Annotated in this window: 54 protein-coding genes and 4 tRNA genes (1 of these 58 running past the window's edge); 44 read left to right on the plus strand and 14 right to left on the minus strand. The window is 38.2% G+C overall.

Annotated elements, in window-relative coordinates; genetic code table 11:
* Nucleotides 1–39 precede the first annotated feature (39 nt).
* The 20 genes from SNE38_RS05275 to SNE38_RS05370 all read left to right on the plus strand — a co-directional run bounded on the left by SNE38_RS05275 (nt 40) and on the right by SNE38_RS05370 (nt 16719).
* Nucleotides 40–113: transfer RNA gene (locus SNE38_RS05275), tRNA-Gly, on the plus strand.
* A gap of 11 nt (nt 114–124) precedes the next feature.
* Nucleotides 125–201: transfer RNA gene (locus SNE38_RS05280), tRNA-Ile, on the plus strand.
* Between the two features lie 13 nt (nt 202–214).
* Nucleotides 215–290: transfer RNA gene (locus SNE38_RS05285), tRNA-Asn, on the plus strand.
* Nucleotides 291–294: 4 nt separating this feature from the next.
* Nucleotides 295–366: transfer RNA gene (locus tag SNE38_RS05290), tRNA-Glu, on the plus strand.
* A 337-nt stretch (nt 367–703) separates the two neighbouring features.
* Nucleotides 704–2281, plus strand: coding sequence for an S-layer homology domain-containing protein (locus tag SNE38_RS05295; RefSeq protein WP_191703335.1), 1578 nt, complete (start codon nt 704–706; stop codon nt 2279–2281).
* Nucleotides 2282–2596: 315 nt separating this feature from the next.
* Nucleotides 2597–3076: a flavin reductase family protein gene (locus SNE38_RS05300; protein ID WP_191703334.1), complete on the plus strand. Its 480-nt coding sequence runs from the start codon at nt 2597–2599 to the stop codon at nt 3074–3076.
* 20 nt (nt 3077–3096) lie between these two features.
* Complete coding sequence (locus SNE38_RS05305) at nt 3097–4575, plus strand: 4-hydroxyphenylacetate 3-hydroxylase family protein (RefSeq protein ID WP_191703333.1); 1479 nt, start codon at nt 3097–3099, stop codon at nt 4573–4575.
* Nucleotides 4576–4591: 16 nt separating this feature from the next.
* Nucleotides 4592–5341, plus strand: coding sequence for an IclR family transcriptional regulator (locus SNE38_RS05310; RefSeq protein ID WP_191703332.1), 750 nt, complete (start codon nt 4592–4594; stop codon nt 5339–5341).
* Nucleotides 5342–5427: 86 nt separating this feature from the next.
* Nucleotides 5428–5985, plus strand: a complete 558-nt coding sequence (locus SNE38_RS05315) for a 3-hydroxyanthranilate 3,4-dioxygenase (RefSeq protein WP_191703331.1) — start codon at nt 5428–5430, stop codon at nt 5983–5985.
* Nucleotides 5982–6986 (plus strand): amidohydrolase family protein, encoded by a 1005-nt coding sequence (locus SNE38_RS05320; RefSeq protein WP_336046142.1) that lies wholly within the window; start codon nt 5982–5984, stop codon nt 6984–6986. Before SNE38_RS05315 ends, SNE38_RS05320 begins: the two co-directional genes overlap by 4 nt.
* Nucleotides 6986–7444, plus strand: a complete 459-nt coding sequence (locus SNE38_RS05325; protein ID WP_191703329.1) for a RidA family protein — start codon at nt 6986–6988, stop codon at nt 7442–7444. Before SNE38_RS05320 ends, SNE38_RS05325 begins: the two co-directional genes overlap by 1 nt.
* Nucleotides 7445–7554: 110 nt before the next feature.
* Nucleotides 7555–9015 carry an aldehyde dehydrogenase gene (locus tag SNE38_RS05330; RefSeq protein ID WP_191703328.1) on the plus strand — a complete coding sequence of 487 codons (1461 nt, stop codon included), beginning with the start codon at nt 7555–7557 and terminating at the stop codon, nt 9013–9015.
* Between the two features lie 16 nt (nt 9016–9031).
* A complete protein-coding gene (locus SNE38_RS05335; protein ID WP_191703327.1) occupies nt 9032–9811 on the plus strand; it encodes a 2-keto-4-pentenoate hydratase in 780 nt (259 codons plus the stop codon).
* Between the two features lie 11 nt (nt 9812–9822).
* Entirely contained in the window at nt 9823–10713 is an 891-nt protein-coding gene (locus tag SNE38_RS05340; RefSeq protein WP_191703326.1) for an acetaldehyde dehydrogenase (acetylating), read from the plus strand.
* Nucleotides 10710–11723, plus strand: a complete 1014-nt coding sequence (dmpG, locus tag SNE38_RS05345; protein ID WP_336046044.1) for a 4-hydroxy-2-oxovalerate aldolase — start codon at nt 10710–10712, stop codon at nt 11721–11723. Before SNE38_RS05340 ends, dmpG begins: the two co-directional genes overlap by 4 nt.
* Entirely contained in the window at nt 11720–12493 is a 774-nt protein-coding gene (locus tag SNE38_RS05350) for a 2-keto-4-pentenoate hydratase (protein WP_191703324.1), read from the plus strand. Before dmpG ends, SNE38_RS05350 begins: the two co-directional genes overlap by 4 nt.
* Nucleotides 12494–12675: 182 nt before the next feature.
* Nucleotides 12676–13692 carry a TRAP transporter substrate-binding protein gene (gene dctP / locus SNE38_RS05355; RefSeq protein ID WP_191703323.1) on the plus strand — a complete coding sequence of 339 codons (1017 nt, stop codon included), beginning with the start codon at nt 12676–12678 and terminating at the stop codon, nt 13690–13692.
* Nucleotides 13693–13731: 39 nt separating this feature from the next.
* Nucleotides 13732–14241, plus strand: coding sequence for a TRAP transporter small permease (locus tag SNE38_RS05360; protein ID WP_191703322.1), 510 nt, complete (start codon nt 13732–13734; stop codon nt 14239–14241).
* On the plus strand, nt 14238–15518 hold the full coding sequence (locus SNE38_RS05365) for a TRAP transporter large permease (protein WP_191703321.1): 1281 nt from the start codon (nt 14238–14240) through the stop codon (nt 15516–15518). The genes SNE38_RS05360 and SNE38_RS05365 overlap by 4 nt, the downstream gene beginning before the upstream one ends.
* A 1-nt stretch (nt 15519) precedes the next feature.
* Nucleotides 15520–16719: an MFS transporter gene (locus tag SNE38_RS05370; protein ID WP_191703320.1), complete on the plus strand. Its 1200-nt coding sequence runs from the start codon at nt 15520–15522 to the stop codon at nt 16717–16719.
* 156 nt (nt 16720–16875) lie between these two features.
* Here the strand turns inward: SNE38_RS05370 and SNE38_RS05375 are convergent, their stop codons facing one another.
* The gene (locus SNE38_RS05375) at nt 16876–17739 is read right to left on the minus strand and encodes a helix-turn-helix domain-containing protein (protein WP_191703319.1); all 864 of its coding nucleotides are present in this window, start codon (nt 17737–17739) and stop codon (nt 16876–16878) included.
* A gap of 424 nt (nt 17740–18163) precedes the next feature.
* Nucleotides 18164–19459 (minus strand): S8 family peptidase, encoded by a 1296-nt coding sequence (locus SNE38_RS05380; RefSeq protein ID WP_336046045.1) that lies wholly within the window; start codon nt 19457–19459, stop codon nt 18164–18166.
* Between the two features lie 136 nt (nt 19460–19595).
* Between SNE38_RS05380 and SNE38_RS05385 the strand changes: the two genes are divergently transcribed.
* A complete protein-coding gene (locus SNE38_RS05385; RefSeq protein WP_191703317.1) occupies nt 19596–20810 on the plus strand; it encodes a helix-turn-helix domain-containing protein in 1215 nt (404 codons plus the stop codon).
* Between the two features lie 397 nt (nt 20811–21207).
* On the opposite strand, the gene SNE38_RS05390 is transcribed toward SNE38_RS05385, so the two are convergent.
* Both SNE38_RS05390 and exaC read right to left on the minus strand, forming a co-directional pair.
* Nucleotides 21208–21534, minus strand: a complete 327-nt coding sequence (locus tag SNE38_RS05390; protein ID WP_191703316.1) for a DUF779 domain-containing protein — start codon at nt 21532–21534, stop codon at nt 21208–21210.
* 65 nt (nt 21535–21599) lie between these two features.
* Nucleotides 21600–23120 carry an acetaldehyde dehydrogenase ExaC gene (exaC, locus tag SNE38_RS05395; protein ID WP_191703315.1) on the minus strand — a complete coding sequence of 507 codons (1521 nt, stop codon included), beginning with the start codon at nt 23118–23120 and terminating at the stop codon, nt 21600–21602.
* Nucleotides 23121–23619: 499 nt separating this feature from the next.
* Here exaC and SNE38_RS05400 point away from each other — a divergent pair, with 499 nt between their 5' ends.
* Together SNE38_RS05400 and cyoE are read left to right on the plus strand one after the other, a co-directional pair.
* Nucleotides 23620–24639: an AbrB family transcriptional regulator gene (locus tag SNE38_RS05400; protein ID WP_336046046.1), complete on the plus strand. Its 1020-nt coding sequence runs from the start codon at nt 23620–23622 to the stop codon at nt 24637–24639.
* Between the two features lie 137 nt (nt 24640–24776).
* Nucleotides 24777–25673, plus strand: coding sequence for a heme o synthase (gene cyoE / locus SNE38_RS05405; RefSeq protein ID WP_191703313.1), 897 nt, complete (start codon nt 24777–24779; stop codon nt 25671–25673).
* A gap of 361 nt (nt 25674–26034) precedes the next feature.
* On the opposite strand, the gene SNE38_RS05410 is transcribed toward cyoE, so the two are convergent.
* A complete protein-coding gene (locus SNE38_RS05410) occupies nt 26035–27417 on the minus strand; it encodes a dipeptidase (RefSeq protein WP_191703312.1) in 1383 nt (460 codons plus the stop codon).
* 59 nt (nt 27418–27476) lie between these two features.
* A complete protein-coding gene (locus SNE38_RS05415; protein WP_336046047.1) occupies nt 27477–27878 on the minus strand; it encodes a histidine kinase in 402 nt (133 codons plus the stop codon).
* A gap of 108 nt (nt 27879–27986) precedes the next feature.
* On the opposite strand from SNE38_RS05415, the gene SNE38_RS05420 reads away from it, so the two are divergent.
* The 4 genes from SNE38_RS05420 (at nt 27987) to SNE38_RS05435 (ending at nt 31046) form a co-directional block, all read left to right on the plus strand.
* Nucleotides 27987–28184 (plus strand): hypothetical protein, encoded by a 198-nt coding sequence (locus SNE38_RS05420; RefSeq protein WP_191703310.1) that lies wholly within the window; start codon nt 27987–27989, stop codon nt 28182–28184.
* 21 nt (nt 28185–28205) lie between these two features.
* Nucleotides 28206–28760 carry a glycerol-3-phosphate acyltransferase gene (locus SNE38_RS05425; protein ID WP_191703309.1) on the plus strand — a complete coding sequence of 185 codons (555 nt, stop codon included), beginning with the start codon at nt 28206–28208 and terminating at the stop codon, nt 28758–28760.
* Nucleotides 28747–30264: an aminotransferase class V-fold PLP-dependent enzyme gene (locus SNE38_RS05430; RefSeq protein WP_191703308.1), complete on the plus strand. Its 1518-nt coding sequence runs from the start codon at nt 28747–28749 to the stop codon at nt 30262–30264. The genes SNE38_RS05425 and SNE38_RS05430 overlap by 14 nt, the downstream gene beginning before the upstream one ends.
* Before the next feature lie 236 nt (nt 30265–30500).
* Entirely contained in the window at nt 30501–31046 is a 546-nt protein-coding gene (locus tag SNE38_RS05435; protein WP_191700699.1) for an RNA polymerase sigma factor, read from the plus strand.
* 376 nt (nt 31047–31422) lie between these two features.
* Here SNE38_RS05435 and SNE38_RS05440 read toward each other — a convergent pair whose 3' ends face one another.
* The 5 genes from SNE38_RS05440 to SNE38_RS05460 form a co-directional block, all read right to left on the minus strand.
* Nucleotides 31423–31848, minus strand: coding sequence for a MarR family winged helix-turn-helix transcriptional regulator (locus tag SNE38_RS05440; protein ID WP_191703307.1), 426 nt, complete (start codon nt 31846–31848; stop codon nt 31423–31425).
* Between the two features lie 24 nt (nt 31849–31872).
* Nucleotides 31873–32274: a transcriptional regulator Spx gene (gene spx, locus SNE38_RS05445; protein ID WP_191700701.1), complete on the minus strand. Its 402-nt coding sequence runs from the start codon at nt 32272–32274 to the stop codon at nt 31873–31875.
* A 390-nt stretch (nt 32275–32664) separates the two neighbouring features.
* A complete protein-coding gene (locus SNE38_RS05450) occupies nt 32665–34245 on the minus strand; it encodes an ABC-F family ATP-binding cassette domain-containing protein (protein WP_191700702.1) in 1581 nt (526 codons plus the stop codon).
* A 351-nt stretch (nt 34246–34596) separates the two neighbouring features.
* Complete coding sequence (locus SNE38_RS05455; RefSeq protein WP_191703306.1) at nt 34597–34782, minus strand: SE1832 family protein; 186 nt, start codon at nt 34780–34782, stop codon at nt 34597–34599.
* A 152-nt stretch (nt 34783–34934) separates the two neighbouring features.
* The gene (locus SNE38_RS05460) at nt 34935–35969 is read right to left on the minus strand and encodes a PseG/SpsG family protein (protein ID WP_191703305.1); all 1035 of its coding nucleotides are present in this window, start codon (nt 35967–35969) and stop codon (nt 34935–34937) included.
* Nucleotides 35970–36069: 100 nt separating this feature from the next.
* On the opposite strand from SNE38_RS05460, the gene SNE38_RS05465 reads away from it, so the two are divergent.
* The 10 genes from SNE38_RS05465 to SNE38_RS05510 all read left to right on the plus strand — a co-directional run bounded on the left by SNE38_RS05465 (nt 36070) and on the right by SNE38_RS05510 (nt 46624).
* On the plus strand, nt 36070–36876 hold the full coding sequence (locus SNE38_RS05465) for an NAD(P)H-binding protein (RefSeq protein ID WP_336046048.1): 807 nt from the start codon (nt 36070–36072) through the stop codon (nt 36874–36876).
* Nucleotides 36877–37003: 127 nt separating this feature from the next.
* Nucleotides 37004–37558: an NADPH-dependent FMN reductase gene (locus tag SNE38_RS05470; protein WP_191700706.1), complete on the plus strand. Its 555-nt coding sequence runs from the start codon at nt 37004–37006 to the stop codon at nt 37556–37558.
* Nucleotides 37559–37778: 220 nt separating this feature from the next.
* Nucleotides 37779–39971, plus strand: coding sequence for a HelD family protein (locus SNE38_RS05475; protein ID WP_336046049.1), 2193 nt, complete (start codon nt 37779–37781; stop codon nt 39969–39971).
* A gap of 49 nt (nt 39972–40020) precedes the next feature.
* Complete coding sequence (locus SNE38_RS05480; RefSeq protein ID WP_336046050.1) at nt 40021–40836, plus strand: undecaprenyl-diphosphate phosphatase; 816 nt, start codon at nt 40021–40023, stop codon at nt 40834–40836.
* A gap of 123 nt (nt 40837–40959) precedes the next feature.
* Entirely contained in the window at nt 40960–41376 is a 417-nt protein-coding gene (locus SNE38_RS05485; RefSeq protein ID WP_336046051.1) for a MarR family winged helix-turn-helix transcriptional regulator, read from the plus strand.
* Nucleotides 41373–42557 (plus strand): MFS transporter, encoded by a 1185-nt coding sequence (locus SNE38_RS05490; protein WP_336046052.1) that lies wholly within the window; start codon nt 41373–41375, stop codon nt 42555–42557. Before SNE38_RS05485 ends, SNE38_RS05490 begins: the two co-directional genes overlap by 4 nt.
* A 130-nt stretch (nt 42558–42687) precedes the next feature.
* Nucleotides 42688–43854 carry an aminotransferase-like domain-containing protein gene (locus SNE38_RS05495; protein ID WP_191703299.1) on the plus strand — a complete coding sequence of 389 codons (1167 nt, stop codon included), beginning with the start codon at nt 42688–42690 and terminating at the stop codon, nt 43852–43854.
* Between the two features lie 129 nt (nt 43855–43983).
* Entirely contained in the window at nt 43984–44922 is a 939-nt protein-coding gene (locus SNE38_RS05500) for a LytTR family transcriptional regulator DNA-binding domain-containing protein (protein ID WP_336046053.1), read from the plus strand.
* Between the two features lie 146 nt (nt 44923–45068).
* Nucleotides 45069–45914 carry an ABC transporter ATP-binding protein gene (locus SNE38_RS05505; protein WP_336046054.1) on the plus strand — a complete coding sequence of 282 codons (846 nt, stop codon included), beginning with the start codon at nt 45069–45071 and terminating at the stop codon, nt 45912–45914.
* Nucleotides 45914–46624, plus strand: coding sequence for an ABC transporter permease (locus tag SNE38_RS05510; RefSeq protein WP_336046055.1), 711 nt, complete (start codon nt 45914–45916; stop codon nt 46622–46624). The genes SNE38_RS05505 and SNE38_RS05510 overlap by 1 nt, the downstream gene beginning before the upstream one ends.
* A gap of 184 nt (nt 46625–46808) precedes the next feature.
* Here the strand turns inward: SNE38_RS05510 and SNE38_RS05515 are convergent, their stop codons facing one another.
* Nucleotides 46809–47009, minus strand: coding sequence for a cold-shock protein (locus SNE38_RS05515; protein ID WP_008404655.1), 201 nt, complete (start codon nt 47007–47009; stop codon nt 46809–46811).
* Nucleotides 47010–47506: 497 nt separating this feature from the next.
* Between SNE38_RS05515 and SNE38_RS05520 the strand changes: the two genes are divergently transcribed.
* From SNE38_RS05520 to SNE38_RS05535, 4 genes are all read left to right on the plus strand, one after another.
* Nucleotides 47507–49696: a DNA topoisomerase III gene (locus SNE38_RS05520; RefSeq protein ID WP_336046056.1), complete on the plus strand. Its 2190-nt coding sequence runs from the start codon at nt 47507–47509 to the stop codon at nt 49694–49696.
* A gap of 309 nt (nt 49697–50005) precedes the next feature.
* Nucleotides 50006–51139, plus strand: coding sequence for a glycoside hydrolase family 113 (locus SNE38_RS05525; protein WP_336046057.1), 1134 nt, complete (start codon nt 50006–50008; stop codon nt 51137–51139).
* 342 nt (nt 51140–51481) lie between these two features.
* Nucleotides 51482–53203, plus strand: coding sequence for a polysaccharide deacetylase family protein (locus SNE38_RS05530; protein ID WP_336046058.1), 1722 nt, complete (start codon nt 51482–51484; stop codon nt 53201–53203).
* A 5-nt stretch (nt 53204–53208) separates the two neighbouring features.
* Nucleotides 53209–54483: a glycosyltransferase family 2 protein gene (locus SNE38_RS05535; protein WP_336046143.1), complete on the plus strand. Its 1275-nt coding sequence runs from the start codon at nt 53209–53211 to the stop codon at nt 54481–54483.
* 133 nt (nt 54484–54616) lie between these two features.
* Here the strand turns inward: SNE38_RS05535 and SNE38_RS05540 are convergent, their stop codons facing one another.
* Nucleotides 54617–55759 (minus strand): YhgE/Pip domain-containing protein, encoded by a 1143-nt coding sequence (locus tag SNE38_RS05540; protein ID WP_336046059.1) that lies wholly within the window; start codon nt 55757–55759, stop codon nt 54617–54619.
* Nucleotides 55760–55887: 128 nt separating this feature from the next.
* Here SNE38_RS05540 and SNE38_RS05545 point away from each other — a divergent pair, with 128 nt between their 5' ends.
* Complete coding sequence (locus SNE38_RS05545) at nt 55888–56487, plus strand: TetR/AcrR family transcriptional regulator (RefSeq protein ID WP_336046060.1); 600 nt, start codon at nt 55888–55890, stop codon at nt 56485–56487.
* Nucleotides 56488–56561: 74 nt separating this feature from the next.
* The gene (locus tag SNE38_RS05550) at nt 56562–56912 is read left to right on the plus strand and encodes a YciI family protein (RefSeq protein ID WP_336046144.1); all 351 of its coding nucleotides are present in this window, start codon (nt 56562–56564) and stop codon (nt 56910–56912) included.
* A 40-nt stretch (nt 56913–56952) separates the two neighbouring features.
* Here SNE38_RS05550 and SNE38_RS05555 read toward each other — a convergent pair whose 3' ends face one another.
* Nucleotides 56953–57408, minus strand: coding sequence for a staygreen family protein (locus tag SNE38_RS05555; RefSeq protein WP_336046061.1), 456 nt, complete (start codon nt 57406–57408; stop codon nt 56953–56955).
* Nucleotides 57409–57579: 171 nt separating this feature from the next.
* Between SNE38_RS05555 and SNE38_RS05560 the strand changes: the two genes are divergently transcribed.
* Nucleotides 57580–57671: the start of a hypothetical protein gene (locus SNE38_RS05560; RefSeq protein WP_336046062.1), read on the plus strand. It continues 232 nt past the right edge of the window; the window shows 92 of its 324 coding nt (coding positions 1–92); its start codon is at nt 57580–57582; its stop codon lies off the right edge, out of view.

The following is a 57671-nucleotide window of genomic DNA, read 5'->3' on the forward strand; positions in this document are numbered from 1 at the left end:
AGTGTCGGCGGTTCGATTCCGTCCAAACCCACCATTTATGCGGGTGTAGTTTAGTGGTAAAACCTCAGCCTTCCAAGCTGATGTTGTCGGTTCGATTCCGATCACCCGCTCCAGTTTTTAATAAGGGCCTATAGCTCAGCTGGTTAGAGCGCACGCCTGATAAGCGTGAGGTCGATGGTTCGAGTCCATTTAGGCCCACCAAATATTTCATTATTCCGAAGTAGCTCAGTTGGTAGAGCATCCGGCTGTTAACCGGCAGGTCGCAGGTTCGAGTCCTGCCTTCGGAGCCAAATAGGCCCGTTGGTCAAGTGGTTAAGACACCGCCCTTTCACGGCGGTAACACGGGTTCGAATCCCGTACGGGTCATTTTAAAGCATGTAGCATAGGCTGCATGCTTTTTTATTTTTGTCAGGAATATGATGCAATTGCTAATCATTTTTTTTGTATAAAAAAAAGACAAAAAATAAAATTTTATTGAAACATAACATACATATTGCCAATCCATACTATAAACAATAATCGAAAAATAAATTCATTTTAACATCTTAAGGTTGAGTCTCAATAAAGTTCCTCCTATATTGGAAGCCTTCTATAAAGTGAGGGTTAAATAGCCACAAGTGGTATTAAATAACCACATATATTATTTGAAAATAACTTCCTTTCTATTCTAAAAAAACTATAATAAATAGCGGGAGGTTAAAAAATGAATAAAATATTTAGTGTATTACTAACGTTGATTCTTATAATATCAATGTCTTTACCAGCAACTGCTGCACAGGCGAAGCAGGTCTTTACAGATGTACCACCAAAGCATAGTAACTATAATGATATAGCTTATTTATTAAATAAAGGTATTATTTCTGCCGACAAAAACGCGTATGGTGTGAAGGATATTGTGACGCGTGAGGAAGTAGCAGTCATGGTAGCAAAAGCTGTCGGACTGGATGGTACAAAACGTGCCACGAAATTTAAAGATGTTCCAAAATCACATGCCAATAGTGGCTATATTCAATCTGCTGTGGAAGCAGGAATCATCAACGGTTATACAGATGGTACGTTTAAGCCGACGGCAAAAGTAACGCGTGGACATATGGCGGCGTTTATTGCACGTGCATTCGATCTGCCAAACGGTACGAAAACTTTCAAAGACGTGAAAAAAGGTCATACTGCATATGAAGCAGTGAGCCAATTAGCAGCAGCAAAAATAACAACCGGTTATGAGGATGGTACGTTTAAGCCGGCCAATAATTTAACGCGTGCACATATTTCTGCCTTTTTAGCACGAGCAGTGAAGTATCAGGAAAACCTAAATTCATCAAAAAAAATGAAAGTTCACTTTTTAGATGTAGGACAAGGGGATTCGATATTCATTCAGGCGCCAAATGGTAAAACAATGCTTATAGATGCCGGGACAAAGGAATATGGCAATACAGTTGTTTCGTACTTAAAAGCACAAAATGTGAAGAAGCTCGATTACATTGTCGCAACCCATCCTGATGCAGATCATATCGGCGGGTTAAATGCAGTCATTCAAGCATTTCAGGTAGGGGAATTTATCAACAGTGGTAAATCCCATACAACGGTGACGTATGAGAAATTACTGGAAACTGTTTTAAGTAAAAATATCCGCTATAAGGAACCAACTGTAGGGGAAACCATTAATTTAGATAGTGAAGTAAAAACACAAGTATTAGCAGTCGATGCAAAGACAAGTAACACAAACGATGCATCCATTGTATTGAAGCTTACGTATAAAAATGTATCATTTTTATTAATGGGTGATGCTGATACTGAAGTAGAGGCACAAATCTCAAAGGCATATAATGTGTCGGCAACTGTATTAAAAGCGGGTCATCACGGATCAAGTACAAGTAGCTCACTGTCATTTTTACAAAAGGTTAAGCCTGAAGCGATTGTTTTAAGCTACGCAAAAGACAACAGCTATGGTCATCCACATAAAGAAGTGATGGCAAATATTAAAACAATCGGTACAAAAGCTTATGCAACAGCGGAGACAGGTACAATTGTTACTACAACAAATGGTCAAACCTATTCGATTAATGCAAAAGAGTTAATTGTACCGACAACAACACCAACAACGCCTACCAAACCAACAGGTAATGTAAGCTCAGGTACTTATGTTATTCCAGGAGCACCAACTTCATTTAAAAACTGTACAGAAATGCGTAAATATTACCCTTCTGGTGTCAAGTCATCTCACCCTGCCTATGCAGCAGCAAGAGACGGGGATAAAGATGGTTGGGCTTGTGAGTTAAAATAATTATTATGAAAGGGATGTCCGGAGTTCGGATATCCCTTTTTTGAGTTGAACAATTTTAAAGCACCAAATGCCTAATGAGAAAGGCATTGGTGCTTTTTATGATGAATATCAAAGTTAGTATAGAAAAATTTATCCGTCAATTGAGTAAATCGAAATGGAGGATTATTAACTGTTATTAACGAAAAGAAGAATTATAAACTTCAATATAAGAATATTAAAAAAATTTAGATAATTTCATATTGTGAAATTTATCGCTATAACCACCATATTCATCTTGTTAATATGAGATTAATAATTTGAAAGGGGGTTTTTATTATGGACGGAAAATTATTAAGACAGGCATTTGGAAAGTTTCCGACAGGTGTAACAGTTGTGACTTGGTTTGATGAAGATGGGATTAATGGAATTACGGTGAATTCATTTACATCGGTGTCTTTAGAGCCACCACTTGCACTTGTGTCGATTGATAAAAAAGCAAATTCATATAAGCAGTTACAAAATAAACCTTTCACGATCAATGTGTTGGCGGATGATCAGGAGGCTATTGCATGGCAGTTTGCGGGTCGTCCACAGGAGGGACTGGATATTCCTTGGAATAAGGAAGGGGATTCGCCAAGCATTACCGGTGTGTCGAGCTACTTTAAATGCAAGCAATGGCAACAATATGATGCAGGTGATCATGTGCTGTTTATTGGAGAGGTTACAGAATTCGAACGTCAAGACGGTGATTCATTAACATTCTTTGAAGGTAGGATGGGAACGACAGCGATGTATAAAAGCCAGGAAGTGCAATAATTATAAAGGGAGTGTATATGGTGGGGATTCGTACTGGAGCACAATATATTGAAGCATTAAAGTCACGCAAGCCAGAAGTTTGGTTAAACGGGAAAATCGTAGAAAATATTTTGGATGAACCATACTTTAAACAACCTGCACAGGAAATTGCAAAGTTGTATGATATGCAGCATGATCCCGTATATCAGGATGATTTAACCGTAGTGTGCGAGGAAACAGGAGAGCGTATGGCGACATCCTTTTTAATGCCACATAATTATGAGGATATTATGAAGCGAAGTAAGGCGTTTGAGGTGGTGGCACGTCAAACTTTCGGATTAATGGGTCGTACACCGGATTTTTTAAATACAGTTGTAACATCGTTGGCTCAAAACTCTTGGTTTTTACGCAAATATAATGAGGACTGGGCAACGAATATCGAAAACTACTATAAGCATTTACGAGATAACGATATTTTCTTAACACATGCGATTGTGAATCCTCAAAATGACCGAAGTAAAAATTCGCATGAACAGGCTGATAAATTTACGCATCTTGGTGTCGTAGAGGAACGACCTGAAGGAATTATTGTACGCGGGGCAAAAATGCTGGCGACATTGGCGGCATTGACAGATGAAGTGATTGTTTATTCGTTCCCAGGTTTTGCGCCCGGAGATGAACGATATGCGCTGGCGTTTGCCGTACCGGTTGATGTAAAAGGGCTGAAAATTATTTGCCGTGAGCCTGTGCAGGACGGTACACGTTCAACATTCGATCATCCACTTGCATCGCGATATGAAGAAATGGATGCATTACTGGTTTTCGAAGATGTACTTGTTCCTTGGGATAAAGTATTCCTTTACAACAATGTTGAGGCAGCAAACTTGCTGTATCCTATGACAGGTATTGCTGAGCAACCAGCCCATCAATCGGGCGTACGCGGCTATATAAAGCTAAAATTTGCGGTGGAAGTTGCATGTAAAGTGGCAGATTCAATCGGAGCAGACCAATATTTACATGTGCAACGGGATTTAGGGGAGTTAATTCAAAATACAGAGGTTATTCGTTCACTACTGCGTACAGCAGAGCATGAATATACAATTACGGAATATGGAGAGGCACGATTAAACCCAGTCGTACTGGAAACAATTCGCGGTATGATGCCAGACATGTACCCCCGCACAATCGAAGTAATGCAGACAATTGGTGCAGGGGGCTTGCTTATGATGCCAACAGAGGCAGACTTCTTAAGTGAGGAGTTGCGTCCAACGATTGATCGTCATTATGGTGGTCGTGCAGGTATCGACGCAGAGGCACGCATGAAAATCTTCAAGCTAGCCTGGGATTTATGTGGAGAGGCGTTTGGGATGCGCGCATTACAATATGAGCGTTATTACACTGGAGATCCAATTCGTAAACGCGCAATTTTCTACAACAAGTACAAAAAGGACAATGCGCTTGATTTAGCTGATGCTATTTTAATGAAGGAAGATACGGTAAAAGAGCCACAGACAAACTAATCAGGAGGTAATAGGAATGATCGCTTCTGTAAGTAAAATGGCACAAATTATTGATTTATTTTTCGAAAGTGAGTCAGCTTTGTCAAACAAACAAATTGCAGAAATGTTAGGTCTTCCTGTTAGCTCAGCACACCATTTTTTAAAGACGATGTGCAAGGAAAATATACTAATGCAAGATAAAGACCGTAAATATCGACTCGGCTGGCGCATTTTAGAGTGGAGTAATAAAGTCATGTATCAGCAGGAGATGAATGAAAAGGTCGCACCAATTGCGGCAAGTCTTGTAAATCGCTATAAAGGCAGCGTTCATGTTGGGATGTTCGATAACGGCCAAGTCCGATTCATATTTAAAAGTGTTTCACCCCATTCAGATGTATTGCCGACATATATCGGTGTAACAAGATTCCCGGCTCATGCCACAAGTATCGGTAAGGTGCTGCTTGCCTATAACCCTTCTTTTTTGAAGGCGGTTGAGCATCATGGTATGGAGAAGTTTACGGAAAATACGATAACTGATATTGCTGATTTGAAGGTAGAGCTAAAAGAGATTTATAAACAAGGCTTTGCTGTTAGCAAGGGTGAAAATGAAACAGGGACATTTGGAATCGCCGCACCAATTAAAAGCTATAGTGGGCAAGTTATTGCCGCATTAAACTTCGTATGCGATATCAATTACGTTCAGGAACATAATTATCAGCTTATTTTAAATGAGGTTATCCGCTCTGCGCAGACAATATCGCGGGAGATTGGCTATATAACGATCTAAATGCTAACGTGATTAGCTTATTATATTCTACTTAATAGAAAACTAGTAAGCGAGGCACATAGCACAAAAAAATAGGAGGTTTTACAATGAACAATTTTACTGAAGTAAGCAAAATGCAGGCACGCTCTCAAAACATTTGGAAAATCATAGAGGAAAACAAAGATTTATTAAAGCCACCAGTAAATAATACGGTACTATGGAATGATTCTCAGTTTTTAGTAATGCTAGTTGGCGGTCCAAACGCACGTCGTGAATTCCACGTAAGCCCTTCAGATGAAATTTTCTACCAAGTAAAAGGCTCTTGCTATGTTGAAATCATTAATGATGAAAATAAACGCGAAGTAATTGAAGTAAAAGAAGGAGAGATGTTCGTATTACCAGGCAATGTGCCGCATTCTCCGCACCGCGTAGCTGACACATACGGCATCGTAATTGAATATAAACGTCAAGAAGGCGAACTAGAGGACTTAGTATGGCTATGTGAAAAATGCGATCATGAAGTACATCGTGTAACGCTCCAAGTAACGAATATCGGACAACAGATTGCAGAAGGCATTGCAAAGTTCAATGGCTCGGAGGAATTACGTACGTGCGATAAGTGCGGTCACGTAATGTCAGAAAAAGTTGAGGAATGGCAAGTATGAGAATCGATTTCCATACACACATTTATCCATTGAATTTACCTAATTTTGTAGAGAAGTACGGTAATGATAAATGGCCGGTAATGGAGCAAAAATGTTCTTGTGGAGCAGATATTATGGTAAGCGGCAATTTGTTTCGAGAAGTGACGGATCAAGTGTGGGACCCGAAAAAGCGTATTGAGGATATGAAAAAAGAAGGTGTGGATATGCAGGTGATTTCACCTGTACCTGTTACTTTTTCGTACTGGGCACCAGTGGAGCAAGCGCTAGAAATGGCACAATTCCAAAATGATTTTATCGCTAACATAGTAAAGGACTTTCCAGCGCATTTTGCTGGGTTAGGCACCGTGCCAATGCAGGATGCGGAGGCAGCCATTGCAGAAATGCGTCGTTGTAAGGAACTTGGGTTAGCAGGTATTGAAATTGGAACAAACGTCAATGGCGAAAACTTGGATGCAGACTATTTGCTTCCGTTTTTCCAAGCGGCTGAAGAGCTGGAGATGCCGCTGTTTATTCATCCATGGGAAACGATGGCGAAAGATCGCACACCACGTCATAACTTTATGTACACAGTAGGCATGCCGAGTGAGACAGCTCTTGCCGCTGCGAGCTTAATATGGAGTGGCGTGATGGAAAAATGTCCGAACCTCAAAGTATGCTTTGCACATGGCGGCGGGTCATTTGCATATATTTTACCGCGCCTCGATCAAGGCTGGGATGTTTGGCCGCATTTACGTCTTACAGAGCATCCGCCGAGTTATTACGCTAAAAAGTTTTATTTCGATTCGCTCGTTTACGATAAAGACAATTTTGCCTTTTTGTTAGAGCGCTTTGGTCATGACAAGATCATTATGGGATCGGATTACCCATTTTTGCTACGTGAGATTAATCCAGGTAAAGTCATCGATGAATCGCTGCAGCTTTCAGACGAAGTGAAGAGTGCTGTTCTTGGCGAAAATGCGCGTCAGTTTTTAAATTTAGCGAAGATTGGTGTGAGTAAATAATGAATAATACACAAACGCCAGAATCACAGTTGGAGAAGCTGGGCATTGAGCTAGGGAAACCACGTTCGGCAGTTGGAAATTATGTAGGCTGTGTGCGTACGGGAAATTTAATTTTCACATCAGGTCAAGGTGTTGACCAATATCACGGTAAGCTTGGTGAGGATTTAACAGTTGAAGAGGGCTATGCGGCGTCACGGCAGTCGATGATTAACTTAATTACAGTGCTGAAGCATGAATTAGGAGATTTATCGAAGGTGAAGCGCGTTGTGAAAATTTTAGGAATGGTTAATTCTGCTCCTGATTTTACACAGCAGCCAAAAGTAATGGATGGGGCATCGGATTTACTTGTTGAAGTATTTGGTGAAAAGGGAAAGCATGCACGTTCAGCGGTAGGAATGGCGCAATTGCCGAATAATACAGCAATTGAAATCGAGATGATTGTTGAAGTAGAAGAATAACAGCACGTGCGGCAGCTTTAAGGAAGTAATAGCTTTATCTTCTTTAAGGTTGCCTTATTTTATACATCGACGTAAAGCGAGGTGAATCCTACACATAGCTGTAGGAAGATATGCAACAAGTACAGGTAAAGGGTATTGATTGTCGCAATTTTATTAACGGTCATTATATCGAGGCGGCTGAAGATCGGAAATTTTTAAATATTAATCCAGCAACTGAAGAAGTAATCGGTTGGGTAGCTGAAGCAACACAGGATGAAGTCGATTTTGCGGTGAAAGCAGCTAAGGCGGCTGTAAAAGGCGAATGGTCTACGTTTACAGTGAAACAGCGCTCGCAGGTGATTCGCAAAATTGGCGATCTTATTTTGGAAAATGTAGAAGAGTTTGCAATGCTTGAAGCGCTTGATACAGGAAAGCCTTACGCATTAGCAATGGAGATGGATATTAAACGCGCGGCACATAACTTTCACTTTTTTGCCGATTATGTGACGTCATTAGGAAATGAAGCATATAACCAGGACAATATTGCGCTGCATTATACAGTAACGCGACCGGTAGGAGTTGTGGCAATGATTAATCCTTGGAACTTGCCGCTCTTATTATTAACGTGGAAGCTTGCCCCATGTTTAGCTGCAGGTAGTACAGCCGTTATGAAACCGGCTGAATTAACACCAATGACGGCAACGAAGCTCGCAGAAATTTGTAAGGAAGCGGGTGTGCCGGATGGTGTTGTTAATATTGTACATGGTTTCGGAAAAGATTCTGCAGGGGCGTTTTTATCAGAGCACCCATTAGTGGATGCGATAACCTTTACTGGGGAAACGCGTACAGGAACGACAATTATGAAGGCAGCTGCCCCAACGTTAAAGAAAGTGTCATTTGAGCTTGGCGGCAAAAACCCTGCCATAATTTTTGCGGATTCAGATATCGAAGAAGTAGTGGAAACGACACTACACTCGAGCTTCCGTAATCAAGGGCAAGTATGCTTATGTGCATCACGTATATACGTAGAGCGTTCCATCATGGATGACTTTTTGCAGAAATTTGTAGCCCGTACGAAAGAGCTGGTTGTCGGAGACCCATTTGATTCTAAAACGAATATCGGCTCATTAGTAGGGAAGGAACATTACGAAAAAGTCATGCACTATATAGATATTGCTAAAGAAGAAGGCGGCACAATTTTAACAGGCGGAAGGCGACCGGCACATATGGAAAAGGGCTACTTTATCGAACCGACAATTATTGTTGGATTAGATGAACATTCACGCTGTGTAAAGGAAGAAATTTTCGGGCCCGTCGTTACGGTATTGCCATTTGATTCAGAAGAAGAAGTAATTGGTTATGCGAATGATACAACGTATGGTTTAGGAGCGACAATTTGGACGAATGATTTACGTCGTGCGCACCGTGTAGCTGGGCAAATCGAATCGGGAATTGTATGGGTGAATACATGGTATTTACGCGATTTACGTACACCGTTTGGCGGTATGAAACAAAGTGGAATCGGGCGTGAAGGCGGCGCACATAGCTTCGAATTTTACTGTGAGCAATCGAACGTAACAATCAAATTATAAAAGCAGGTGACCTATGATGAGTGTAAATTTAATTGAATGGTCAAGTAGAATTTCGCAAGCAGAAAAAACACGTCAAGGTATTGCACCATTGACGGAACAAATCGACAGTTTAAGTTTAAAGGATGCCTATTCAATTCAGCTTGAGCAAATACATCGTAAAGTTAATGCCGGCGACAATATTACGGGCAAAAAAATTGGCTTGACCTCGCGCGCGATGCAGCAGCTGCTCAATGTAGATGAACCGGATTATGGTCATTTACTGGCGTCGATGGCTATAACAAATAATGTCCTTGATTGCAGCGAGTGTATTAAGCCGCGTGTAGAAGCAGAAATTGCATTTGTCATGAAGGAGGACTTAATTGGTCCGAATGTTACGTTGGAACAAGTACTTGCAGCAACCGATTATGTCGTTGCGAGTCTTGAAATCGTTGATAGTCGCATTAAAGATTGGAAAATTAAGTTGCTAGATACGATAGCGGATAACGCATCGTCAGCGAAATATGTGTTAGGGGATATAAAGAAGTCGATTGAGGAAATTGACCTGCCTGCTGTAGAAATGAATTTTTATAAAAATGGTGAATTGGTCAATAGCGGAAAAGGGACAGATGTTTTAGGCAATCCTGCCGCATGTGTTGTATGGCTCGTAAATCGGTTAGCTGATTTTAATATTGGAGTGAAAAAAGGCGAAGTAATTTTATCGGGTGCTCTATCCGCTGCACTTGATGCAAGCCCAGGGGACGAATTTACAGCGGACTTTGGTGAAACGCTCGGGAAAATTCAACTAAGCTGTGTTTAATAGGAGGTTCTATGAAAAAGGTGAAGGTAGGAATTATCGGTTCCGGCAACATCGGTACGGATCTGATGAAAAAGGTCATGCGCTCGGATTCTTTGGAAATGTCGGTGTTAATCGGTATTGATCCAGCATCTGATGGATTAAAACGTGCGCAAGATGTTGGGATAAACACGATTTCTAATGGTATTGAAGGATTTTTGCAGCAACCTGAGCTGGCGGATATTTTATTTGATGCTACTTCAGCAAAAGTACATCAAACACATGTTGATGCATTGGTGCCACTAGGAAAACGTATTGTTGACCTGACACCTGCAGCAATCGGACCGTTTGTTGTACCGGCTGTAAATTTACAAAAGCATATCGATCAGCCAGTTGTGAATATGATTACATGCGGTGGACAGGCGACTATACCGATTGTATATGCAATTCAGCGCATACAAAGTGTAGCCTATGCGGAAATCATTGCCACAATTGCCTCAAAAAGCGCTGGCCCAGGTACACGTGCGAACATTGATGAATTTACAGAAACAACAGCTCGTGCCATTGAACAAGTTGGCGGTGCAAAACAAGGGAAAGCCATTATTATTTTAAATCCAGCAGAGCCACCAATGCTTATGCGTGATACCGTTTCTTGTTTATTAGAGGAAGAAGCGAAAGATCCATTGCAAATTAAGCAATCCATTAAAGAAATAGTGCAGGCAGTCAACGAATATGTACCAGGCTACCGTTTGAAAATCGAACCTTTGGTGGATGGACGCGAAGTAAAGGTATTTTTAGAAGTGGAAGGGCTAGGAGATTATTTGCCGGTGTATGCCGGTAACCTGGATATAATGACAGCTGCAGGTTTGAAAGTCGCTGAAATGATTGCGCAGCAGCTCCAGCAAGAAGGAGTGCATATATCATGAAAAAGTTATTGATAACAGAAGTAGCGTTACGTGACGGAAGCCATGTTGTAGGGCATCAATTTACAAAAGAACAGGTGCGCAGTGTAACAAAGCAACTAAGTGCAGCTGGGGTTCCTTATATCGAAGTGACGCACGGCGATGGCTTAGGAGGCTCATCTTTGCAGTATGGCTTTTCAAAGGTATATGACATAGAACTCGTCAAAGTCGCGGCAGAAGAGGCCGGTAACTCAACAATTGCTGTTTTGTTGTTACCGGGAATTGGTACGATCGAAGACTTGAAAGAGGCATATGGTGCAGGTGCGCGTATGGTTCGCGTAGCAACACATGTGACAGAAGCCGATGTATCAAAGCAGCATATTGAAACAGCAAAAGCGATGGGCATGGAGGTAGTTGGGTTTTTAATGATGGCTCATAGTGCTCCGCCGGAAGTTGTTTTGGAGCAGGCGAAGTTAATGGAAGAGTATGGGGCAGATGCTGTTTACGTTACTGATTCGGCAGGTGCAATGCTGCCAAGCGATGTAACGGCACGCATTCGTTTGTTAAAAGCTCATTTGTCGGTAGACATAGGCTTCCATGCACACAATAACTTATCGTTAGCAGTTGCAAATACTCTTGCTGCTGTTGAGGCAGGTGCAAACAGGATTGATGGTAGTGTGTGCTGTTTAGGTGCTGGGGCAGGAAATACGCAAACGGAAGTCTTAGTCGGGGTATTAGATCGCCTAGGTTATGAAACTGGTATTGATCTATACAAAATGCTCGATTTAGCAGATGATGTGCGCGCTAATATTTTGCCAGCACTTCAAGATATTACTAGTGGCAGCTTTATTATGGGCTATGCAGGCGTATATTCAAGCTTTTTACGTCATGCTGTCGTTGCGTCAGAGAAATTCGGGGTCGATGCCCGTGATATTTTAGTGGAACTGGGTAAGCGTAAAGTAGTAGGTGGACAAGAAGATATGATTATTGAAGTAGCACAACAAATGGCGGGAAAAAAGGTGAGTATATCGTGAGTACAATTTATGAATATGTAGAGCGTATCGCTATGGCACAATCGGAAAAAAAAGCAATTGAAAAAATTACGATCAGTAATCCGGCGCTAACATCAGAGGAAGCATACGAAATTCAACGTCTCAGTATCGAAAAATCGATTTCGGCAAGTAATGCATTTATAGGCTGGAAGATGGGTTTAACGAGTAAAGCAAAGCAGCTTCAAGTTGGTGTGGAATCCACAATTTACGGTCGCTTAACGAACAATATGCTGATGAGCCACAATGAAATTACAGCAGCAGATCACATTCATCCACGTATTGAACCGGAAGTTGCTTTTACTTTTAAAAAACCGATTGCCGGAGAAAATTTAATGCCTTATGAAGTATGGTCGGCAGTAGAATATGTGTATTTGGCGTTGGAAGTTATTGATAGTCGCTACGAAAACTTTTCCTTTTCTTTAATGGATGTAATTGCAGACAATGCCTCATCTACAAAGTTTTTGTTAGGCAGTCAGCCTTATGCACCGACTACAACTGATTGGGCGCAAATAAAAGTGGATGTATATCACAATAATGAGCTGAAATATGAAGGAACTGGTGCAGCCATTTTAGAGCATCCGATTAATTCGGTAATTGAACTGCTGAATCTGTTGAGTAAAGAAGGACGGGGCATCCAACCGGGGGAACTTGTGTTGGCGGGTGCGATGACTGATGCAGTGGCTGTGAAATCAGGTGATACAGTAACAGCCGATTATGGTGCACTGGGCAGCTTAACAATTAATGTGAAGTAACATTGAATGTTAGGTACCAATAACTGAATTTTATTGCAATGCGTAAAAGTAACTATCCATTATTTATGAAATGACAATTGTACTGCTTTTACCGCTCTGAATAAATATGAATTATTTTTTGAAAAAGAAATAAGAGTGAGAAGAAGGCTTAGTAAAAAAATGATAAAAGGGGAGGCAATTTCATGAAAAAGCTTTTAAGTTTTGCAGCAATGCTTACGTTACTTTTAGTTTTGGCGGCTTGTAACAATGATAAAGAAACAGTGGAGGATAGCGCTTCAGCAGGGACAGGCGAATATCCAGAGGTAACGTTTAAATTAGCACATATTACACCTACGGATCATATGTGGCATCAGGCTTCTGAAAAATTTAAAGAAGAGTTGGAGACGATTACAGGCGGCAAAATGTCGGTTGAAATTTACCCAGCGAGCCAATTAGGTTCTGAGGCAGACATGGTGCAGCAAGTAGAAGCAGGGTCAGTTGATATGGCGATGATAACAGCGGCATATTTAACGTCTCGTACACCTGAAATGGCGGCATGGTTTGCGCCTTATTTATTCGAGACATTAGAAGAAGCAAATACGGCAGCGCAATCAGACTTAGGTCAGCAAGTACTAAAGAAAGTAGAAGGTACTGGTCTTAAAGGTTTAACGTACTTGTTTGCTGGTCAACGTACAATCGTTACGAAGGACACTAAAATTAACTCTACAGACGATTTAAAAGGCCTGAAATTACGTGTAACACCAAGTCCAGCGCTACAATCATTTTACCGTAATGCAGGTGCAGCGCCAGAATCGTTATCATTAACGGAAGTTTACTCAGCATTACAAACAGGCGTAATTGATGGGATGGATATGGATTTAGACGCAACAATTACAAATAAATATGCTGAAATCGCAAAATATGTGGCGGTAACGAATCACATGGTATGGCCGTCAACAATTTTAACAAATGACAAAAAATTCAATGCTCTTTCACAAGATGCGCAAGATGCTGTAACACAAGCTTGGAAGGTAGCAAGTGATTACGCAGTCACAACGCGTTCTGGTCAGGAAGAGGAGTTCCGAAAAGAGCTTGCAGATCAAGGTATGGAAGTGTATGACCTAGATTCAAGCGTATTTAAGAAACAAATTGAAGCTTTTGATAGTGAGTACGGAGGTCAGTCAGACTTAATTAAGCAATTCATTGAAGCAAACCGTTAATCAAATACAGTATTCGAACGGCGATTAGGAGGGTGCAGGATGACGAAGCTCAGCAATATTATTACAAGAGTAGAGGAAGTTATCATGGGCGTTTTAATGGCAATTTTAACGTTTACCATGGTAACAGCTGTATTTTTCCGCTACGTATTATCTGATCCACTCCCTTGGGCAACAGAAGTTTCGATTTACTTATTCATTTGGTTTTCATTTATAGGAGGTAGCTGGGGCTTGAAGTACGGTACACAAGCCGCAGTTACTTTTTTACTCGATGCGTTATCAGAGAATAAGCAACGGATTTTAAAAATTGTCCAAGATGTGATTATGTTAGCTTTTTTAATTATTATTTTTGTATATTCTGTAAAGTGGCTTATGCTACCTTCAACGATGCTTCAAAAGTCTACGTCCCTAGGTATGCCAATGTGGATTCCATACAGTGCGGTACCGACAGGTATATTATTTGCCACAATCCATATTGTTGCACGACTGATTCGACTATTTAGAAATGAAGAGAAACCACAGCAAAAAGAGATTGGAGATGAGGTAGTATGACATTTATTACAATTGCAGTATTTGTCATCTTATTAATTTTAGGTATTCCAATTTCTTTAGTTTTGGGGATAACGACAGTTGTTTACTTTTTAATCAATGGGCAGGCTTTACTGTTGGAATCGACACCACTTCGCATGTTTTCAGGGCTCGAAAATTTTGGTTTATTAGCAATTCCTTTGTTTATGTTAATGGGTGAAATTATGAATGAGGGCGGTATTACGACAAGGCTTGTTAATTTTGCAAAGCTAATTTTAGGGCATTTCCGTGGTGGATTGGCGTATGTAACGGTTGTAGCGAATATGTTCTTAGCATCCATCTTAGGCTCTGCAAACGCCCAAGCTGCGATGATGAGTAAAGTTATGGTGCCACAAATGGAAAAAGAGGGTTATAAGCGTGAGTTTGCAGGGGCAATTACACTTGCTTCATCAATTATTGCGCCGATTATTCCACCTAGTATGATATTCATTATTTATGGAACGTTGTCGAGTACATCGATTGGTGCGATGTTCATGGCAGGGATTTTACCAGGGATCTTATATGGAATTGCTTTCATGATGATGATTGCATATATGGGCTATAAACATAATTTCCCGAAAAGTGAGCGCAGTTCCTTCAAGGAGATTTTACAAGGAGTGTTAAAGACGTTACCGGCGTTACTTATTCCTTTAATAGTAGTGGTAGGTATTTTACGCGGTATTTTTACAGCGACAGAATCAGCAGCTGTTGCGTGCTTTTTAGCCATTATCATCGGGTTATTTGTTTACCGAGAGCTAGATATTAAAAAGTTTCCAAAAATGCTAGTAAATACAGTAACAAATACTGCGACGGTGACGTTTTTAATTATTATGGCCAACATTTTTGGCTGGATGATAGCGTTTGAGCAAATTCCGCAATTAATGGCCGACTTAATTTTAAGCTTCACGGAAAGTCCTTGGGTGTTCTTACTGTTAGTTAACATTTTATTATTAATTGTCGGTATGTTAATCGATGGTATTGCGGCGCTTGTCATTTTAGTACCAGTATTAATGCCTCTTGTACACGCGCTTCAAATTGATCCGGTACACTTTGGGGTAATTATTTGTATTAACTTAACGCTAGGTTTATTAACTCCGCCGGTAGGTACAGGACTATTTATCGTATCATCGATGGCAGATATTAAGTTTGAACGTTTAGTAAAGGCTGTTTTCCCGTTCATAATCGTATCGGTTATCGTATTATTCATTATTACGTACATTCCGGATTTAGTTTTAGTAATTCCTAGATTCTTAGGGTTCTAATATGAAACAGGTGAGATGGTTCGTATGGCTGATTGTTCTCTCACAGCTATTTACCGCGTTTGTGGGACGGAGCCTAAATCCATTTGCTGCTTATATTGGAGAAAGTTTTACGCTGACGAGCTTTCAAATCGGCTTTCTGCCAACCGCATTGTTCGTTGGACAGTTTTTAGCGACATTGCCTATGGGTTTTCTCGCTGATAAAGTGGCAACCCATCGTCTGCTGCTGTTGTTGATGTCAATTGTCGGTAGCGGTTTTCTCTTACTTGCTACGATTGATGGTAATTACTTTATAGCGCTGCTTTTTATTATGTTAGCAGGGCTTGGTTACGGAGGAATGCATCCTGTAACAAATAAAATGCTAGTCCAGCTTTATCCCATTCAGAAAATAGCATTGCCGATGGGCATGAAGCAAATGTCAATTACACTAGGCTCTGCTTTATCAAGTATTGTATTAATCGCCATTGCAGAATATATCGGCTGGCAGCAAACAATTGCGATGGCATCCCTTTTATTATTAGTAATCGGTATATTCGTCTATATGTTACTAAAACCGTACGAGGAAACATTTAGTTCACATAGTGCTACAGAAGTATCTTTAATTTCTCAGATGAAAAAATTAATGAAATCAACGCCGCTATTTTTTTCTACTTTAGTTGCGCTCATTTTAATGGGCATACAAGTTACGTTTAATACGTATCTTCTATTATATTTAATTGAGATAAAGGTATGGGCTGTTTATTTAGCAGGTTTAGCGCTTGCCTGCTCTGAAATTTTCGGGGCACTTGGTCGCGTTCTATGGGGAGTGATTAGTGACAAGTTTTTACGAAGCAACCGTTGGATCGTGCTGTTCATTATTGCGTTGTGGCTACCATCGGCTTTATTTGGTTTACATATAGTCCAAGATCGTCTGCTGCTGTTAATGGTCATTGCAACGATCGGCTTTTCACTATCCGGATTTAATGGGATTTGGATGAACTTAGCTGTTGAAAGTGTTCCGGAAACGTTGAGTGGCTCAGCGAGTGGATATAGCGTGACATTTGCTTCTGTAGGTGTTTTTATTATCCCGCCACTTTTTGGATATATTTTAGATCAAACGAGTTATTTACATGCAGGGGCTTTTTTAGCTTGTGCAAGCAGTTTATGTGCACTAATTATTATCGTAGTGCTTTTTAATGAAAAGAAGCGGAGGGTTTTAAATTAGTGGCACGTAGGATTGGATTTATATCAAAGCTTCTTTTGAGAACAAATAATTTTGCGGGAATGTATTGATTTTTTCCGTAACAAAAGCCGATTCATACTAAAAAATAGTGTGAATTGGCTTTTAACACTTTCCAGGTGTAGTCTCATTATTGTTTATTCATTTGTTACTTGATTGATACTTATTAATTTCCTTTTGCATGTGGCTATATAAATCATGTTCTTCGATTGTTTCCAAAATCAATAACCCCCGCTGGATATAATCAGCACCTTCTTCTTTTTGATTTAAATTATGTAGGCAAATTCCTTTGCGTATATAGACAATAGCCATTTGATAGTGCATCTTAAAATTTTTCACTTTCGGTATAAGCAGATCAAGTTGCTGCAAAGCTTTATCTTCTAATTTATCCTTTATTAACATTAAGCTATAATTCAGTCTGAAATTAACTTCTATACGGTTAATTGATTGGAAATCCTTATACTTTTTAAGGGATTTCTCGACATATTCAATCGTTAAATGGGCGACTTCTACCGGGAATAGAAAGAAAATAGCGTTTATTATATATAAGTCCTTTATAAATAGTTGTTCTTTGTTAGAAAAGAAATCTAAAAAATGAAGCGCTTGAGATTTGTTGAAATATATATCCTCATTTCGAAAAGCTTCTAATAAAAATTCCGAAATTTGGTGAAGGAAAGCAATTGTGGATTCGTTCCTTACTTCCAAATATTTTTCACACTTATAAATGAATTCTTCCAATGAATTAGTATTTGTAACAGAAAATCTAAAAAACTCACGGTACAGTTTTTCTTCTTCTGTATAGCTATAGCCGTTTGCGATAAAGAGTATTTCCTCCAAATCAATATTAAGATTATTCAAGATACCAATTAACGCTTGGGTAGGGATATCTGCAGTTCCTTTTTCAAACTTTGAATATGTACCTTGAGAAATATTTCCCTCGCTAACGTCCCGTTGAGTCATTCCTTTTAATAAACGTACATCACGGACTGCATTTGATAAAAACATAAACTACCTCCTATTCGTATACGAATAATATTACTACTTTTTTTCAAAATATAGTAATATTTTTAAGTGAAAGGGGGGATTGAGATGGAAATTTTAATGTCATTAGTTGAAGCATTAGATGTATGGTTAATAGGAATCGATGTATTCTAAGATTTCTACAGCAAATATCGATTTGCCAAAGATTTACTCAATACTTAGAAAAAAGTAAAGAATATTACTTAGAATTTTTAATATTTGAAGCACTGATTTTACGTCTTATTAGATGTAAAAATTGGTGTTTTTTTATGTAAAGTAATCATATACGTACAATTGCCATGTTATATCAATCATTTTTATTTAAAACGATAAAAAAGAGTAGCCAAACCAAAACTATGGCCTCGGTTTGGCTACTATTGTTAATATACCTAACTTATATTTCTATTAATTACTGAACGCGGGCAAAACCGAATCCTGAAGCGTAGTCATCGCCTGTCGAGGCACCGTGACCACCTTTAATGTCTACAGCCTTTGCTCTTGTTTGTAAGTTAGAGCGCAGTTGCGTGTGAGACCATGACGGGTTTTGAGCCCAAATCTTTGCTGCTAAACCTGATACATGAGGAGTAGCCATTGATGTGCCGCTAATTGTATTGTATCCGCCATTATGCCATGTAGAATAAATTGACGAACCTGGAGCTGAAATTTCAATATCTCCCTGCTGGATTACATAATCACCTGCTGTTGAGGCATATCCGCGAGATGAGTAGTCAGCTACACGGTACGTCCCGTTTTGCTGTACATTTTCCAGAGCAGCAACTGCAACTGCATTCGGTAATGCTCCCGGATAACCGATTGATCCTTGTGCATAGCCAGAATTACCGGCTGCAGTAATAACTAGAACACCTTTACTGTATGCATAGTTGACAGCACTTGAGATGAGGCTGTTATTGGCTGAAGAACCTAGTGACATATTAATGATTGTTTTAGTACGAGTAGAAGTTGCTTGATCTGCTGCGTGTCGGATCGCTGCAGCAATATCATCTGAATATCCTGAACCGCTGTCTGTTAATACTTTGTAAGCCCAAAGATCAGCATCTGGTGCAACGCCGTAAACACCACCTCTATCGCTTCCACCATCAGCTAATGCTGAACCGGCAACGTGTGTGCCATGACCGTTTCTGTCTGTGCAACTATTGTTCACAAGTGGTGTTGCAGTCGTAAAGTCTTTACACTGTTCCACATTATTAGCAAGGTCACTGTGAGAAGTATTGACACCCGTATCCAGTACGGCGATATTAATACCACTACCACCAGACGTTGATGTTAACGAGTTGTTGTTGTAAATGGCTTTAATGCCCCACGGTACTTGCTGTGAAGCTCTAGCATAAATCGACGCATCGGGTTCTCGATTTTCTACTGAATAATCCTCCTCCAGATTGAGTGTGTCTAATTTAACGACAGGAACTTTTGTAACTGTGATATTTTTGTTATTCTGCAACGCTTGGAACTGTTTTTCATTCATTTCAGTAGAAAAGCCGTTTTCTGTTAACTCCCAGCGAGCAGAATACTGTGTTTTTACTGATGCCTTTGCCGATTGGTTATTTGCTTCAACATACACTCGGAACTTTTCCTGACCGACGTTATTAGCCGAGCTGTCTTCAGTATTCAATGTTGTCGCCTGCACAGGACTTACTAATGCTCCCGCCATCAAAAGACCTAATAATGTACTTTTTACTTTTTTCATTTTTTCCTGACCCCTTTTCTAAATAGATGATAAGATTACTATTTGAATCTAACATATTTTCATTTTTTTGATTATTGGGAAAAATTTAAGTATACTGGATAAAATACCTAGCCATTCGAAAGGGGCGTTTATTTGAATGAAAATAGGTTCATTAATTAAGTACTACCGTACAAAATTGGGAATGACTCAAAATGCGGTAGCAGCGGGGATTTGTTCAATACCCCATTTAAGCAAAATCGAGAATAACAATAAAGAAGCTAACAGTGAGACAATTCGCCTGTTGCTGGAACGGTTGAATATTAACATACATGATGTAGAAAACAGCGAGCAGAATATTATTATATTACTGAATAATTTACAAAAACATATAAACTATTTAGAGAATGAAAAAGCGAAAGAAATAATGGAAAGATTGAAAGAATACGAAGAAATTATCGGCTTTACGGAATGCATTTATTTATACGAGCTTTATAAATTACGTTATTATGTGTTTTTCAATGAATATAAACTAGCAGAAGGCCAGTTAAGGTGGCTAAATGCCCACCGTAAGAATTTTTCCCAACATGAGAAATATTTACATTCCTACTATTATGCATTAGTTTTAATAACAAGAGGGAAATATGCTGAAGCAGCTGTTGAACTTACTCAGATTCTTAATCTACATCCGGATCTAGGTTCACTGGAAGGGGAGTTTTATTACCACTTCTCTTTAATAAAAGGGCGGTTGGAAGAGACAAGCCAGGCGATTATTTACGGTAGAAAAGCCCTTCAATTTTATAAGGACCAGTTTAATTTTAAAAGAATTATTTATACATCAATGTCGTTGGCGCTTTATTATTCTCAAGGGAAAGTATTTAATGAAGCAATCGAAATCTATGAACATCTATTGAGAAATGTGGAACTTTTGCAGCAACAGCAGCTACTGCCTGCTATCTATCATAATTTGGGGGATTTGTACCAAATAAGAGGAGAGTATGAAAGTGCATTAGTCTACTTTGAAAAAAGTGCTTCTTTAATGGGGAAAAATAGTGATAACTATTTATTTTGTTTATACAATCTAGGCATTACACAATATCGCCTCAACCAAGGGGAAGAGAGTATAAAAACCTTTACTGTTTTAAAGGAAGAAGCAAAAAAAATGAAAAAAATAAGTTTTAATTTATTTGCTTCTTTTTATTTATATTTGCTAACAGGAGAAGAAAAGAAAGCAATGGTTTTTTTAGAAGGGAGGTTAATTCCGTTTACAGCAAATAATGAAGAATTTAAAGTAATCCACCAGCAATTTTCTTATTTATTAGGTGAGTACTACCGACAGGAAAAAAAGTTTGAAAAAGCAATCCAATTTATTTAACTATAAAGGAGACGAAAATATGAAGAAAAATGTGAAATTATCAATTTTATTACTAAGTGTTGCATTCGTTACGTTGTCTATTCCTATTTATCCACCGGTATTATTATAAAATAAAGAGGCTGGGACAGAATTAGTTCCAGTTCACGCAAAAAGAGAAATTGCACAATGCAATTTCTCTTTTTGCGCTTTATAAAGAAAATATTCGGAGAGGTGTTATCCTCTTACGTGGGAGAGACTACTGGCTCGAGCCGTGCCCCCACCCCAGGAAAGCGTCCGCCGTAACGGAGAACTACGGCTACGAAGTAGGCACAATAAACAGCCGTTCAAATTTTACTAATCGTAAAATTTGAACGGCTGTTTATTGTGAGGCGGGTTTTGTCCCAGCCCCGTTTTATATTTATTCCATTACACTAGACTTCATCAAAAAAGCAAAGCCTTCCGCGCTCTCCAATGAAAATGAAGCACCGCGTCCTTCCATCACATCAACAAGTAGTTGCATATGTTTTAAATACTCCGCTTGATGCTTATCAATGTAATACGGAACACCTGCAATTTCTCCGATTAGTACAAGCTGACTGCTAATATAATGACCATCTGCTTGGAAACACATCGGCACCGTGCCATCACAGCATCCAGAAGACTGCTCAAATACTAAGTTGCCGTGCTTCGCCTTCAACAGCTCGATTACTTCAACAGCTTTTTCGGTTACGATAAGCTTATCCATAAACATCCTCCCTATAAAAAAGAGGATGCACTATAAAAGTACATCCTCTAATAAGTCGCTTCGGTTTAGAAGAACCCTTGAGCGTTTTTGTTGTAGCTTACTAACATACATTTTGTTTGTTGGTAGTGATCTAACATCATTAAGTGGTTTTCGCGACCAATACCTGATTTTTTATATCCACCGAATGCTGCGTGAGCAGGATATTGGTGGTAAGTGTTTGTCCAAACACGACCAGCTTGGATACCACGAACAGCACGGTAAGCTGTATCCATGTTACGAGACCATACACCAGCGCCTAAACCGAATTCAGTATCATTAGCGATTTCCATAGCTTCTTCGAAAGTAGAGAATGTTGTTACAGAAAGAACTGGACCAAAGATCTCTTCTTGGAAGATACGCATTTTGTTGTGACCTTTGAATACTGTTGGTGCCACATAGTAGCCGCCTTCTTGGTCAGCATCTAATTGGTTTTGGTAGCCGCCGATTAATAATTCAGCGCCTTCTTCTTTACCGATTTCGATGTAAGATAAGATTTTTTGTAATTGCTCGTTTGAAGCTTGAGCACCCATCATTACTTCTGTATCTAACGGGTTACCAATTTTGATTGCTTTAACTCGTTCTAATACACGCTCCATGAATTTGTCATAGATTGATTCATGAACTAATGCACGTGAAGGACAAGTACAAATTTCGCCTGAGTTTAATGCGAACATTACTAAACCTTCAATAGCTTTATCTAAATACTCATCGTCATGATCCATTACGTCTGGGAAGAAGACGTTAGGTGATTTACCGCCAAGCTCTAATGTTACAGGAATAATATTCTCTGTAGCGTATTGCATAATTAGACGACCTACACCAGTAGAACCAGTGAACGCCACTTTGTTAATACGTGGGTTCGTAGCAAGTGGTTTACCAACTTCAATCCCTAAACCATTAACAATGTTGAATACGCCTTTTGGTAATAAGTCTTGAATTAACTCGATTAATACCATAATTGAAGCTGGTGTTTGTTCAGCAGGCTTCATTACGATTACGTTACCAGCCGCTAATGCCGGAGCAATTTTCCAAGAAGCCATTAATAATGGGAAGTTCCAAGGGATAATTTGACCGACAACCCCGATTGGCTCGTGGAAGTGGTATGCTACTGTATCGTTGTCGATTTCAGAAATTCCGCCTTGTTGTGCACGAATCGCACCAGCAAAGTAACGGAAGTGATCAACTACTAAAGGAATATCAGCGTTTAATGTTTCGCGTACTGCTTTACCATTGTCCCAAGTTTCAGCAACAGCGATCTTTTCTAGATTTTCTTCAATGCGGTCTGCAATTTTATTTAAAATATTCGCGCGGTATGCAACAGAAGTTTGTGCCCAGGCACCTTTAGCTGCATGTGCTGCGTCTAATGCTAATTCAATATCTTCTTCAGTTGAACGTGCAACTGTTGTAAATACTTTACCAGTTACAGGTGATTTTACATCTAGGTATTGCCCTTTAACAGGAGCTACCCATTCGCCACCGATAAAGTTATCGTATTTTTCTTTAAAGTTAACTACTGCACCAGCAGTATTAGGATTTGCATAGATCATTTAACTACACCTCTATCACTCAATTTAAAGTTTATTAACTTTATAATTTGATTATGCACCTACAAAAGGGAAGTTACAAATGAAAAGGCTTACAAAAATAACTACATAACTATATTTGTAAAGTGAAAGTGTATATTTTCTTAACTAGGATACATAGCTTCATGTACTGATACAGAAGGGATTTTAGCATCAGTTAATTGAGTAGAATATTGATTTAACTCTATAGTATTATAATTTATATTTATTATATAACAAGATTTAACAATGAAAAATAATGTATAAATATAAATCTATCCTGATAAAAATTCTTTTTAAAATATTTATAAATGATACTATTAAAATACTGATTTTTTGTTTTTTTTAGCATAAAAGGTGGGTAGAACACCTAATTATTGTAAAAAAAGAATTTTACATTTTCTGTTTATACGCGCTACTTGTTCGCTTTACGAAATAGTTTCAGCTAAAATATAACTAACTACTATTAAAGAGGAGGGGCGTTATGTTTCTTGCATTTATCATTGCACTAATCGGTGCACTTTTATTTTCAGCCCTCTCTTTACCGATTCCGTGGCTGATCGGTCCTATTTTTTCTGTACTGATTGCACAGTTTTTTATAAAAGACCGTCTGCGCTGGCCGGCCACTTTACGAAATACGGGGCTCATTATCGTTGGAGTCGCGATTGGTCAGCAGTTTGATTTCGCTTTGTTTTCCGATTTTCAGTCGTTAATGTTATTCATGGTTATTGTGAATATTTTGCTGTTTTTATTTTGTTTAGGAATTGCATGGGGTATTTCTCGTACGACGGGACTTACTTTTAAGACAGCAGTTGCTGCAAATGTACCTGGAGGATTGTCGCAGCTTGTATTGTTTGCGGAAGAAGAAGGGGATGTTAATTTAACAGCGGTTACTTATTTCCATATAGTGCGTGTATTAGGTGTTGTGTTGCTTATCCCGTTTTTAGTATCTGGCAATGTCGCCGGTGGAGCTTCAATTCCGCTTACTATGGATGTTTGGCAAGCAGTCCTGCTCATTATTTTGTCTGCCGCACTTGTACCTATTGGTCAAAAGCTAAAGTTGCCTGTCGCCCATTTTTTGACGCCGATTATCGTTGTTATTGCTTTGAAGTTATTTAGTATTGATACACCGACAATGCCGAGTGATGTTCTTCATATAGCACAGCTATTGATTGGTACATATATCGGCTTATTGTTAAAACCAGCAACTTTGCGTTTACCTGCAAAAGTTCTGGTCGGGGGAGTATTGAGTACTATTGCAATGATTGTACTTACCTATGGCACTAGCCTGCTGATTGCTGAATTTTTAAACTTAAGCTTTGCAACAAGCTTTTTAAGTACAGCACCGGGTGGACTTGACCAAATGGGCTTGCTCGCAGCAGCTGTAAAAGCGGATATTTCAGTCGTAACAGTATTCCAACTTTTTCGTTTACTTTTTATTTTCCTCTGTATATTGCCACTGATTAAATGGATTTATCGCGAGAGGGAAAAGGAATTGAGTTAATTGGCAATGTAATTGTGTCTACATTATCTCAGAGTATTCTATGAAAAAATGAGAAAAAAAGCCTGGATATTAACCCTTTATGACCCATTTGGGGTATACTAGAGAAAGTGATTAATTAGGAAGTAGGATTAGGAATTATGCAAACGCAATCGAATCGACAATTGTGGGCGCAAGCTGTGAAGACTGGCATTATTAAATCAAACTTAATTCCGATGATTGCGGCATTAATGCTTGCCCTATACACATATGAATTAAATTTTATTGAACATATTCCAGCTATTATTTTTGCGATTCTTGGTTCTGCAGCAGTCATTGCCGCAGCAGGTGCGTACAATAACGTATATGACCGAGATATTGATCAAATTATGCCCCGAACAAAAACACGTCCAACGGTTACTGGAGAGCTATCTGCCAAGGTAGTACTGATTGTTGCGACGATTTTATTGATACTTGGATGTGTGGCTCTTTATTTAGCTTCACCATTGGCGGCTATGCTAGGATTTTTAGGAGTATTTTTCTATGTTGTGCCATACACAATGTGGACCAAGCGCCGCACTATTTGGAACACAGAAGTAGGAAGTATTTCAGGTGCCATGCCACCGTTAATTGGGTGGGCAGCTGTAGCTCCGGATATTTGGCATCCAGCTGCATGGGCTCTTTTTTTAATCATGGTAATTTGGCAAATGCCGCACTTTTATGCCATTGCCATTCGTAAAAAAGAAGATTATGCCGCAGCGAATATCCCGATGCTACCTGTAGCAAAAGGGGAGCGACGCACATATATTCAATCGAATATTTATTTAGTGCTGTTATGTTTATCAAGCTTTCTGTTTTACCCACTTAGCTTAGGGTTAACGATTGTTTCGCTCATTCTGAGTGTTATTTGGTTATGTATGAGTATTACGGCATCAAAGAAACGCGAAGAGAAAAAGTGGGCTAATATTATGTTCGGCTACTCGCTATTCCATATGATGGCTGTTTTTGGAACAGTCTTCATTTATGCATCAGTTGGCATGATTTTAAATGCGCTTTAATAGAAAAGGTGTACTAGAAGTTTCGACTTTTGGTGTGCCTTTTTTGTTCGGGGTTATTTAAGAGGAGTTTCTTTTATAATTCTTCTCCTTGTTAAGAAATTGTGAACAAAAGTTGTGATGATTATATGTCAAACGCTGGGAACACATTTTATTCAGGAAATGGAAATGCTATGATGGAATCAACAAGCGAGGCGAATTGCTTGGAAGTTAATTTGCACTCTAAATTTAATATGCTATTTACTCAATTTTCGTATACGACTTCGACAACATATAAAACCCCCTATTTTTATATGGTCTCGTACGGAAAAAAACTCCGGTGCAGTAGTGTGCACCGGAGTTTTTATTTTTATTGAAATCGTTATTATAATTTAATGTTGGCAATTTCAAACATGTAATCACCAAGTACGCGTAAACCTTGGTCGAAGTTTTCCAAATGGAAGTGCTCATTCGGTGCATGGAAGTTTTCACTTGAAAGACCGAAGCCCATTAGTACAACTGGCAATTCCAAAATTTCATCGAATGCTGCAACGATTGGAATCGAGCCGCCACCACGAGTATAGGCTGTTGGTACGTTGTATACCTTTTCATATGAACGACCAGCTGCTTGAATCACTGGGTGATCAAATGGTGTAATGTAAGGCTTTCCTTTATCGAATTCAGAAATCGTTACTTCGACACCGGCAGGCTTATGCTTTTCGATATGTGCTTTTAATAATGCTACAATTTCTTCAGGGTCTTGGTTCGGTACTAAGCGGCAAGTAATTTTTGCGCCAGCCTCAGCAGGTAATACTGTTTTAATCCCTTCACCGGAGAAACCACCGAATACACCGTTGATTTCCAATGTAGGACGTGCCCAAGTTTGCTCTAAATAAGAATAGCCCGCTTCACCGAATAACTCCTGCACACCAACTTCTTCTTTCAAAGCATCCTCGTCAAAGTTCAGGTCACGATATGCCTGACGCTCTTCTTCAGATAAAGGCAATACTTTATCATAGAAGCCATCTACTTGAATTGTTCCATGCTCATCGCGGAATGATGCTAAAATTTCTGTTAATGCGTGAATCGCGTTTTGAACGCCACCGCCATAGAGACCAGAATGTAAGTCACCTTTTGCGCCACGCACATCAATTTGCACACCCGTTAATCCACGTAAGCCGTAACACACTGCTGGCTTCCCTTTAGCATAAAGACCTGTATCGGAAATAACGATTAAATCTGCCGCTAATTTTTCCTTGTTGTCTTCCGTATATTGAGGAAGGGATGGACTGCCGATTTCTTCTTCACCTTCATAAATAAATTTCACGTTGACTGGCAATGTACCTTCAGTTGCAAATAACGCTTCAATCATTTTTAAGTGCATAAATACTTGTCCTTTATCATCTGAAGAACCACGGGCAAAAAGCTTATTATCACGGATTGCCGGCTCAAAAGGAGGTGTTTCCCATAAATGAAGCGGGTCTACGGGTTGTACATCGTAGTGACCATAAAACAGAATAGTCGGCTTGCCCTCTGCATGTAGCCATTCGCCGTATACAACAGGGTGACCGGCTGTTTCATCAACTGATACATTTTCTATGTTTAATGATTTTAAGTGATCTGCCAACCAGTTTGCCGCATTTGTCATATCGTCTTTATGTTCAGATAAGGCAGAAATACTTGGAATGCGTAAAAATTCGTTCAACTCTGCTAAATGACGTTCGCGATGCTCTGTGAAATAAGCATCTAAAGTTTGTAAGTGACTCATTAAAGAGTGCCCCCTTATATTTCGATTATGGAAATAAGTATAGCATACAACGCAAAAAATTAGCTTTCTGCTCTCCCTTTTTTTGAGCCGGAATTAAACAGTAAATACAATGTGGCTGTTCCAATGGCAAAGACTATGCCACCGTAAAGAGGAAGATAAATGGATTCCATTAATAAGGAAATCGTCATTAAAAGCGTAAAGGATATAAACATGTGTGCAAAATACTGATGGAAACGATGAAGCTGCTCTGACTTCAATTCGATTAGGACATCAGACACCATTACAAGCGCAAATTCAATGATACCGTATAAAATGATGAAACCAACTAAATATTTCCAATTTTCAAATTCAATGCCGACAAGCAATAAAATACCAACCTCTGCGGCAATCGCTATACAAATAATCCCAATAAATAGTAAAATGATTAAAACAATGCCTAAGGGAATACCAAATTTTTTCATAGATTACTCCTTGTAAATGGTAATTGATAATAGTAGTATAATAGATTTCTAATAATAAAAGGGCGGGAAACTCCCGATTAAGTATATTTATTTAAGGAGTGAAAATAGATGAGTAAATGGAAGGGAAGTATTCTAGCAGGTTCAATCGGTGCAATTATTCTCGGTACTGGAATAGCATTTATAAGTATTAACCAATCACATAATCAAAACATGAAAACGATTGATGCATGTTTTGAAAATTTTGCACAATCACAAAAAACGTTAACTTTTGAGTATAACGAGGACGGTTTATTAACTTGTGAATAAAGCAACAGAGGGGATAATACGATGCTCTTTATTATAGCCAGTTATTTACTTGGGACAATTTTAATAGCGGCAGTAGTTGCAAAAATAAAAGGAATCAAATTACACGAGCAAAACAGTGGGAATTTAGGGGCACGAAATGCGGGAAGAACACTTGGGAAATCAGCTTTTGCCATTGTTGCAATTGGGGATGGCTTAAAGGGTGTAGCCGTTGTTGTTACAGGGCGTGTTCTTGAGCTACCTGAACTGACAATCGCAGTGGGCATCATTGCGGTCGTGCTTGGTCATTTGTATCCATTTTGGAATCGTGGGAAAGGTGGGAAAGGTGTAGCAACGGTTATCGGAGCAATACTCGCTTTTTCGCCTTTATTATTTTTATCATTTTTAGGTGGTTTTTTAATGTGTCTGCTCGTTACGAAAAGTGCCACGCTTAGTATGGTTGGTGGTTTTATCGTTTATGGAATTGTTACGAGTATTAATATTGAAGCTGGATATATCGTATTCATTGCACTTTTGCTTGTTATTTGGAAGCAAAGACATAGCATTATAGAAAGAGTGAAGCCTAATGTATTGGAGTAAAATTGCCACAACGGAAAAAGAATTTGATGCGATTGCTGCATTAAATTATGAAACGTTTGTAGAAGAAATACCACAGCATCAGCCTAATTCATCTAAGCGACTTATTGATAAATTTCATCATGAAAATGTGTACCTCATAGTTTATAAAAATACAGAAGTAGTTGGAATGGCTGCCTTTCGAGATAAAAGGCCGTTTTCGATTGACCAGAAAATCGGAAATGTTGAAAACCATCTGGATCCTGAAGTTTGCGAATATTTATGTGAAATCAGGTTGCTTGCCGTGAAAAAGGCACATCGTAACGGACGTGTTTTTACGAAGCTTGCCACAGCAATTTATCGTTATTACTATGATTTGGGCTATACAGCCTGTGTCATTTCAGGGACTGTAAGAGAAGAAAAATTGTATACACAAATGGGTTTTAAACAGTTTGCACCGGCTGTCGGTACACAGGAGGCACGCTATTTGCCAATGGTATTAACGCGCAAAGATAGTGAAGTATTTCGAGAGCGACTACGTGAGCAAAATATTGTGTTTTATCCAGGTCCAGTTGCGCTTGACCATTCGATTGCACCAACGGCCATTTCCCATCGCTCCCATAAATTCCATCAGGAGCTTCAGGATATGAAGCAACAGCTATGCAAGTTGGCACAAGCAAATCATGTCATTCCGCTAGTTGGTACAGGGACACTAGCCAATGATGTAATGCTCGGTCAGTTGAAAAGTGAATTCCCTCAGGAGCAAGGGCTTATTTTAGTGAACGGGGAATTCGGCAATCGCCTAAAAAATCAGGCAAAACAATGGGGGTTACATGTCGAGTGCCTGGACTTCGGGTGGGGTAATGTATTTGATATATCGCAAATCGAGTCGTCAATACAGCAGGGGAACTACCATTATATTATTTTTGTCCATGGTGAGACATCCAATAGCACCTTGAACCCGCTCGAACCACTTATGGAACTGGCACAAAAATATAAGGTAAAGTTGTGTGCGGATTGTATTAGTTCTTTTGCTGCGCTTCCTTTTTTAATGGAAGGTCTGCATTATGCGACAGCAGTCAGTGGCAAGGCGCTCGGAACGATAGCGGGTCTGGCTTTCGTTTTTTGCAAGGACTTACCGAGTGCGAGTGATGCACCACTTTATTTAAATTTACCTTATTATATCGAAAAACAAATTCCGTTTACGTTACCGCATTTTTATATTAAGGCAGTAAGCGATGCGTTGAAGGCATACCCAGAACGCTATATTGTATTGGAAAAACGTATGGAGCTTATCAAAAATTCAAGTTTACCTGTAAAGGCGATGTATCCGATGATTGCATCGTGGCAACATGAAAAAATGCCTCACATTATCCAAACATGTGAATTGAATGGCTTTTTACTCCATGGTGACAGTACATACTTAAAGGAACTCAACGTTGCGCAAATTAGTACCATCCAGCCAAACTTTGAAAAGGATTATAAAAAAGTAATGGAGCTTATTTCTTATATGATGGAAACGTTGTAAGGGAAGGAGATAGTGGAAACATCGTAGTAACACGTTGCATAGAAGGTCATGCAGTTCAAATTATCCCTTCAAAACTTACAGCATTGTAAGGTAATTGAAAGCCAATCCGATAGAGCGTAAGTATTTTATTTGGCACAATAAGGTCATACCAATATTATGCCATGGCATAATGGATATTTATAAAATTAAACATAAATTGACTTTATATAAAATAAAATCTATCGGAGGATAAAAAAATGAATGAATTACTAACAAATATCTATGATGAGTATAACCGTTACATCTATCATCTTTGTTTAAAACTAACACGCAATCAAAATGAAGCAGAAGATTTGATGCAGGAAGTTTGGGTAAAAGTTGTACGCTACGAAGAATCAGTAGCAAAAGTAGACCATGTGAAAGCCTGGCTGACAACAATTACGATGAATACATTCCGTGACCGCTATCGCAAAAATGTTCGTCGCAGTAAATACATGATGAATCAACCTGAACAATTAGACGTACCAATTTTAGATTTGGTTCCCAACAACGACTTTACGACAGAAGAGATTGTGGAAAAAACTGAAATTACGAAAATTGTACAGGAAAAGATGAGTCAGCTTGATAATATTTATCAAAAAACATTATGGTATTTCTATGTAGATCAATTTTCTTTAGCCGAAATTTCTGATCTTATGAAAGTTTCAATTGGTACTGTGAAATCTCGTTTATTCCGTGCAAAAGCACGCTTAAAAGAAATTTTACTATCCGACAATGGTGTTGCAGAAGCAGTATTGGCTTAATAATTTTTAGGACGAAAGCTATGGCAAAAAGTTGCTGTAGCTTTTTTTATGTTAAATTGCTCCCTTATAATGGCGAATAAGTTGTGTAAAGTGGCGATTAAAAAACTTAAGTGGCGAATATATGCGGAAGTGGCGAATAAAATTCTAAAAGTGGATATTATGACATCGGTATTGACGATTATGTAAGTTCAGTTGACGAATATAGAGGCAAGTATGGCGAATAACTCACAAAAAGTGACGAATAAAATTAAACCCCGATCATTTGCAGGAGCTTTTTTATAGTAAATGGCGAGTACCGGCTGATAAAGTGCAGTTAAGAGGGGAAACTCCCGATTTAAAATAAAAAAACACGTGAGCAGTAAAATGCTCACATGTTTTAAAATTTCGTACATTTTTCAAAGATTGCTGTTAAAGTTTTAATTTCATCTTCTGTTAACATCCCGAACAGATTCTCAAAAAGATTGTCTACTTGCTGACGAGAGCGTTCGAGCACCTCAATTCCTGCTTCTGTAATATGAATTTGCGAAGCGCGGCGATCCGTTTCATTTTGGGTTTTCTCAATTAAGCCTGCTTTAATAAGCTTCGTAGTCAAAACCGTCACACCGCCTGTAGTCACTTTTAGCTTCTCGGCAATGGCAGATGGGCGCTTAGGTCCGTCTGTATGTAAGTAAGCTAATATTAAAATATGTGATTTTGAAAAGCCTAGCTGATTTTGACTATTCCATTGATTGGCAATTTTGCGTTCTAACGATGTCATCTTTTCAAAAAGGTCGGATAATTGCTCGCGTTTATGCTCATTCATAAGTGTCAACTCCAAATGTTATCGCTATTCTACGGCTAATTTTTGAAGGGCATTTAATTCAAATGCTCGCACTTTTCGTGGAATGAAACGACGAATGTCCATTTCGTTATAGCCGATTTGAATGCGTTTTTCATCAAGTAAAATAGGGCTGCGCAGCATGCGTGGGTGATGCTGAATTAAGTTGTAAAGCTCCTGAATGGATAACTGATCAATATCAATATCCAGGTTCTTGAAATCATTCGAGTTTGTCGCAATAATTTCATCTGTACCGTCTTCTGTCATACTTAAAATATGTTTAAATTCTGCTAATGTTAAAGGTTGAGAAGTTGTTCTCTTTTCCGTATAAGCAATATTGTTTTCGTTTAACCATTTCAATGCTTTTCGTGATGAGGAACAGCTTGATTGTGTATAGATTGTTACTGTCATAATAATTTTCCTCGCTTTCCCATAATCAATAATTTGGTGATAGCTTAGTTGTAAGACATTTGTCTATAATAATATCTTACCAGTAAGCTATTTATAATGCAACTGGTTTTTTATATGTTTACCTACCTTTATCTGTATACCCATTCTTCTAATAAAATATACGTATTCTTTTATAAAAAAGTTTCGATTTTTATATTACAGTTTTGTAAAGAAGATAGGAGAGAGGGAGATTAATAATATAGAATAAATAAATCCTCGAATTTCTAATATATTCCCTGTTTTTTTAAAAAAGAACTCACAATGTTCACATATTGCATAAAAAATTCTAAAAAGCCTTTGAATGCACAAAAAGCAGCACACTCCATATAAAGAGTGCACTGCTTTATCAAATTATTTAAATTCGTTTAATTCTTTTGTTTCACGCGTAGTGAACCAGTCCTGTACATTCCATACTTTTGTTGCTAAGCCTTCATAAAATTCTGGCTCATGTGATACAAGAACGATTGTGCCTTTGAATTCCTTCATCGCGCGTTTTAGCTCCTCTTTTGCATCAACATCTAAGTGGTTTGTCGGCTCGTCAAAGATTAACCAGTTTGTTTGGTCCATCATCAGCTTGCAAAGACGTACTTTTGCTTGCTCACCACCAGAAAGAGAGTTCAGTGGGCGAGTAATATGATCCGTTTTCAGACCGGCACGTGCCAATGCTGCACGGACTTGTGCCTGTTCCATAGATGGGAAGGCATTCCACACATCATCAATCGGTGTAATTTTATCAGCTTTTACTTCCTGTTCGAAGTAAGATGGCTCTAAATAATCACCTAAAATGACTTTCCCGTCCAATGGTTGGACTTTCCCTAACATTGTTTTTAAGAGAGTCGATTTACCGACACCGTTCATGCCGACAAGTGCGATCTTTTCACCACGCTCAATTTGGAATGTAAGAGGCGGCAGTAACGGCTTTTCTTTATCATAGCCAATGACTAAGTTTTCTGCTTCAACTACATAACGGCCCGGTGTACGTGCTTCTTTAAAGCTAAACTCAGGTTTAACAGCAGTTTCTGGACGATCAATACGCTCCATACGATCCAATTGCTTCGCACGGGATTTTGCACGACCACTTGTTGAGTAACGTGCCTTGTTGCGGGCAATGAAATCTTCCTGCTGCTTAATAAATTCCTGCTGTTTTTCATATGCATCAATATGCTGGCGTTTGTTAATTTCCGCAAGCTCAATAAACTTTTCATATGTTGCTGTATAACGCGTCATTTTTGCGAATTCCAAATGTAAAATAACATCAACTACATCATTCATGAATTCTGTATCATGCGAGATTAATAGGAAGGCATATGGATAGTTTTTTAAGTAATTTTTTAACCAAGTGACATGTTCTTCATCCAGATAGTTCGTCGGCTCATCAAGCAATAGTACTTTTGGTTTTTCCAGTAAAAGCTTAGCAAGAAGTACTTTTGTTCGCTGACCACCGGATAATGCCGCTACATCGCGGTCAAGGCCAATTGCATCCAATCCTAAACCACGTGCAATGTCATCAATTTTCATATCTAACGTGTAGAAATCGCCGGCATCAAGTGCATCCTGGATTTCAGACATCTCTTCTAAAAGCTTGTCATAATCTGCATCTGGCTCTGCAAGCTCAGCTGAAATCTCATTTAAGCGTGCTTCTTTTTTGTACAGCGGTAAAAACGCGTCTCGCAATGCATCGCGCATCGAACGACCAGCCGTTAAAACCGTATGCTGATCTAAATAGCCGTAATGCGTGCCAGGAAGCCATTCCACTTTCCCTTCATCATGAATTGCTTGACCTGTAATGATGCTCATTAATGTCGATTTTCCAACACCATTTGCACCTACTAAACCAATATGATCGCCTTCTACAAGACGGAACGATACATCTTTAAATAATGTACGGTCACCAAATGAATGACCTAACTTTTCAACAGTTAAAATTGCCATATATAATCCTCCGAGTGTTTTAGTGTGTACTTACTAATAGTATGGTAAAAAGTAATATAAGATTAGTGAATTCAGTAGTTGATTGGAGTGGAGGCGGCGAGTGTAACTATCGGCTCTGCCTTTCGTGGCGGAGCGAAGCAGAGAAGTCACTCAAAGCTTCCTGAAGGATAAGCGTGACGCCTGAGACTACAGGGAACAAAAGCTAAGAACGCCACGTCCTGTGGCAACGCTTTTGTGACCGACATCATGTCGGACTCACGCCCCCGGAAAGCGTCCGCCGAAACGGAAATCAACAAGTACCAAAAACGGCATTATATTGCCTTGCTTTTTCCTCAAAAAAAACCCGCAACATTAAAGTGCTGCGAGCTGTTTGTTTAGTTCTGCTAGCCGTGCTTCCATATTTTCAAGACGTACGAGCGCTTGTTTGACTGAGTCTGGATGGCCTACTGATTCAAGCTTTTCCATATCGCCTTGAAGATTGATGTAATCCATCTTTAATTCGGCGATTTGTTGCTGCAGCTGGTCTTTTGTTAACATCGATAATTGCTCCTTTACGAACGAAAATTGATCTTTTCATATTGTAACATAATGCATTCTATTATGGAGGATAAGAAACCTTAATTTTTTGCGGAATCTATATAAGAAATACGTTAATGTGTACAACAAAAGGCGCAGACTACTATTTCTTCTTAAATGTGTGCCATATTGTGGCGGGCATAAGCTAAATCCAACAGTAGATTTTTTAAAATCTCATTGTTAGTTAAAATTTCAAGATTGCGCTGTTTACGGACTGCTCGTTCGCGACGCTGCTCATGAAGTAATAGTTCCATCACCGCATTTTGAATAATCGATTGTTTCATTTTCCGTCCTAAACCGATATGGATAAATCCATTCATTTCACGGGTGAACGCATAGTTCAGCTCATTATCATGCTGAGCGGTTGTAATGCAGGGAATACCGACAGCTGCAACTTTATATGGTGTATAGTTGGCATTGCAAATAATTAGGTCCGCTTGTGGCATTAACTCTAGAAGTGCATCGGGTTTTTGGACAATTACCGTATTTTTTCGGCTTAAAGCCATTAATTTTAAACTATCCAAGTCATGCTTATAATCAGCATCAATGGCAACGGAAATTTTCAACGGGATATGAAGCTGTGTTAGGTGGCGCAATGTACGGTATGTTAAATTATTGTTATCCCCATCTTCAAAGGCCACAACAATGTGCGGGAGTTCGCCTTTTATCGAGCTGTCAGGTGTTTGGAGAACTTCATGTGCGACTTTCTCCAAATTCTGCGGAACAGCAAACGCATAGCTTCCTGCCAGTTCTTGTACATGTGGTTCTTCATGGGATTCGCCAAATAGTGCAACGAGATGGCAGTCGATTAGATGTGCACCCATTCCAAAATCATCAAAGTGAACAATAGTAGAGCAAAATGGTCTAATCATTTCAACTTGTTCTACCTGTGTATCTTTTCCGTCGTGGATAATTAAATGAGGTTCTAATTCACGAATTTTCTTTTTAATCTCAATAAATCGATCAAAAAGAATAATATTTAAGCCTGTTTGGGCCAATTTATCAATGAGCTGCTGGTTAGTCGTTTTAACAAATAGAATGACACTCTCATCTTGCAATAAATTTGCTAATGTTACTGCACGTTCAAAAGGATACGTTCCTTTAATATCACAATGTTCGATAATCCATATAATTTTTCTTTTTTGCACGTAAATCCCATCCTTTCCACTATCTCTATAAAATATGGTGGAATAGCCGAAATTATGAATGAGAGAGTACATACATTAAATCGTAGAAAAGAGGAAAGATATGAAAGTAATGCGTTCGGCTTTAATCATAGGTGCGACAGGATTAGTTGGCTCGGAACTAGTCAAGCTGCTGTGTGAAAGTGATGAGTATGCGGCAGTGAATGTCCTTTCGAGAAGACCGCTTGATTTTTCCCATCCGAAATTAGATGTAAGGCTTTGTGAATTTGATCAGATTGCAGAATGTGATTTTGAGTTTGCGCATGAAGTGTTTTGCTGCTTAGGAACTACAATGAAAAAAGCAGGGTCAAAGGAGCAGTTTGAAAAGGTTGATTTCGAGTATCCATTAACAGTTGCCGCACTTGCCAAAAATAAGGGAGTCGGTCATTTTATCGTTATTTCGGCAATGGGTGCAAACGAAAAAGCGTTCGCATATTATAGTCGGGTAAAAGGAAAAATGGAGAGGGAACTGATTAATATGGATTTCCCGAAGCTATCCATTGTACGTCCCTCATTAATTACAGGAAACCGTCCAGAGTTTCGATTAGGTGAGACGGTAGGGGATAAGGTATTAAAGGTGCTCAATCCTTTATTGGTGGGCCCGATGAAAAAAGTGCGTTCAATTCCTGCAAAGCAAATTGCAAAAGCCATGAAAGTGATTGCACTGCATGGCAAAAAGGAAAAAGTCGCAATTTATTTATCGGATGAGCTTTTGGAAATGGAAATGCCAATTATTGAAGAAGAAAACTCATTTGTAGACAAAGAAGTAGCCTTCAATTGGAAAAAATTCGACGAAGAAGAGTTGCCACTTGCAGATAAAAAGACCGAAAGTAATCAAAGTAAATTAAAGGAAGCAGACAAAAGAAAATAGCATTCCTATTCCAGTATAACGATGTCCGACAAAAGACTGAAATTGATCTTTCCTAAGCAACTACCTATTATCAAAAGAAGTTATTCTGATACAATATGAGTACAACGAGTTACATGGAGGAACAATTATGAAAATATTACTTGTCGATGGTACCATCTTTGGCCGAAAAACTGGCGTTCTTTTGGAGCAGGTTCAACAATATATCGAAGCTTTTAACCCTTCACTGGAGTTGGAGATATTATATTTCTCAAAATTAAAGCATCAAATTTTAGACGGCAGCCCGCTAAATGACGATATGAAAATGATGATCCAAAAATTTGAAGAAGCCGATGCTTATATTTTTGCTTCGCCAATCTTTCAGGCATCCATCCCTGGTGTATTGAAAAATGCGTTTGATATGATTCCACCCAAAGCGATGCGCTACAAGCCAGCAGCGATTATCGGCAATGGCGGTACGTATCAGCACCATTTAGTATTGGAAAACCAATTGCGTCCGATTTTGGATTATTTCCGTTGCTTAGTAACACCGAACTATGTATATACACATGCAGACCACTTTGATAAGGACAATAAAATTATCGATGAAGATGTGCACAACCGTCTTCGAGAATTGGCTCGCGTATTCGTTCAATATTGCGAAATGACGAAAACGTTGTCAAAGCAGCCGGTAGATATTCAGTAAAATAAAGTGAAGCGTCCATGCCGAATATGGATGCTTCACTTTTTTCGTTTAGCTTATCATTTGCAGTATTGGGTATATACATCTTTAATTGAAATCTAAAAAATGGAAATTAGCATGTCCTTCAGATTGAATCTCACGTAATTTTGTTGTAGCATGAATATTCATCTGAAAATAAATAAGTAAAATTTTTACTTTTTGAGCATTTGGAGGCGAACAGAAGATGGAACAAACGATTTGGCAAAAGGAAGAGGCACACTTAAAGCAAATTAGTGCCCTGTTAAAACAACAAATCGAAGTGCAGACAAACCATTTAAAAAAGCAAAAGGGCGACATTGTCGAGGAACGTACACAAGCTTCTTCGGAGTTTAATGACATTTCTGGAGAAAGTGCCATCCAGTTTTCACAAATGCTACAAACGATGCAATTACGTGAACGAGAATATGTACAGCAAAGTGAACAATTAGCTAAAATGCAAATTTTATATAAAAGTCCTTATTTCGGACGCATATCACTCGAAAATGAACAAGGTGAGCGCGAACATTTATATATTGGCCTATCGACTTTCCGGGAGCCACTAACGGATGATGTTCTAATTTATGATTGGCGTGCACCGATTTCGAGTCTTTTTTATGAAAATAAAGTCGGACCGGCACGCTATCAAATTCCGGATGGTGAATATATTTCTGTAACGATTCAAGGCCGCCGTCAATATAAAGTGAAATATGATGAGTTGTTGCAAGTATTGGATGCGGATATTTATGTAGGTGATGAAGTACTGCAAAGCCTTTTATCCGATACCGCAAAGGAAAAGATGAAGTCGATTGTTGCGACAATCCAAAGTGACCAAAATGTCGTCATTCGTTCTTCAAATAAAGACAACCTTATCGTACTTGGACCACCCGGTAGTGGGAAAACGTCCGTTGCGATGCAGCGAATTGCCTTTTTACTTTATGAATACCGTCAGACAATGAATGCACGCAGCATTTTACTCATTTCGCCATCGGATTTGTTCAATGACTATATTTCAAATGTACTGCCAGAGCTCGGTGAGGAAAATGTACAGCATACGACGTATTACCGTTTATTACGTGATTTAAAATTAACGCATTACAAGGCGGAAACAAGCTATGAAAACATTGAGCGTCTTCAACATGCTACAGATGAAGAACGTGAACATTATGCATTTAAAGGTTCGCATAGTTATGTAAAACAATTGCTCGATTATATTGCAAGCATAAAAAAGAGGGGCATGCCATTTTATAACTTAAAGGTAGAGGGGAAGCTTTTCATTTCTGCAAAAAAACTAACTGAATTGTTTTATGAAAAGTATGGTGCACTGGATATCGACTTCCGACTGAAAAAAATCCGCACCTTCCTACTGGAAAAAGTTGGGCAGCAAAAATCAAAGGACCGAAAAGTATTAACAAAAGAGCTCAAGGCTGTAAATGCTTACATCGGCACAGATAAAGAAATTGAACAGCAAGTAAATGAAAAGCTTCAAAAAAGATACGGCAGGCTTGAGGACACAATTCAGCAACTCGGGTTCGTCAATATTAACAAAATGTATATTAATTCGCTCGCATTCGGAAATGACGATTTATTTACACAGGCAATTCAGGAGGCAACTACTGAAACGCTGAAAAATCGCATATTATATTATGAAGATTTAGCGCCGATCATGTACTTGCAGGCATTTGTAAAAGGCTTGTATGCCAATAATACAATCAAGCATATCGTCATTGATGAAATCCAGGATTATTCCTATTTACAACTCTTAACAATAAAAGCGATGCATCCGAAAGCACATTACACATTGTTGGGCGACAAAAATCAACTTGTGCATCCCCAAATGAAAGATTCATTGGCAGGTCCATTGGAAAAGCATTTCAAAGTTGTCGAGCTGAATAAATCCTATCGCTCAACAAATGAGATTACCGATTTTATGAGTGCTATTTTGAATAATACGACGACCCAATCGCTGGGTGTATCAGGTGAGAAGCCGCAAGTTATTGAGACAGCTACTGCTCCTAAAACAATTGCCCAGCTCGTAAAAGCACAATTTAAAGAGCAGGACAGCTTTGTCATCTTATGCAAAAATAAGTTGGCCTGTGAGCAGTTATATCATGAACTAAAGCCACTCGTACCAAAATTGCAGCTCGTAACAGAGGAGCAGAAGGTATATATGAAGGGCATTTTAATTATGCCGGGCTATATGGCGAAGGGGTTTGAATTTACGACGGTTGTTGTAGCGGATGCGAACGCCGAAGTGTATACCGAGAAGATGGATGCATATTTACTTTATACAATGACTTCGCGTGCCACACGTCAATTATTTTTTGTGACAGGGGGAATATTACCAAAAGCCCTTGCACACATTGGCGAACAGTATTATCGTAAAGAAGTGAACATTTAGGCGCACTTTGTCGTCTAACAGAAGATAACAACTTTTTTAGGAGATACAAATGGAAAATTTTGATTTGATTTTAGTTTTAAAGCACTTCATTATCGGATTGGTACAAGGCATAACGGAGCCAATTCCTGTTTCATCTAGTGGTCATGTAATGATTGCGAGTGAAATTTTGGGAATGGGTGAGCAAGGCTTTATGTTCGCCATTTTAACGAATACTGCATCATTAATCGCCATTATGTTTATTTATCGTGAAGATATTATTCGATTAATTACTGGATTTTTACTGTTTATTAAAACACGGGATGCTCGCTACCGCGCAGACTTTAACTTTGCACTGTACGTAATAATTGGCTCGATTCCGGCTGGTGTACTGGGTGTCTTGCTAAGTGATGTCATTGCAGACAATGTGAGTATGACAACAATTGCATTAATGCTCTTTGTTACAGGGATTGCCCTTTGGTTAATTCGCAACTTGCGCGGAACAAAGCGTGACGGTGATTTAACTGCAAAAGATGCCTTCATCGTAGGATTAGGGCAAGCAGTTGCATTAACACCAGGTATTAGCCGATCAGGTGCGACAATTATTTCAGCCATTGCGGTCGGTATGAACCAAGAGACGGCTTTACGATTCTCATTCATGCTGTATATTCCGGTAAGCTTAGGTGGAGTAGTATTAGGCTATACAGATTTCCTCGATGAGCCAAATAAAATGGACTTAGCCATTCCATATACAGTAACATTCCTTGCGACACTGTTCATGACCTATTTTGCAATGCGCTGGTTTATGGGAATTATGAAAAACGGCAAGTTGCATTACTTTACGTACTACTGCTTCTTAGTCGGTATTTTATTATTAATTTTTTATTAAGTCTTACACGTTTCGGAAAATTTTCCGAAACGTGTTTTTCTTTTTTTTTACATCTTGACAAAGAATGCAAAGTTCTATTTAATTAGTTAGTCTAACTAACTAATTTTCGGAGGAAGAAGTGACATGACATTCTTTTTACAAATACATCGTTTTCATAAACGTTATACGGCACAGTTATCCGCTATTTTAGCTCCGCATGAATTATCGAATGCTAACTGGTCGCTTTTACATTATTTAATGGAGCATGGTTTAACGACAACAAGTCAAATAGCAAAATACTGGGATGTTGAAAAACCGACCGTATCAGCAAATGTCAAAACATTAACCCGACATGGACTAATTCAAATAAAGTACGGGGAAGACAAGCGTGAAAAATACTTGAGTTTAACTAAAAGCGGAGAGAACTTGTATGGAATTATATTCCCCGAAATTAAACTACTGCAACAGCGGTTATTAAGTACGATGACTGAAGCGCAACGACAAAAATTTCAGCAAGCCTTAAATGAAATGGAACAGTTATTGAAAGAAGGTTTATTATGAATGAAGTAAAAGAACCTATTTGGACAAAGGATTTTATTGTAGTATCAATCATTAATTTTATGTCTATTTTAATATTTTTCCTCTTAATGGTGACGATCTCTAGCTATGCAGTCGAAACGTATCATGTATCGACAAGTATTGCAGGTCTTGTATCGAGCATTTTTATTATTGGAACGTTAATCGGTCGATTAGGAGCAGGGCGATTGATTGGGAATAGTGGCCCACAAAAAGTACTCATGACTGGTTTAATTGTATTTTTTATTACTACAACCCTTTATCTGTTCGAGTGGGGTGTTACGTATTTATTGGTGATCCGATTATTACAAGGGGTAGCAGTTGGGACAATTGGTACAGCAACAGGGACAATTGTTGCCACGATATTACCTGCAACACGTAAGGGAGAAGGAATTGGCTACTTTAGCTTAAGTGCTGTTTTGGCGACAGCAATAGGACCATTTGTAGGAATGTTTATAATGAAACTTGAAAATGGCTTTGATGTTATTTTCTATACAAATACAGTATTATCGCTACTTTTATTAATCGCCTCTTTATTTGTTAAAGTATCAATAACTCAAAAGAATACTAATTCAGAACTTCACTCACAAAAGTTATCGCTACTTGAAAAATTTATTGAACCGAAAGCAGTATCGATTTCTTTTGTTGCGTTATTAATTGGCTTTGCTTATTCAGGTGTAATGTCATTTTTAACGTTTTATTCTAGGGAAATTAATTTAGTAGAAGCTTCAAGCTATTTCTTTTTGGCGTATGCCTGTGTCATTATAATTTCACGCCCTTATACAGGGAAGTTAATGGATTTACGTGGACCGAATATTATTGTGTATCCGTGTCTCATCATTTTTGCGGTAGGTATGTTGCTATTTAGCCAAGCCTCAGCAAGTTGGATGTTACTTGTAGCTGCTGCCTTGATAGGACTTGGTTATGGAAACTTTAACTCGATAGCCCAAACAATTGCTGTGAAAGTAACAGAGCCGCATCGATTTGGTTTAGCAACATCGACCTACTTTATTTTTTATGATTTAGGTTTAGGTATTGGTCCGTTTATTTTAGGGATGGTAGAGCCACATACTACTTACCGTGTAATTTTTGCTTCTATGATTCCACTTGTCTTAATTTGTATCCCGCTTTACTATTTTTTAGTAGGGAGAAAGAAAGTGCTGTAATTAACGCATCTATGTCACAAATATACTAATGATAGGCAAGTATCTTTTGAAATGATATTTGCCTCTTGTGTAATAGATTGAAAAGTGATAAAATTTTGAAAATTTAAATTGAAAGAAGAGAGAATTTAACATGCAGTATTCTGACAGTATATTAAACACACCATCATCATTTATCCGTAATATTTTAAAAGTAACGGACGCAGCGGATGTCATTTCATTTGCCGGGGGACTGCCAAATCCGATTTCATTTCCAATCGGACAGTTGAAAGAATCCGTTAATCATGCGATTGATGAAAGTGGTGCGAAGGTTTTCCAATATTCCACGACTCAAGGGTATTTACCACTACGTCAGTATATTGCAGAAAAACATAACAAAAAGCAGCCAGGTCTGGATTATACAGCTGATGATGTGCTTATCACAACTGGATCACAGCAGGCATTGGAGCTTATTTCAAAAGTACTTTTAAATAAAGGCGATGGCGTAATTATAGAAGAACCGGGATACTTAGGGGCAATTCAGGCATTTACACTGCGTGAACCGACTTTCCACGGTGTCACTTTGGAAACGGAAGGTATAAATATAGCGGAATTGAAAGAAGCACTGAAAAAACCTAATGTCAAAATGGTTTATACAGTACCTAATTTCCAAAATCCAACCGGTTTAACTTATACACAGAAGCGCAGGGAAGAAGTTTATGAAGCGGTAAAAAATGAAGATATCATTTTCATTGAAGACGATCCATACGGCGAGCTACGTTTTACAGGTGAGCATTTACCATATATTGCAGCAGGTAAGATGGAAAATAGCGTCCTATTAGGTTCTTTTTCAAAAACAGTTGCACCAGGTATGCGCTTAGGCTATATGCTTACGAAAAACCATGAATTTTTAAGTCATATCGAAACAGCAAAGCAAGCATCTGATTTGCATACGAACATTTTCGCGCAATACACTTTGCACCATTATTTAACGAATAACGCCTATGAGGAGCATGTTGAAAAAATAATCGCCCTCTATAAGGAACAATCGGATACGATGTTAGCAGCAATGGAAAAATATTTCCCGCCGTATGTATCCTATACAAAACCTGAAGGCGGTATGTTCATCTGGGTAACGATGCCAGAAGGGGTAAATGCACTTGAAAAATTCCATGAAGCAATGGATCAAAAAGTAGCATTTGTACCGGGCAACCCGTTTTACACAGGTAAAAAGGAAGTAAATACGATGCGTCTTAACTATACAAATGCTACCCCTGAAATTATTGAAGAAGGCATTAAACGATTAGGGGAAATTTTATAAATTCATACAACTAAGCTATTGTGTTGATTCATTCAAGCAATAGCTTTTTTTAATAAACCATTTATAGGAAAATTGTGAAATAGTAGTATAATGTTTTATAAAATACCCATTTGAACGAGGTGTACGATATTGAAATTAACTATTGAAGTAATTGAGGAGTTTGGGGAGGTACTTTTACCTGCAGTGGAACTATTTGCAGAAAAACCTTTAGTCAATATTTATACAGACGTAACAAAAATGAATCTTTTAAAGCAGCAACTATTGAAAATGCCTAAAGTTTACGTCCATGCACATGAAGAAGGGCATTACGAGCGATTAACTGTAGAGGAAACGTTTCAGTTCTATTTAAAATTACATAATATGGACGATTCTGTCGAGACTCTTATGAAGGCATTTGGCTTGGAACAATTTAAAAAAATCCGTGTAAATGAATTAACTTCTGGTGAACGCCAAGTACTTAGTTTTTTAAAGGCTTATGTACAACGGAAGGAAGCAATTATTTTAATTGAACCCTTTCAAAATTTACAGCAAGTTGAACGCAAAGTTCTTATGCATTTAATCATACAAATTCAGCTTGCAGGCAAAAAAGTAGTGTTACTATCGAATAATTTAGAGCACTTAATTAATTCGGAAGGCGAAATATTAAGACTGGATGAAGAAGGCTTACATAAAATGGACGTTAAAGAAGAGCAACCGGAACAAGGACAAGGATCGATTGAAACGATTCAGTTGAAAATTGAAAAGATTCCAACGAAAAAAAATGAAAAAATCATCCTATTTAATCCACCAGAAATTGACTATATTGAAAGTGTCGAAGGGGAAGTATTTGTATATGTAGCTGGAGAAGCATATCCATGTACATTAACATTGAGTGAGCTGGAAAAACGACTGCATCATTTCGGTTTTTTCCGCTGTCACCGCTCATATATCGTCAATTTGCAAAAAGTAAGGGAAATAATCTCATGGACACGCAATAGCTATAGTCTATCGCTGCAAGGTACAGGGAAATTAGAGGTGCCCCTTTCAAGAACAAAGCTTTCGGAGCTAAAAGAAATTGTCGGAATATAACAGATTTCCTGGGAAATATTTTGTACCACTCATCGATTTATAACACCAAACAACCCTATAAAGCGACAATTCACCGATATTATAATGCAGTGATTGCTTCCTTCCTTTAAATTAATGGTATCAACGATTTCAAGGGAGGAAATAAAATGACAGCGATTATTGAGGTGCAAAACCTACAGATGAAGTATGGAAAGGAAGAGGCATTGAAAAATGTTTCCTTTTCCATTCGTAAAGGAGAAATTTTTGGCTTTCTTGGTCCAAGCGGCTCAGGGAAAACGACAACGATTAAAATACTGACTGCACAGTTAACCCATACAGGCGGTCAAGTATCTGTTTTTGGACAGCCAGCCAGTGAAATGAATAAAGTGCATAATAAATCGAAGTTTGGCATTTTGACAGATAATAGCGGGCTATACCAACGGCTCTCTATTGAAGAAAACTTATTGCTGTACAGCCAGTTGTACAACTTACCTAAAAGTACAATAGAGGAAGCGTTAGCATTCGTAAATTTGCAGAAGGATCGTAAAAAGAAGGTCAATCAGCTTTCCAAAGGGATGATGCAGCGTGTTGTTCTAGCCCGCACGATTATGCATAAACCACCATTACTGTTTTTGGATGAGCCTACTTCTGCGCTGGATCCAGTAAATGCTCAGCACATTTATAATGGTCTTCGTAAATTGAATGAGTTAGGTACGACGATCTTTTTAACAACGCACAATATGGAAGAAGCAGAGTTGCTATGCAATCGAATTGCCTTCTTACATAAAGGTGAAATCCGTGAAATTGATACACCGCTTGCTTTAAAGAAAAAATATAGCGACCACTCATTTACAGTGGAGCTTGAAAATGGGGAAAACCATGTTGTCTATAATGGGGAACAAGGTGCGCTGCAAGTAATGGAGTGGATGAAGGCAAAGCGTGTGTCACGCATGTATTCTAACGAACCGACATTAGGCGATATTTTCGTACAATTAACAGGGAGTGATTTATAATGAACATTTCAGTAAAACGTATTCAAGCCATTTTCATGAAGGACTATAAAGAGTTTTCCCGTAATTATGTAATCTCATCTGTTGTACTTATGCCGCTAGTTTTAGCACTTTTTTATGGACGAATGGGCTCTAATTCCATTGATATGTACTTTTTACCTCTGAATGTAACACTTTCAATGGTAACTACGTATGTTCAGGCATGTCTGATCGCAGAAGAGAAAGAAAGGAATACGCTGCGTGGTTTAATGATGTCACCGGCTTCAACATTTGATATATTATTTGGCAAAAGCTTACTAGTATTTTTAACGACAGCCATCATTTTAGCCGTATCTTGCTATTTAGTAGGGTTTGCACCGAAGCAGATTATAGTAATTGCGCTTGCTTTAGCGCTTTCAACAGCTTTCTATTTGGCGTTAGGAACAATTTGCGGCTTATTTACAAAGTCCATTATGGAAGCTTCTTTAGCTGTTCTACCAGTAATGATTATTTTTACATTCGGTCCATTGGCACTAGCTTTAGGAGAAGATCATCTATTATACAAAATTGTCGAAGTTTTACCGAGTACACAATTGATACGATTGGCAGAGCTGTCACAGGCAAATGCAGCATTCACTGAGTTAATAGGTGCATTTAGCATAATCACTGCATGGACAGCAGGTGCAATCGCAATATCGGTAGTACTGTTTAATAAACGTACAAAAGACTTATAGTATATGGGGCTTTCTGAATTTACTTCGGGAAGCTCTTTTTTGATGTCAAAATGTTAAAGCAGAAGGAAAGTGTCATGTTTAAAGGACAAACTTCTTTATTCGTTCATTATGAAACTATAAAAAAAGAAGCATACTCAATTTGAGTATGCTTCTTGCAACTAACTATATACTTAAATCGTTAAAATTAAAGTTTAGTTACGTTAGTAGCTTGTGGGCCACGGTTGCCTTCTTCAACGTCGAATTCAACTTTTTGACCTTCGTCTAAAGTTTTGAAACCTTCGCCTTGGATAGCTGAGAAGTGTACGAATACATCGTTACCGCCTTCAACTTCGATGAAACCGAAACCTTTTTCTGAGTTAAACCATTTTACTGTACCTTGTTGCATGAGAGAAAACCTCCAAAAAAATTAATTATTGAATTGCTAAATGTATAAAAAAATTCACACATTAAAAAAGGGAGCGTACACGTTCACTTTTTTAATATGTGAATTAATCGTAAACAGCTTAAGCAATTTAATTACTCTTATTGTATAACAAGATTATCCAACTGTCTACTAATTTTTCTCGAAAAGAGGTGAAATTTTTGATTTTTCATACAAATGAAGGGAAAGAACGATTAAATTATATCGGAAATAATCTTATTTTACCACTTAAATTTTGATGGAATGGATAAAATTTTGCGTATTTATTAAAAATAAAGGTTATTTTTACAATAAATTAAATTAAATGGAAATTAATTGAAGTGTAATATACATTTATTTTACATAATTAGGAGATTCGGTTTGCTAAACAACAAGTCAGCACAACGTTAGACACAATTACGCCAAGGCTTAATTAATGTATGGTATAGTTGGTTCAAAGAGGTATGAAAGGATTGTGTACGATGGCTAAAAGTTTAGTATTGGCAGAGAAACCTTCAGTTGCACGAGACATTGCGAATGTGCTGAAGTGTCATAAAAAAGGAAATGGCTTTTTAGAAGGGGATAAATACATTGTCACATGGGCGCTAGGACATTTAGTGACATTGGCAGATCCTGAAAGCTATGATGAAAAATATAAACAATGGAAGCTGGAAGATTTACCAATGCTTCCGGAACGTTTGAAATTAACAACTATTAAACAGACGAGCAAGCAATATAATGCGGTAAAATCACAGCTTACACGTGGTGATGTCAATGAAATCATTATCGCAACAGATGCGGGACGTGAAGGAGAGCTTGTAGCACGTTGGATTATAGACCGTACAAAAGTGAATAAGCCGATTAAGCGCCTATGGATTTCTTCCGTTACCGATAAAGCAATCAAAGAAGGCTTTGCGAATTTAAAGCCAGGCAAAGCGTATGAAAACCTTTATCATGCAGCGGTAGCCCGAAGTGAGGCGGACTGGTATATCGGGCTGAATGCAAGTCGTGCGTTATCGACGAAATTTAATGCACAGCTAAACACAGGGCGCGTGCAAACTCCTGTTGTCGCAATGGTGGCAGCACGCGAAGATGAAATAAAGCACTTTAAAGCTCAAACATACTACGGTATCGAGGCACAAACGAAAGAATTAAAATTAACGTGGCAAGATGCTACTGGCAATTCACGTAACTTTAATAAAGAAAAGATCGATTCGATTGTTAATGACCTGGACAAGCAGGATGCCAAAGTAATCGATGTGGAACGAAAGCCGAAAAAAACGTTTTCACCGGGGCTTTATGATTTAACAGAATTACAGCGTGACGCGAATAAACTATTTGGCTATTCTGCAAAAGAAACGCTAAACATTATGCAAAAGCTGTATGAGTCGCATAAAGTTCTAACGTATCCACGTACAGATTCCCGCTATCTTTCATCTGATATCGTTAGTACATTGCCAGAGCGCCTAAAAGCATGTAGCGTAGGTGAATATCGTACATTGGCAAATAAGGTAATAACGAGACCAATTAAAGCAAATAAATCTTTTGTAGATGACAGCAAAGTTTCAGATCATCACGCTATCATTCCAACTGAAGAATATGTTAACTTTGCGAATTTCACGGATAAAGAGCGTAAAATTTATGATTTAGTCGTTAAGCGTTTTCTGGCTGTTCTTTTCCCGGCACATGAATTTGAGCAATTAACAGTACAGGCCCAAATTGGTAAGGAGAAGTTCATTGCGCGCGGTAAAACGGTGCTTTCTGCTGGATGGAAAGAAGTTTACTCAAACCGATTTGACGATGAAGATTTAAATGAAGACGTGAAGGAACAATTATTACCACGTCTTGAAAAAGGACAAATACTGAAGGTTAATTTACTTGCTCAAACTTCCGGACAAACGAAGCCACCAGCTCGTTTCACAGAGGCTACAATACTAACAGCAATGGAAAATCCGTCTAAATATATGAATACACAAAATAAAAAGCTTGCCGATACATTAAAATCAACCGGTGGATTAGGTACAGTTGCAACCCGTGCCGATATTATCGATAAATTATTTAATTCCTTCCTTATCGAAAAACGCGGGAAAGATATTCACATTACATCAAAGGGCCGTCAGTTATTAGACTTAGTACCAAACGAGCTAAAATCTCCTGAAACGACAGCCGAGTGGGAGCAAAAGCTTGAGCTAATTGCTAACGGTAAGCTGAAAAAAGATACGTTCATTAATGAAATGAAGCAACATACAAAAGCCATTGTTTCGGACATAAAAAAGAGCGACAAAAAGTTCAAGCACGATAATATTTCAACAAAATCCTGTCCGGATTGTGGAAAACCTATGCTTGAAGTGAATGGGAAAAAAGGCAAAATGCTCGTATGTCAGGATCGTGAGTGTGGTCACCGTAAAAATGTCTCCCGCGTAACGAACGCCCGTTGTCCGCAATGTAAGAAAAAGCTTGAATTACACGGACAAGGCGATGGTCAAATTTTCGTGTGTAAATGCGGTTACCGTGAAAAATTATCAGCCTTTGAAGCGCGCCGTAAAAAAGAAGGTGGCGGCAAAGTGGACAAGCGTAGTGTCCAAAAGTATTTAAAAGAGCAAGAAAAAGAAGCAGAGCCGATTAATAATGCATTTGCAGATTTACTAAAAGGTATGAAATTTGATGATTAATCATCTTTTTAACTAATTATATTAAATAACTAAACGCAAGAACATGAAGTCAGTGGAAGTGACAATGTTCTTGCGTTTTTTTTATTTAAAGAATTTGAAATTAAAAATTAGAAAGACACTTTTTGGGAGGGGCTTACCACACGAATAAGTTTTTATCTGTAGCATACATTAGCAGTTGGGAAAGGGTATTTTTTTCAGAACAGTAGGGAATAATAAGAGAATGAAGAACTGGGGAATTTTGTTTTTTTTATTTCCGTCGTGTGTAGGTTGTAAATCTGATTTAATCGTAGTATTTACGAGGTGTGAATTATGTTAAATAAGAAGCTAATTATTGGGACTTTATTTGTTACACTACTTCTATTATTGGCCATCTTCGTTGGGAAGGATAGGTTTTCGAAGCAAGAAGATGAGGATTCAAAACTTTCTATAAAGGAGACTTCTGAAATGGAAATTTCACCTTTGAAGGAATCTGAAAGAAATGAAGAAAGACCCCAATTGAAATACACTAGTAATGAATTTCAGGCTGGTATGAATCTACTGATTTACGGTCATCCCGATATGGCTGAGGCCAGAAAGATATTTGAACGTATAAGAAATTTGGGGATTAACAGTGTGGCAATAAATTTTCCTTTTTATCAATCAGATTCGCAAGCAAATGAGGTAACTGTAAGTCAGGCTTATACACCGACGATTCAAGAACTTCGAAAAATCATAGAATTCGCACATGCGTCTGAGCTCAGTGTTATGATTAGACCCATCATGGATGAACAAGTTTTTCTATCCTCAAATATGTGGAGAGGGCAGATAAAACCGACAGACCCGGATTCTTGGTTTGACAGCTATCAAGCATTAATACTCACATACGCTACTTTGGCTGAGACGACTAATGCAAAATCATTAAATATTGGGACGGAACTGAACTCAATGCAAAATAAATATCAGGATAGATGGACAGAACTTATTGAAATTGTGCGTGGGGTTTACAAGGGAGAGCTATTGTATTCCTTTAACTACGATACAGTTTCAGAAATTCCTTCTCTTGAGTTTGTTAAATTACTTGATCAGGTTGGGATTGATGCATATTTCCCATTAGATCTACCAGATGGAGCTACGACAAATATGCTGGAGGAGGAATGGAAGAACCAAATCAATCAGTTGGAAGAAGCGTTATGGCAACAAACCATTATCGTAACTGAAGTTGGAATCCACCCTATTGCCGGTGCATATCGTACCCCTTACTCATGGAGTTTTCCTGATGGTACTTTTGACCCTCAGTCACAAGTTAATTATTATGAAGCGACATACAATACTTGGAAGCCAAAAGCGGAAGGAATTTATTGGTGGGCTATTACACTTGGCCAGGATCCCAATGAAATCAGCTTCTCTCCTTTAGGATTACCAACAGAAGAAGTGATTAAGAAGCACTTTCTTAAAAATCACTAATGATAAATAAAAGAAATAGGTATGCTGTAACTATAGTTCCATAGGACCGCTCATTATATACTCTTAATAACTTAATGATAAAAGGCTGAAACCACGCTGAATGTGGTTTCAGCCTTTTTTTATTCTCTTTAAAAATATTTATAATTTATTTTCACTTTTCGGTATAGTTCTATAGAAGCAAGAATAATGTAATTTTATCATGTTGATAAACCATCGTTGTATTTTTGGAGAAGGAGTACATTTTATAAAGGAAGATACCAAAGTTTGAGTGGTTTTGTTCATGATTGATAAAAGACTGTTAAAGGGACAGTGTAAAGGAGTATGTAAATGCAGGTAAGGACTATGGGCCGACACAAGATATTAATTTTCATTATTTGTATCACTCTTTGTACTATATTACCAAATGTTTCAGTGGAAGCTGCCAAGGAGGCTAAAGAGCCGGAAGTACTAGTTATATATACAACAAGGGACGGAAAAATGAATGAGGAGCAGCGTTATTTAGATTTATTAATCGGTCACTTCACATCCAATATTCGATTTATAAGCAGTGACGATGTAGAGAAAAGCGATTTATCTTCAGCAACACATCTATTTTATTTTGGTCAATACTCAACGCAGCTACCAGCCAAATTTAATACATTATTTGATGAATATGAAGGTACGATTGTAGCAATTGGTTATAACTCAGAAAAGATTGGAAATCAATTTTCGTTTATTGACCCAAAACATGAGGTTACCATCGATCAAATTTCTATGAAGAGTTCAGATAAAACATTGGATATTACCAAAATGTATATTGTTGAAATTAAAGCTTACGAAGGCTCTGAGATTCTGATTAATGGACGTATGAAGGAAGGGGGTGTGGACTATCCGGTAATGGTAGAGGGAAATGGAAATTATTACTACGCATTTGACACTGTGGATTCAAGTCGGGCCACACTATTTGCTGAAGCTCTCCACGATGTGTTCAAAATTGAACATGAGGAAATATCCCCTGGTTATATCCGATTAGAAGATGTCCACCCCTTAGTGAACCCTAAACCACTTCAAGAAATAGCTAGCATGTTAAAGGAAAAGGATATACCCTATATGGTTGCTGTAATACCGATCTACACAAACCAGATTACGGGAAAGAGAAGTACCTTTGCTGATTCGCCGGAATTGCTGAAAGTTCTAAAACAGATACAGAAGGATGGGGGAAGTATTGTACTCCATGGATATACACATCAATTTAGAGCTTCTGAGACAGGCGAGGGATTTGAGTTTTGGGATGTAGAGAACAACTCGCCGATATATTTCCCCGAAGATCAGGAATATACATTAAAAGAAGAAAAGGATTTTTCTTCAAAAGAAGATTATTTGAATTACATCAATGATTTAAAAGCATATGAAAGAGAGTATACAGAAACAAAAATAAATCAAGGAATCGATGAGTTAGCTAAATATGGTTTATATCCATTGGCTTTTGAAGCTCCGCATTATACTATGTCCCAATATGGTTACGAGATATTATCTGAGTATTTTTCTACTTATGTAGGTCAGGTACAGCTTAGTGATAAGGATTGGGAAATAATGGACACCTCTCCGTATATTACTTCTCCTTCATTTTTACATGGAATGAAGCTGCTTCCTGAAACAATGGGATATATACAGCCAGGTGTTGAGCAAGCTGTTCAAAAAATGATGGATAATGCCGGAAGAATTAGATTGACTCGAGACGGGATATTATCTGCTTTTTATCACCCTTATCTAGGGGCAGAAGGGTTTAAAGAATTACTGGATGAGCTAGATAAATTACCGAATGTTTCCTGGATCGATCTAAAAGAAATGGATGTATGGGTAAAGGGCAAAAATGTTTCTATTCATACTGTGAATGGTCAAATCATTAAAGATTTTAATCGTTTAAAAATCGTCTATTCTTCCATGGAGGCACCCCTGTTCTATTTAGGTCAATTTGTTCGTTTTGCAGCATGGGTAATGGTTGTTATTGGAGGTGCTGCAGTTTGTGTGTTTATTGTTTTTACCTTCCGCTTAATAAAGAGAAATAATCAAATAGAAGGGTGACCGTAATAGCAAATTTATTCCTCTATATTTCTATTTTCCTGATTTGGACTATGCTGTTTTACCATGCTTTCCTGATGTTAGGGGGGTATTTTCACTCATTAAAATATAAAGACTTTAAGAAGAGATTCAATATTCCACTGGAAGAATATCCAAAGGTAAGTATCCTTATACCGGCTCATAATGAAGAGATAGTCATTGAAGATACGATTCAATCAATGATAAGGCTCGATTATCCAAAAGATAAGCTCGAAGTGTTAATTATTAACGATAATTCGAGTGATCAAACTGGTACCATTATTGATAGGTATGCAAAGGAATATTCTTATATCCACGCTGTCCATACGAAGCCCCCTCATGCCGGAAAAGGAAAATCCGGTGCTTTAAATCAAGGATTCAAACATTCAACTGGAGAAATGATTGTAGTATATGATGCCGACAATACGCCCGAACCAGCAGCTATACGTAATTTGGCATTGGGATTGCTGAAAGATAAAGAAGCCGGTGCAATGGTAGGTAAATTCCGTGTAGTAAATGCAAATAAAAATTTACTAACACGACTAATAAACATAGAAACTTTAACTTTTCAGTGGCTCGCTCAAGCTGGACGCTGGTTTTGGTTTAGAATGACAACAATTCCCGGAACGAATTTTGCGATCCGTAGGTCCATTTTGGATGAGCTTGGGGGGTGGGATGAAAAAGCTTTATCGGAAGATACAGAATTAAGCATCAGGGTCTATAATCTGGGCTATTATATTCGTTTCTTCCCGGAAGCTGTTACTTGGGAACAGGAACCAGAAAATATTCGTGTATGGTGGCGACAAAGAACAAGATGGGCCAGAGGAAACATATATGTAATTTTAAAATATCTATTCCAAATTCATAAATTAAAAAATAAAAAAATAGTTATCGATATCGCATATTTCTTATTTACGTATTTTTTGTTTTTTGGCGGAGCTATGATTTCTCACCTTATATTTGTCGTTAATTTTGTACATGATTTGAAGTTATCAATTGGAGTTGTCTCCTATGCATTATTGATTATCGGATTTCTCCTTTTTGTGACGGAAGTTTGTTTGGCTCTAAGCATGGAGAAGAAACAGCTTACCACAAAAAACTGTCTTATTGTGTTATTAATGTATTTTACTTACTCACAATTATGGATCCTTCTAGTGATACAGGCTGTGTTCCTCGAAGTAAAAAGGGTGTTATTAAAACAAGAAGTCAAATGGTATAAAACACAGCGCTTTAAACAACCAGAACAAAAAAGAAATTCAGTGTAAGTACAAAATAGAGAAGCTATACAATGCTTAAGGCAATTGTATCAGGTAATTATAGCCAACATGTCTTTCAATTGACCCAGCAGATATAAAAAACGCTATTTTGCAATAAGTGCAAAATAACGTTTTTATGGGTTTAATTTTTCTGTGCTTTTACCGGTTTAAAAATTGACAGTAAGAAAATAACGAAACCTGTAATACCAATTCCTAAAATGGTATTGAAGGAAGCACCTGTGTAAAAGCTGCTACCAAAGTAGAAAATTTCGCGCAATCCTTCAGAAGCGAAGCGAATCGGTACCCAAGGACGAATGAAGTTTACAAAGAAACTTGGAAGCATTTCCTGTGGTGTCATTAGAACACCCATACCTAGAAGCATGACAACCATGAACAACGTAATCGCTGGTTTTCCGATCCATGCAGTAATTGCAGATACTAATAAGAAGAAACAGAATGCTGCAAACGATACAAAGAAAGCAACCAGGAAGTAGCCAGGCATGTTAATACCAGCAACCGATGCTAATGTTGCTACAGTAAAACCTGAGAATAGGGCGATAATCACACCGAATAACACTTGTTCACCCATTAATCGAACTACTTGTTTACGAGTTAAGTTTTCTCTTTTCAGAATGATGGATGTTGATAAGAATAATACGAAACCGCCAATTAGCGCACCTACCCAAGCAGGTACCGCCAATAAAGTTGGTGCACTGCCATTAGCCGTAGCTGCAGTGATTGGGTTAAATATCTCTTCTTTCGCTACAATCGGATGCACTAGCACAGCAGCTTGATCAGCATCGATTTGCTGATTATCCATTTGTGCTATAAAGTTTGCTGAGTATTGTCCGCTTAACTGTGTAATTAAACCATTTAAAGCTGTTTTAGCAACGTTGGAACCTGTCATGTTAAAGCCTTGGTTAAGGTATATTTCCAATGTTGCGGCACTGTTGTTAGCCAGCGCATTTTGCACGGCATCGTTATAGCCATCAGGAATAACTAATGCTGCATAATATTCTTTTTCATCAAATAAGACTTCAATATCCTCCAGTTTTTCATCTGTAAAAGCCAGCATTGGCTCTGCGCCATCAATACCCTGACTCATTTGTGCTACAGCCGCTTTCACAGATTCTACATGCTCACCCTCATCATTTACAATTAGTGCAACCGGTAGATTTTTTACTTGTGGATCTCCTTGTGCGAATAAGTTTACCGAAAATAGAGCAATTATTAATATAACGGCAATGGGAGCGGCCCATGCTAATTTTTCTTTAAATAATTTCAAAGGGAATCTTCCTTTCTCAATTTTGAACACATTGTTTAGTGGTACCTGTTTATTTTATAATCATAGAAAATGCAAAGCAATCAACAAAATGAACAGATTGTTCAATTTTGTGTAGAGAGGGTGTTTTTTTGAGTATTTACAGAGAAAAAAACCGAAAAACAAAAGACCTTATTCAAGCGTCATTTATAAAAATCTTAGAGAAAAAAACCTTTGAATCAATTACCGTGGGCGATATTGCAAAACAAGCACAAATTAATCGAGGAACATTTTATTTACACTTTATAGATAAATTTGATTTATTGGATCAAATAGAACAGCGGTTGTTTGGAGATTTAGGCAATCATATTGATGAATTGCAATCGAACTATTCTTCTACGCATACGTTTGAAAAAGAACAGGAACAATTAGCTGCGACATTATTCAGCGCTATTAAAATGCATTCACCTTTACTCAAAATATTTTTAAGTGATCATGGTAGAGCAGGTTTCCACCTTCGATTCAGGGAGGCGTTTTCAGAAAAGGTACGTGTCAATCTAGAGGAAAACGAAAGCTTCAAAGCTACGTTGAAGGTCCCAATGGAATATTTTCTATCGTTTATCACATCTGCCTTTTTAGGATTAATCGAACAATGGGTTCAAAATGATTTGGACAAAACACCTCAAGAGATGACGATATTATATATTGATATTATTTCCTTTATTCAAAAGACAAATACTAAAAAAGCGTAAAATTAACTAATATTTATTAATTAATTATTTGTTATAATTTTACATAATAAGGATAAAGGAGAATGATTATTATTATGCTTTTTATGTTAATTGTAAAAGTCTCAAGCAATTCGGAAAAAGGGAATCTCCCGAGCTCAGAGCTTATGGAAGCGATGGACAAGTACAATGAGGAATTACTACATGCGGGTGTAAGAGTAATGGCGAAGGGACTTCATCCGAGTTCAAATGGTCTGCGTATTTCATTTCCCATTCCCGGAGAGAAGCCAGTAATTACGAAAGGTCCTTTTACTGAAACGAATGAACTAGTTGCCGGTTTTATATTGATTGAGGTGAAGTCGAAGGAAGAAGCGATAGAGTGGGCAATGCGGATGCCCGACCCGCAAGGATATGGAGAAGGGCAGATTGAATTGCGTCAAGTATTTTAGGGAGAGAGGGGAAGTTTTGGATTTAATGTATACCAAATATTTAGCTGGAAAAATTACTGAAAGTTCCCCAATACTCCTGTTTATATAGCATTGGATAAGAGGATATGAAGTTTACCATTATTACTGCATAATCCAGCATTGGATATACGTCGAATAAAAATCGATCCCCATATCGAATGGCTGTTAATGCAAGCGGTAATTCGCGCCTGAAAACGCTATTTCGGCGTATTGCTGCTTCTAAATCATGCTCTTTTTGATCTAAACAAATATATACATTGTAGATTAGGGAATTACCATTCATTATCCACTGTCCTAATACTTCATCTCTCATCTCCGTATTAACTTTGTCCCAGGCAAATTGTGTCCCAATGGTTAAAAATAATTCTCCCGTAAAGTCAGAGTGCGTTAATGTGTGATGTCTTGGAATAATTGGTTCCTGTGCCGTCACACCATTCCTATATTCGACAGTTAGCCTTTCAGGGGCAAATTTACTCAAGTCACTACTCCCATCGTCTTTTTTTATCAATATGCTACCTGATTGTTTGAGGTGACGGATGTACCCTAAGTAAGAGAGGTTTATAAAGAATCAGTATTTCAAATGTCTAAGTTGCATTAAAATACGAACATATATTATGTAGAGTTCAATATTAATAGGGAGGTGAATGATATGCCATTTTTCCGACAAGAAGGTAGAATGGAGAGATTTCCACCACCAGCTGGCCAACAATTCGGTCCTCCTCAAATGGGTAGACAACGTAA

The organism is Solibacillus ferritrahens, from assembly GCF_037027585.1.
Taxonomy (GTDB): domain Bacteria; phylum Bacillota; class Bacilli; order Bacillales_A; family Planococcaceae; genus Solibacillus; species Solibacillus ferritrahens.

What these genes read in the sequence shown, in the direction of transcription:
- SNE38_RS05400 (WP_336046046.1), top strand. Translation starts at nt 23,620, where the DNA reads ATGTTTCTTGCATTTATCATTGCACTAATCGGTGCACTTTTATTTTCA.
- SNE38_RS05340 (WP_191703326.1), top strand. Translation starts at nt 9,823, where the DNA reads ATGAAAAAGGTGAAGGTAGGAATTATCGGTTCCGGCAACATCGGTACG.
- SNE38_RS05475 (WP_336046049.1), top strand. Translation starts at nt 37,779, where the DNA reads ATGGAACAAACGATTTGGCAAAAGGAAGAGGCACACTTAAAGCAAATT.
- SNE38_RS05435 (WP_191700699.1), top strand. Translation starts at nt 30,501, where the DNA reads ATGAATGAATTACTAACAAATATCTATGATGAGTATAACCGTTACATC.
- SNE38_RS05490 (WP_336046052.1), top strand. Translation starts at nt 41,373, where the DNA reads ATGAATGAAGTAAAAGAACCTATTTGGACAAAGGATTTTATTGTAGTA.
- SNE38_RS05310 (WP_191703332.1), top strand. Translation starts at nt 4,592, where the DNA reads ATGATCGCTTCTGTAAGTAAAATGGCACAAATTATTGATTTATTTTTC.
- SNE38_RS05510 (WP_336046055.1), top strand. Translation starts at nt 45,914, where the DNA reads ATGAACATTTCAGTAAAACGTATTCAAGCCATTTTCATGAAGGACTAT.
- SNE38_RS05455 (WP_191703306.1), bottom strand. Translation starts at nt 34,782, where the DNA reads ATGTTAACAAAAGACCAGCTGCAGCAACAAATCGCCGAATTAAAGATG.
- SNE38_RS05430 (WP_191703308.1), top strand. Translation starts at nt 28,747, where the DNA reads ATGTATTGGAGTAAAATTGCCACAACGGAAAAAGAATTTGATGCGATT.
- SNE38_RS05315 (WP_191703331.1), top strand. Translation starts at nt 5,428, where the DNA reads ATGAACAATTTTACTGAAGTAAGCAAAATGCAGGCACGCTCTCAAAAC.
- SNE38_RS05390 (WP_191703316.1), bottom strand. Translation starts at nt 21,534, where the DNA reads ATGGATAAGCTTATCGTAACCGAAAAAGCTGTTGAAGTAATCGAGCTG.
- SNE38_RS05375 (WP_191703319.1), bottom strand. Translation starts at nt 17,739, where the DNA reads ATGTTTTTATCAAATGCAGTCCGTGATGTACGTTTATTAAAAGGAATG.
- SNE38_RS05530 (WP_336046058.1), top strand. Translation starts at nt 51,482, where the DNA reads ATGGGCCGACACAAGATATTAATTTTCATTATTTGTATCACTCTTTGT.
- SNE38_RS05300 (WP_191703334.1), top strand. Translation starts at nt 2,597, where the DNA reads ATGGACGGAAAATTATTAAGACAGGCATTTGGAAAGTTTCCGACAGGT.
- SNE38_RS05410 (WP_191703312.1), bottom strand. Translation starts at nt 27,417, where the DNA reads ATGAGTCACTTACAAACTTTAGATGCTTATTTCACAGAGCATCGCGAA.
- SNE38_RS05440 (WP_191703307.1), bottom strand. Translation starts at nt 31,848, where the DNA reads ATGAATGAGCATAAACGCGAGCAATTATCCGACCTTTTTGAAAAGATG.
- SNE38_RS05515 (WP_008404655.1), bottom strand. Translation starts at nt 47,009, where the DNA reads ATGCAACAAGGTACAGTAAAATGGTTTAACTCAGAAAAAGGTTTCGGT.
- SNE38_RS05495 (WP_191703299.1), top strand. Translation starts at nt 42,688, where the DNA reads ATGCAGTATTCTGACAGTATATTAAACACACCATCATCATTTATCCGT.
- SNE38_RS05505 (WP_336046054.1), top strand. Translation starts at nt 45,069, where the DNA reads ATGACAGCGATTATTGAGGTGCAAAACCTACAGATGAAGTATGGAAAG.
- SNE38_RS05520 (WP_336046056.1), top strand. Translation starts at nt 47,507, where the DNA reads ATGGCTAAAAGTTTAGTATTGGCAGAGAAACCTTCAGTTGCACGAGAC.
- SNE38_RS05465 (WP_336046048.1), top strand. Translation starts at nt 36,070, where the DNA reads ATGAAAGTAATGCGTTCGGCTTTAATCATAGGTGCGACAGGATTAGTT.
- SNE38_RS05415 (WP_336046047.1), bottom strand. Translation starts at nt 27,878, where the DNA reads ATGAAAAAATTTGGTATTCCCTTAGGCATTGTTTTAATCATTTTACTA.
- SNE38_RS05485 (WP_336046051.1), top strand. Translation starts at nt 40,960, where the DNA reads ATGACATTCTTTTTACAAATACATCGTTTTCATAAACGTTATACGGCA.
- SNE38_RS05320 (WP_336046142.1), top strand. Translation starts at nt 5,982, where the DNA reads ATGAGAATCGATTTCCATACACACATTTATCCATTGAATTTACCTAAT.
- SNE38_RS05470 (WP_191700706.1), top strand. Translation starts at nt 37,004, where the DNA reads ATGAAAATATTACTTGTCGATGGTACCATCTTTGGCCGAAAAACTGGC.
- exaC (WP_191703315.1), bottom strand. Translation starts at nt 23,120, where the DNA reads ATGATCTATGCAAATCCTAATACTGCTGGTGCAGTAGTTAACTTTAAA.
- SNE38_RS05480 (WP_336046050.1), top strand. Translation starts at nt 40,021, where the DNA reads ATGGAAAATTTTGATTTGATTTTAGTTTTAAAGCACTTCATTATCGGA.
- SNE38_RS05335 (WP_191703327.1), top strand. Translation starts at nt 9,032, where the DNA reads ATGAGTGTAAATTTAATTGAATGGTCAAGTAGAATTTCGCAAGCAGAA.
- dmpG (WP_336046044.1), top strand. Translation starts at nt 10,710, where the DNA reads ATGAAAAAGTTATTGATAACAGAAGTAGCGTTACGTGACGGAAGCCAT.
- SNE38_RS05385 (WP_191703317.1), top strand. Translation starts at nt 19,596, where the DNA reads ATGAAAATAGGTTCATTAATTAAGTACTACCGTACAAAATTGGGAATG.
- SNE38_RS05325 (WP_191703329.1), top strand. Translation starts at nt 6,986, where the DNA reads ATGAATAATACACAAACGCCAGAATCACAGTTGGAGAAGCTGGGCATT.
- SNE38_RS05380 (WP_336046045.1), bottom strand. Translation starts at nt 19,459, where the DNA reads ATGAAAAAAGTAAAAAGTACATTATTAGGTCTTTTGATGGCGGGAGCA.
- SNE38_RS05420 (WP_191703310.1), top strand. Translation starts at nt 27,987, where the DNA reads ATGAGTAAATGGAAGGGAAGTATTCTAGCAGGTTCAATCGGTGCAATT.
- SNE38_RS05370 (WP_191703320.1), top strand. Translation starts at nt 15,520, where the DNA reads ATGAAACAGGTGAGATGGTTCGTATGGCTGATTGTTCTCTCACAGCTA.
- SNE38_RS05360 (WP_191703322.1), top strand. Translation starts at nt 13,732, where the DNA reads ATGACGAAGCTCAGCAATATTATTACAAGAGTAGAGGAAGTTATCATG.
- spx (WP_191700701.1), bottom strand. Translation starts at nt 32,274, where the DNA reads ATGACAGTAACAATCTATACACAATCAAGCTGTTCCTCATCACGAAAA.
- SNE38_RS05330 (WP_191703328.1), top strand. Translation starts at nt 7,555, where the DNA reads ATGCAACAAGTACAGGTAAAGGGTATTGATTGTCGCAATTTTATTAAC.
- cyoE (WP_191703313.1), top strand. Translation starts at nt 24,777, where the DNA reads ATGCAAACGCAATCGAATCGACAATTGTGGGCGCAAGCTGTGAAGACT.
- SNE38_RS05550 (WP_336046144.1), top strand. Translation starts at nt 56,562, where the DNA reads ATGCTTTTTATGTTAATTGTAAAAGTCTCAAGCAATTCGGAAAAAGGG.
- dctP (WP_191703323.1), top strand. Translation starts at nt 12,676, where the DNA reads ATGAAAAAGCTTTTAAGTTTTGCAGCAATGCTTACGTTACTTTTAGTT.
- SNE38_RS05450 (WP_191700702.1), bottom strand. Translation starts at nt 34,245, where the DNA reads ATGGCAATTTTAACTGTTGAAAAGTTAGGTCATTCATTTGGTGACCGT.
- SNE38_RS05365 (WP_191703321.1), top strand. Translation starts at nt 14,238, where the DNA reads ATGACATTTATTACAATTGCAGTATTTGTCATCTTATTAATTTTAGGT.
- SNE38_RS05425 (WP_191703309.1), top strand. Translation starts at nt 28,206, where the DNA reads ATGCTCTTTATTATAGCCAGTTATTTACTTGGGACAATTTTAATAGCG.
- SNE38_RS05295 (WP_191703335.1), top strand. Translation starts at nt 704, where the DNA reads ATGAATAAAATATTTAGTGTATTACTAACGTTGATTCTTATAATATCA.
- SNE38_RS05525 (WP_336046057.1), top strand. Translation starts at nt 50,006, where the DNA reads ATGTTAAATAAGAAGCTAATTATTGGGACTTTATTTGTTACACTACTT.